The organism is Labrenzia sp. R5_0 (assembly GCF_017743835.1).
Lineage (GTDB): Bacteria > Pseudomonadota > Alphaproteobacteria > Rhizobiales > Stappiaceae > Roseibium > Roseibium algicola.
Window position 1 is genome coordinate 567,434 of the sequence record NZ_JAGHRK010000001.1, and the last position, 56,585, is coordinate 624,018.

At 59.3% G+C, this 56,585-nt stretch carries 55 protein-coding genes and 2 tRNA genes (2 of these 57 running past the window's edge); 30 read left to right on the forward strand and 27 right to left on the reverse strand.

Translation table 11 applies throughout. The annotated features are described in order from the left end of the window. The 3 genes from J7447_RS02620 to J7447_RS02630 all read left to right on the forward strand — a co-directional run. On the forward strand, positions 1–83 hold the end of the coding sequence (locus tag J7447_RS02620) for a hypothetical protein (protein ID WP_209168673.1). 412 nt of this gene lie to the left of the window's left edge; 83 of the gene's 495 nt are visible here — the last part of the coding sequence; its start codon lies beyond the left edge, outside the window; the stop codon is at positions 81–83. 159 nt (positions 84–242) lie between these two features. Further along, positions 243–617: a hypothetical protein gene (locus J7447_RS02625; RefSeq protein ID WP_152511165.1), complete on the forward strand. Its 375-nt coding sequence runs from the start codon at positions 243–245 to the stop codon at positions 615–617. A gap of 513 nt (positions 618–1,130) precedes the next feature. Beyond that, on the forward strand, positions 1,131–1,973 hold the full coding sequence (locus tag J7447_RS02630) for a DNA adenine methylase (protein WP_209169361.1): 843 nt from the start codon (positions 1,131–1,133) through the stop codon (positions 1,971–1,973). Positions 1,974–2,263: 290 nt separating this feature from the next. Here the strand turns inward: J7447_RS02630 and J7447_RS02635 are convergent. Further along, positions 2,264–2,338, reverse strand: a tRNA-Thr gene (locus J7447_RS02635). 605 nt (positions 2,339–2,943) lie between these two features. Here J7447_RS02635 and J7447_RS02640 point away from each other — a divergent pair. After that, the gene (locus tag J7447_RS02640; RefSeq protein WP_152507237.1) at positions 2,944–3,126 is read left to right on the forward strand and encodes a hypothetical protein; all 183 of its coding nucleotides are present in this window, start codon (positions 2,944–2,946) and stop codon (positions 3,124–3,126) included. Between the two features lie 175 nt (positions 3,127–3,301). After that, a complete protein-coding gene (gene murA / locus J7447_RS02645) occupies positions 3,302–4,591 on the forward strand; it encodes a UDP-N-acetylglucosamine 1-carboxyvinyltransferase (RefSeq protein ID WP_209168674.1) in 1,290 nt (429 codons plus the stop codon). A gap of 79 nt (positions 4,592–4,670) precedes the next feature. Here murA and J7447_RS02650 read toward each other — a convergent pair whose 3' ends face one another. Next, positions 4,671–5,159: a DUF3124 domain-containing protein gene (locus tag J7447_RS02650; RefSeq protein ID WP_209168675.1), complete on the reverse strand. Its 489-nt coding sequence runs from the start codon at positions 5,157–5,159 to the stop codon at positions 4,671–4,673. Between the two features lie 156 nt (positions 5,160–5,315). Between J7447_RS02650 and J7447_RS02655 the strand changes: the two genes are divergently transcribed. From J7447_RS02655 to J7447_RS02705, 11 genes are all read left to right on the forward strand, one after another. Continuing rightward, the gene (locus tag J7447_RS02655) at positions 5,316–5,528 is read left to right on the forward strand and encodes a hypothetical protein (protein ID WP_022999898.1); all 213 of its coding nucleotides are present in this window, start codon (positions 5,316–5,318) and stop codon (positions 5,526–5,528) included. Positions 5,529–5,676: 148 nt separating this feature from the next. After that, a complete protein-coding gene (locus J7447_RS02660) occupies positions 5,677–6,114 on the forward strand; it encodes a DUF2948 family protein (protein WP_209168676.1) in 438 nt (145 codons plus the stop codon). Positions 6,115–6,156: 42 nt separating this feature from the next. Continuing rightward, entirely contained in the window at positions 6,157–7,464 is a 1,308-nt protein-coding gene (gene hisD, locus J7447_RS02665; protein WP_209168677.1) for a histidinol dehydrogenase, read from the forward strand. 30 nt (positions 7,465–7,494) lie between these two features. Beyond that, positions 7,495–7,998 (forward strand): UPF0262 family protein, encoded by a 504-nt coding sequence (locus J7447_RS02670; RefSeq protein ID WP_022999901.1) that lies wholly within the window; start codon positions 7,495–7,497, stop codon positions 7,996–7,998. Between the two features lie 5 nt (positions 7,999–8,003). Further along, complete coding sequence (locus tag J7447_RS02675) at positions 8,004–8,456, forward strand: arsenate reductase ArsC (protein WP_022999902.1); 453 nt, start codon at positions 8,004–8,006, stop codon at positions 8,454–8,456. 15 nt (positions 8,457–8,471) lie between these two features. Next, entirely contained in the window at positions 8,472–9,086 is a 615-nt protein-coding gene (locus tag J7447_RS02680; protein ID WP_209168678.1) for a GNAT family protein, read from the forward strand. Positions 9,087–9,203: 117 nt separating this feature from the next. Further along, positions 9,204–9,422: a translation initiation factor IF-1 gene (gene infA, locus J7447_RS02685; RefSeq protein ID WP_006939340.1), complete on the forward strand. Its 219-nt coding sequence runs from the start codon at positions 9,204–9,206 to the stop codon at positions 9,420–9,422. Positions 9,423–9,465: 43 nt separating this feature from the next. Then, positions 9,466–10,092 (forward strand): Maf-like protein, encoded by a 627-nt coding sequence (locus J7447_RS02690; RefSeq protein WP_006939342.1) that lies wholly within the window; start codon positions 9,466–9,468, stop codon positions 10,090–10,092. Positions 10,093–10,180: 88 nt separating this feature from the next. Beyond that, the gene (yacG, locus tag J7447_RS02695) at positions 10,181–10,384 is read left to right on the forward strand and encodes a DNA gyrase inhibitor YacG (RefSeq protein WP_209168679.1); all 204 of its coding nucleotides are present in this window, start codon (positions 10,181–10,183) and stop codon (positions 10,382–10,384) included. Between the two features lie 487 nt (positions 10,385–10,871). Continuing rightward, the gene (locus tag J7447_RS02700) at positions 10,872–12,467 is read left to right on the forward strand and encodes a bifunctional metallophosphatase/5'-nucleotidase (RefSeq protein ID WP_209168680.1); all 1,596 of its coding nucleotides are present in this window, start codon (positions 10,872–10,874) and stop codon (positions 12,465–12,467) included. Between the two features lie 378 nt (positions 12,468–12,845). Next, positions 12,846–12,921: transfer RNA gene (locus J7447_RS02705), tRNA-Phe, on the forward strand. A gap of 63 nt (positions 12,922–12,984) precedes the next feature. Here the strand turns inward: J7447_RS02705 and J7447_RS02710 are convergent. After that, on the reverse strand, positions 12,985–13,941 hold the full coding sequence (locus J7447_RS02710) for a LysR substrate-binding domain-containing protein (RefSeq protein WP_082444639.1): 957 nt from the start codon (positions 13,939–13,941) through the stop codon (positions 12,985–12,987). 156 nt (positions 13,942–14,097) lie between these two features. Between J7447_RS02710 and chvE the strand changes: the two genes are divergently transcribed. The 7 genes from chvE to J7447_RS02745 all read left to right on the forward strand — a co-directional run bounded on the left by chvE (position 14,098) and on the right by J7447_RS02745 (position 23,402). Then, entirely contained in the window at positions 14,098–15,177 is a 1,080-nt protein-coding gene (chvE, locus tag J7447_RS02715; protein ID WP_022999981.1) for a multiple monosaccharide ABC transporter substrate-binding protein, read from the forward strand. A gap of 249 nt (positions 15,178–15,426) precedes the next feature. Next, positions 15,427–16,941 (forward strand): multiple monosaccharide ABC transporter ATP-binding protein, encoded by a 1,515-nt coding sequence (gene mmsA / locus J7447_RS02720; protein ID WP_022999982.1) that lies wholly within the window; start codon positions 15,427–15,429, stop codon positions 16,939–16,941. An 11-nt stretch (positions 16,942–16,952) separates the two neighbouring features. Continuing rightward, entirely contained in the window at positions 16,953–18,197 is a 1,245-nt protein-coding gene (gene mmsB, locus J7447_RS02725) for a multiple monosaccharide ABC transporter permease (RefSeq protein ID WP_209168681.1), read from the forward strand. Between the two features lie 4 nt (positions 18,198–18,201). Beyond that, a complete protein-coding gene (gene araD1, locus J7447_RS02730) occupies positions 18,202–19,197 on the forward strand; it encodes an AraD1 family protein (protein WP_022999984.1) in 996 nt (331 codons plus the stop codon). A gap of 3 nt (positions 19,198–19,200) precedes the next feature. Beyond that, a complete protein-coding gene (gene araD / locus J7447_RS02735) occupies positions 19,201–20,943 on the forward strand; it encodes an L-arabinonate dehydratase (RefSeq protein ID WP_055658459.1) in 1,743 nt (580 codons plus the stop codon). Next, positions 20,943–21,866 (forward strand): Gfo/Idh/MocA family oxidoreductase, encoded by a 924-nt coding sequence (locus tag J7447_RS02740; RefSeq protein ID WP_209168682.1) that lies wholly within the window; start codon positions 20,943–20,945, stop codon positions 21,864–21,866. Before araD ends, J7447_RS02740 begins: the two co-directional genes overlap by 1 nt. Positions 21,867–21,893: 27 nt before the next feature. Continuing rightward, positions 21,894–23,402, forward strand: coding sequence for an aldehyde dehydrogenase (NADP(+)) (locus J7447_RS02745; RefSeq protein WP_062489646.1), 1,509 nt, complete (start codon positions 21,894–21,896; stop codon positions 23,400–23,402). A 152-nt stretch (positions 23,403–23,554) separates the two neighbouring features. Here J7447_RS02745 and J7447_RS02750 read toward each other — a convergent pair whose 3' ends face one another. From J7447_RS02750 to J7447_RS02795, 10 genes are all read right to left on the reverse strand, one after another. Then, positions 23,555–24,325: a FadR/GntR family transcriptional regulator gene (locus J7447_RS02750; RefSeq protein ID WP_209168683.1), complete on the reverse strand. Its 771-nt coding sequence runs from the start codon at positions 24,323–24,325 to the stop codon at positions 23,555–23,557. Then, positions 24,271–25,260, reverse strand: coding sequence for a galactofuranose ABC transporter, permease protein YjfF (gene yjfF / locus J7447_RS02755; RefSeq protein WP_055659490.1), 990 nt, complete (start codon positions 25,258–25,260; stop codon positions 24,271–24,273). Before yjfF ends, J7447_RS02750 begins: the two co-directional genes overlap by 55 nt. Further along, positions 25,260–26,300 (reverse strand): ABC transporter permease, encoded by a 1,041-nt coding sequence (locus J7447_RS02760; protein ID WP_209168684.1) that lies wholly within the window; start codon positions 26,298–26,300, stop codon positions 25,260–25,262. The genes yjfF and J7447_RS02760 overlap by 1 nt, the downstream gene beginning before the upstream one ends. After that, complete coding sequence (locus tag J7447_RS02765; RefSeq protein WP_075281237.1) at positions 26,300–27,814, reverse strand: sugar ABC transporter ATP-binding protein; 1,515 nt, start codon at positions 27,812–27,814, stop codon at positions 26,300–26,302. Before J7447_RS02765 ends, J7447_RS02760 begins: the two co-directional genes overlap by 1 nt. 77 nt (positions 27,815–27,891) lie before the next feature. Beyond that, entirely contained in the window at positions 27,892–28,845 is a 954-nt protein-coding gene (gene ytfQ / locus J7447_RS02770) for a galactofuranose ABC transporter, galactofuranose-binding protein YtfQ (RefSeq protein ID WP_152511528.1), read from the reverse strand. Positions 28,846–29,304: 459 nt separating this feature from the next. Next, positions 29,305–30,465 (reverse strand): Gfo/Idh/MocA family oxidoreductase, encoded by a 1,161-nt coding sequence (locus J7447_RS02775; protein WP_022999993.1) that lies wholly within the window; start codon positions 30,463–30,465, stop codon positions 29,305–29,307. 249 nt (positions 30,466–30,714) lie between these two features. After that, entirely contained in the window at positions 30,715–31,770 is a 1,056-nt protein-coding gene (locus tag J7447_RS02780; protein WP_022999994.1) for a sugar phosphate isomerase/epimerase, read from the reverse strand. 90 nt (positions 31,771–31,860) lie between these two features. Next, positions 31,861–32,817 (reverse strand): substrate-binding domain-containing protein, encoded by a 957-nt coding sequence (locus tag J7447_RS02785; protein WP_031268970.1) that lies wholly within the window; start codon positions 32,815–32,817, stop codon positions 31,861–31,863. Between the two features lie 106 nt (positions 32,818–32,923). Beyond that, a complete protein-coding gene (locus J7447_RS02790) occupies positions 32,924–33,940 on the reverse strand; it encodes an ABC transporter permease (protein WP_022999996.1) in 1,017 nt (338 codons plus the stop codon). A 2-nt stretch (positions 33,941–33,942) separates the two neighbouring features. Next, complete coding sequence (locus tag J7447_RS02795) at positions 33,943–35,466, reverse strand: sugar ABC transporter ATP-binding protein (RefSeq protein ID WP_055658470.1); 1,524 nt, start codon at positions 35,464–35,466, stop codon at positions 33,943–33,945. A 202-nt stretch (positions 35,467–35,668) separates the two neighbouring features. On the opposite strand from J7447_RS02795, the gene J7447_RS02800 reads away from it, so the two are divergent. Then, entirely contained in the window at positions 35,669–36,703 is a 1,035-nt protein-coding gene (locus tag J7447_RS02800; protein ID WP_055658472.1) for a LacI family DNA-binding transcriptional regulator, read from the forward strand. Positions 36,704–36,731: 28 nt separating this feature from the next. Here the strand turns inward: J7447_RS02800 and J7447_RS02805 are convergent, their stop codons facing one another. From J7447_RS02805 to J7447_RS02840, 8 genes are all read right to left on the reverse strand, one after another. Further along, positions 36,732–37,847 carry an isocitrate/isopropylmalate family dehydrogenase gene (locus J7447_RS02805; protein WP_022999999.1) on the reverse strand — a complete coding sequence of 372 codons (1,116 nt, stop codon included), beginning with the start codon at positions 37,845–37,847 and terminating at the stop codon, positions 36,732–36,734. An 11-nt stretch (positions 37,848–37,858) separates the two neighbouring features. Beyond that, on the reverse strand, positions 37,859–38,506 hold the full coding sequence (gene otnC / locus J7447_RS02810) for a 3-oxo-tetronate 4-phosphate decarboxylase (protein WP_209168685.1): 648 nt from the start codon (positions 38,504–38,506) through the stop codon (positions 37,859–37,861). Beyond that, positions 38,503–39,735 carry a 3-oxo-tetronate kinase gene (otnK, locus tag J7447_RS02815; RefSeq protein WP_209168686.1) on the reverse strand — a complete coding sequence of 411 codons (1,233 nt, stop codon included), beginning with the start codon at positions 39,733–39,735 and terminating at the stop codon, positions 38,503–38,505. Before otnK ends, otnC begins: the two co-directional genes overlap by 4 nt. Continuing rightward, positions 39,732–40,529 (reverse strand): N-acyl homoserine lactonase family protein, encoded by a 798-nt coding sequence (locus J7447_RS02820; RefSeq protein WP_209168687.1) that lies wholly within the window; start codon positions 40,527–40,529, stop codon positions 39,732–39,734. Before J7447_RS02820 ends, otnK begins: the two co-directional genes overlap by 4 nt. Further along, on the reverse strand, positions 40,526–40,816 hold the full coding sequence (locus tag J7447_RS02825) for a putative quinol monooxygenase (RefSeq protein ID WP_023000003.1): 291 nt from the start codon (positions 40,814–40,816) through the stop codon (positions 40,526–40,528). Before J7447_RS02825 ends, J7447_RS02820 begins: the two co-directional genes overlap by 4 nt. 10 nt (positions 40,817–40,826) lie before the next feature. Beyond that, positions 40,827–42,110: a TRAP transporter large permease gene (locus J7447_RS02830; protein WP_023000004.1), complete on the reverse strand. Its 1,284-nt coding sequence runs from the start codon at positions 42,108–42,110 to the stop codon at positions 40,827–40,829. Further along, positions 42,107–42,637: a TRAP transporter small permease gene (locus J7447_RS02835; protein ID WP_055658483.1), complete on the reverse strand. Its 531-nt coding sequence runs from the start codon at positions 42,635–42,637 to the stop codon at positions 42,107–42,109. Before J7447_RS02835 ends, J7447_RS02830 begins: the two co-directional genes overlap by 4 nt. Before the next feature lie 176 nt (positions 42,638–42,813). Then, positions 42,814–43,827, reverse strand: a complete 1,014-nt coding sequence (locus tag J7447_RS02840; RefSeq protein ID WP_209168688.1) for a TRAP transporter substrate-binding protein — start codon at positions 43,825–43,827, stop codon at positions 42,814–42,816. Between the two features lie 191 nt (positions 43,828–44,018). Here J7447_RS02840 and J7447_RS02845 point away from each other — a divergent pair, with 191 nt between their 5' ends. Both J7447_RS02845 and J7447_RS02850 read left to right on the forward strand, forming a co-directional pair. Continuing rightward, complete coding sequence (locus tag J7447_RS02845; RefSeq protein WP_286188892.1) at positions 44,019–45,077, forward strand: Gfo/Idh/MocA family oxidoreductase; 1,059 nt, start codon at positions 44,019–44,021, stop codon at positions 45,075–45,077. After that, positions 45,070–45,744, forward strand: coding sequence for a GntR family transcriptional regulator (locus J7447_RS02850; RefSeq protein ID WP_023000008.1), 675 nt, complete (start codon positions 45,070–45,072; stop codon positions 45,742–45,744). The genes J7447_RS02845 and J7447_RS02850 overlap by 8 nt, the downstream gene beginning before the upstream one ends. Before the next feature lie 73 nt (positions 45,745–45,817). On the opposite strand, the gene J7447_RS02855 is transcribed toward J7447_RS02850, so the two are convergent. Further along, positions 45,818–46,372 carry a DUF2585 domain-containing protein gene (locus J7447_RS02855; protein WP_209168690.1) on the reverse strand — a complete coding sequence of 185 codons (555 nt, stop codon included), beginning with the start codon at positions 46,370–46,372 and terminating at the stop codon, positions 45,818–45,820. A gap of 178 nt (positions 46,373–46,550) precedes the next feature. Between J7447_RS02855 and J7447_RS02860 the strand changes: the two genes are divergently transcribed. Continuing rightward, positions 46,551–48,152 carry a peptide chain release factor 3 gene (locus J7447_RS02860; protein ID WP_031268973.1) on the forward strand — a complete coding sequence of 534 codons (1,602 nt, stop codon included), beginning with the start codon at positions 46,551–46,553 and terminating at the stop codon, positions 48,150–48,152. 450 nt (positions 48,153–48,602) lie between these two features. Beyond that, complete coding sequence (locus J7447_RS02865) at positions 48,603–50,072, forward strand: diguanylate cyclase (RefSeq protein ID WP_206905322.1); 1,470 nt, start codon at positions 48,603–48,605, stop codon at positions 50,070–50,072. 35 nt (positions 50,073–50,107) lie between these two features. Here J7447_RS02865 and minE read toward each other — a convergent pair whose 3' ends face one another. From minE to minC, 3 genes are read right to left on the reverse strand one after another with little or no spacing between them, the layout of a single operon-like run. Further along, entirely contained in the window at positions 50,108–50,368 is a 261-nt protein-coding gene (minE, locus tag J7447_RS02870; protein WP_023000012.1) for a cell division topological specificity factor MinE, read from the reverse strand. Then, positions 50,365–51,186, reverse strand: a complete 822-nt coding sequence (gene minD / locus J7447_RS02875) for a septum site-determining protein MinD (RefSeq protein ID WP_006939389.1) — start codon at positions 51,184–51,186, stop codon at positions 50,365–50,367. The genes minE and minD overlap by 4 nt, the downstream gene beginning before the upstream one ends. 56 nt (positions 51,187–51,242) lie before the next feature. Further along, entirely contained in the window at positions 51,243–52,079 is an 837-nt protein-coding gene (gene minC, locus J7447_RS02880) for a septum site-determining protein MinC (protein WP_209168691.1), read from the reverse strand. 341 nt (positions 52,080–52,420) lie between these two features. Between minC and J7447_RS02885 the strand changes: the two genes are divergently transcribed. Next, positions 52,421–52,753 (forward strand): hypothetical protein, encoded by a 333-nt coding sequence (locus J7447_RS02885; RefSeq protein WP_139314017.1) that lies wholly within the window; start codon positions 52,421–52,423, stop codon positions 52,751–52,753. Positions 52,754–52,787: 34 nt separating this feature from the next. On the opposite strand, the gene J7447_RS02890 is transcribed toward J7447_RS02885, so the two are convergent. Continuing rightward, on the reverse strand, positions 52,788–55,310 hold the full coding sequence (locus J7447_RS02890) for an ATP-binding protein (protein ID WP_209168692.1): 2,523 nt from the start codon (positions 55,308–55,310) through the stop codon (positions 52,788–52,790). After that, the gene (locus J7447_RS02895; protein WP_023000016.1) at positions 55,307–56,059 is read right to left on the reverse strand and encodes a response regulator transcription factor; all 753 of its coding nucleotides are present in this window, start codon (positions 56,057–56,059) and stop codon (positions 55,307–55,309) included. Before J7447_RS02895 ends, J7447_RS02890 begins: the two co-directional genes overlap by 4 nt. A 231-nt stretch (positions 56,060–56,290) precedes the next feature. On the opposite strand from J7447_RS02895, the gene phnD reads away from it, so the two are divergent. Beyond that, positions 56,291–56,585, forward strand: partial view of a phosphate/phosphite/phosphonate ABC transporter substrate-binding protein gene (gene phnD, locus J7447_RS02900; RefSeq protein ID WP_208984471.1) — the beginning only. Its footprint extends 683 nt past the window's final position; only the first 295 of its 978 coding nucleotides appear in the window; the start codon lies at positions 56,291–56,293; its stop codon lies beyond the right edge, outside the window.

Genomic DNA, 56,585 nt, shown 5'->3' on the forward strand with positions numbered 1-56,585 from the left:
GTGCTGCTGACGACGCTTACAGCCGGGCGATGCGATCCATCCGGATCACTGGACCTGAAACAGCCGAAACTGCCGGACCCTGAAACGGACCTGCAGACGCCTTGCCGTGATCCGGGAACGACCGGAGACAAGGGGCGCGACGCAATCCGGCACCGGCTCGCTCTGGCGGACTGTGAAGCCAAGCGCCGCGGCTGGTCAGACTTTTATCGAGACGTTCAACAGGCGCATGGGGGTGCACCGTGATGGGAGAGACTGTTTCTCTCGATACGATTTTTCAGGAAATGGGAAGGATACGCGAACAGGTAGAAAGCAATCGCAAGGAATCTTCCGAAGGCCGGCGCCGTACCTATGATGCAATACGGGACGTCAAAACCCAGATAACCGATGTCTCCATAAAACAAGACGAGCAAGGGCGTCGGCTGGGTTCCGTTGAAGAGCGTCTTGAAAAGCATGACGCGACGGTGACCAAAGTTCAAACATTGACAATCAAAGCCGAAACGGCGGGCTGGATCGGGCAGCGTTTGTTGTCGGTCGGGGGGTGGGTCCTTGCTGCGGCAGTTCTTGTTGTCACCAATTGGGAAAAACTGCTGTCGGCCGTCAAGGCTCTGGGAAAGTAACCGTCGAGAATTTTTCTTGGGAGGCCGGGCCTAAAGGTTCCGGCCTTTCGTGTTTGAGGGCCTAGAACTCTTGCTTCTTCGTCAGCCCGTACCAAGTCACTGGGCTGCTGGCCTGTTTGAAGTTTGGCCGTGTCTCGACCCGTCTGTTCCCGCACCTGGCGCAGCGAAAACGTCGGCGCTTCGATAGCTCGTTGATGATTTCCCGATCGTCAAAGGCTTCCAGTTCCAAAACAGTCATGTTCGCGCAGCGCAGGCAGTGAACCTGGACACCGTCGCAGCGTTCGCGGGCGTCGGCGATCGTGATTGATTTTCCTTCAGGCTGCTTTCTCACAACTTGGACTTTCTGCGTTTGACGCAGGAGGCCCGGAGCGCGGTAACGCTCCGGACTGCCGGCACCTATCCGCCAAGATTGAAGCCGGCCCGATGGCACTAAGCATTCCACCGCCCCCGCGATCAGCCCTCTAGGGCCGATTCTGCGTGCTGCAGACCGGGGCTTATTGGAAGGCAATTCACATGGAGTCAAACTTATTTGGTCAACGCGAGGGCGCCGGCGTCAATCCTGTTGCGCCCTGGATGGGCGGCAAGCGTGCCTTGGCAAAGCGCCTGGTGCGCATCATTGCCAGCGTTGAACACGAAACTTACGCGGAACCGTTTGTCGGCATGGGCGGTGTTTTTCTGCGCCGGCGGGTCGCGCCCAAAAGCGAAGTGATCAACGATTATTCCGGCGAGGTGGTGAACCTCTTCCGGATTTTGCAGCGGCACTATCCGCAGTTCCTGGACTGCCTCAAGTTCCAGATTACGAGCCGGCGGGAATTCGAGCGGTTACAGAAGGTCGATCCTTCGACGCTGACCGACCTGGAGCGGGCGGCGCGGTTCCTTTACCTGCAGCGCACAGCGTTTGGCGGCAAGGTGGTGAAGCAGAGCTTTGGTGTGCGCGGCGACGGCGCGGCATCATTCAATCTCTTGAAGCTCGCGCCGATGCTGGAAGATGTGCATGAGCGCCTGGCTGGCGTGATCATCGAAAACTTGCCGTTTCAAGATTTCATTGAGCGTTACGATCGACCTGATGCACTATTGTACTGCGATCCGCCTTACTTCGGGTGTGAAACCGATTATGGTACCGGGATGTTTAGCCGGAGTGACTTTGCAGCCTTGGCGGGCCAGCTTCGGTCGATTAAGGGCAAGGCCCTGGTTTCGATCAATGACACACCCGAGATACGAAATGTGTTTGAGGGGTTCGTGCAAAAATCGGTCAATGTCACCTATACCTTGGCTGCATCGACCTCGCGGGAATTCGGCGAATTGATCATCGCCAACTTCGAGCATCCGCTGTTGAGAGAGGGGGCCGCGCCTTAGGGCGCGGCTTTCGTCGTTTCAGGGCTGAGTAAAATCTGTCAGGTCGAGCGGCTTGCCGTCCTGGAATTCGGGCGGGATTGGATCGGTCTGCGCCGACCTGGTCGCGCACGCTACAACAGATAAAAGAGACGCAGCTACCACGGCCGCGCCGAGTCGGCGCGAGAACAGACCCAAAACCCGCGTGTCAAAAACGTGCCAGAATAGACGCACAATCCTGCTTTGTTCTGCAGTGTTCTGCATTTTGGCAGTCTTGGGTGTTTTGGAATTTCTGTTATTTATCAGATGGTTGATGGTGCTGCCGGAGAGATTTGAACTCTCGACCTCTCCCTTACCAAGGGAGTGCTCTACCCCTGAGCTACGGCAGCATCTGGCTTGTCTTTGGGACAGGCGCGGCGTCGAACTTTTTTGCTTGAAAAGCTTGAGTTGCAAGACGCAAGTGCTGGTGCCGATCAGCGGCGCCGACCGGAATGAGGGGGCTTTTGCCATAAGACCTTCGGGGACGCAAGCAGTGTTTTGGGATTTTTTTCCGCGGTCATTTGCTCCCTCCCGTCAAAGCCGGGACGATTGAAGGGTTGGCGCGGCAAAGCTGGTGCTTTTGGCCCTGTTTCGCCTGTGGATATTAAGCAATCCTGCCGGTCGAGGCGCAGAGCAGATTGGCCTTTTCGGGAGAGGGGAGACTGGCCCTCGCCGAAAGGCGTGTGGAAGCAGCGTCCGGGGAAATCCGAAGTTTGGGAACAGGGAAGACTGAAGGCGGGGTTCTGCACCGCGTGCAGGCTTCTTGGCGCGATGCTGCTTATCTCTGGTCCGGGGCGGCAAGGCCGCGGACACGTTTTAGGCAGCGAAAGGAAGACCGAATGCTGCTGAAGCTGGCAGGGTTAGCGGCAAACAATGCGGAAGACACAAGACGCCTAGGCAAGCTGCGGGCAGCTTGCTAGACAAATGAATCACAGGATCATCACACAGGCGCGCCATGGGCGAAAAAGACCAGCAGCACAAGTCCGCTGAAAGCGGCGGCGGAAAACCCGGCAAGCAGACAGGCGAAAAGGCCTCGGACAAAGCCGGGGCGAAATCCCGCGAAGACCGGCTGGCCGAAGCCTTGAGAGCCAATCTGCGCCGCCGCAAGTCTGCTGCCAAGACGCGGGACGCCGACTGAGGGCCACCAGCCGGATGTTCGGCAGGACTGTATCGCCCCAAAATTGCCCGGTCGCAGCCGGTTGCGCGCCTTGCATGGGCCATAACTTGCGTGTAGACCGCACGCTTGATGTGAGTTTCTTGACGTATGCAAAGGGATGGCCGTGCGGTGAGCACGGTCCTGTTCGGGGAAAAACATGGACAGTATCAAGGTCGTTGGCGGTGCGGAACTGAATGGTGTCATTCCGATTTCCGGCGCGAAGAATGCGGCACTGCCGCTGATGATCGCATCGCTCCTGACGGATGAGACCCTGACGCTGTCGAATGTGCCGCGCCTTCGCGACGTTGCCCAGCTTATGCAGATCCTGTCCAATCACGGGGTTGATTACTCGGTGAACGGCAAGCGTAGCGGCCAGGATGACCTTGCCGGACAGACGCTGAACCTGACCGCCCGTGAAATCGTCGACACGACCGCGCCTTATGAGCTGGTTTCCAAGATGCGTGCCAGCTTCTGGGTAATCGGACCGTTGGTTGCCCGCAGCCATGAGGCGCGGGTCTCGCTGCCTGGCGGCTGTGCGATCGGCACGCGGCCGGTAGACTTCTTCATCGACGGTCTGGCAGCGCTCGGCGCCGAGATCGAGATCGACGGCGGCTATGTAATCGTCAAGGCCCCGGGCGGGCTGAAAGGTGCTCGCGTCGAGTTTCCGAAGGTTTCCGTCGGTGCAACCCACACCATCATGATGGCGGCGACGCTGGCCAGTGGTGAGACGGAAATCGTCAATGCTGCGCGTGAGCCGGAAGTCGTCGATCTTGCCAAGTGCCTGAAGGCCATGGGCGCGAAGATCGAGGGTGAAGGCACATCGACCATCCGCATCCAGGGTGTGCCGCGCCTTCATGGTGCGCATCACGCGGTTGTTCCGGACCGGATTGAAACGGGCACCTATGCCATGGCTGTTGCCATGACCGGTGGTGACGTTCTGTTGCAAGGCGCCCGTTCGGACCTTCTGGAAACGGCGCTCGAGACACTTCGCCAGACCGGCGCGGACATTACGGAGACCGCCGACGGCATCAAGGTTTACCGCAACGGCAACGGCATCCAGCCGGTGGATATCACCACCGAACCGTTCCCGGGCTTTCCGACCGACCTGCAGGCCCAGTTCATGGCCCTGATGACGAAGGCCGGCGGCACCAGTCGGATTACCGAAACCATTTTTGAAAACCGTTTCATGCACGTGCAGGAACTGGCCCGCCTCGGTGCCCAGATCCATGTGGACGGCCGCACGGCAATGATCGAAGGCGTCTCGACCTTGCGCGGTGCTCCGGTCATGGCAACGGATCTGCGGGCGTCCGTCTCGCTGGTTATTGCCGGTCTGGCAGCAGAAGGCGAAACGACGGTCAGCCGTGTCTATCACCTCGACCGCGGGTTTGAGCGTCTGGAAGACAAACTGACCCGCTGCGGCGCGAAGATCGAGCGCATCTCGGCCTGATAAAGCCATCGGATTACGGTGTGAAAGCATGGGCGGCGTGGACTGCGCCGCACCCCATGTAATGCATTTTTCGCGAAATCTACTGAGCCGTTTGCCGCTTGATCACCCGGCCTCGTGACGTGAAAGAGGGGCCGGGACCGCCGCTGCCACTGGTCATGATGGCTTCTGCGATGGGGCTGAGGGCACCACTATCCGACGACCACACGAGCAGGAAATTCGCCCCGACGCCGCCAGTGGTGTCGTTGATCGGGATCAGCACTGTTTTCGACTGCAGGGGCGCAAGGTCCACCGGCGCATCAAGCAGAGTGCGCAGCAAGGTGCCATCCTCGTTGTGATAATCGACCTGCTGCAACGTAATGGTGGCTTCAGGGTCGACATTGTGGATGGCAAGTGTTGCCGCCAGAAGGTCGGACCTGTTCGGGTGGGAAAAGACCCGCGAATAGGCCGGGACATATATGGTCTCACCCAGTACCTTCTCGGTAAAATCCTGTGACTGGACATCCATCGGCGTCTGGAAAAGAAGCAGGCTGCCTGCCAGCAGACCGAGGCAGGTGGATCGTTTCAGCATTACGTGCCCATGCGTTCGTGTGATGGTAGGGTGTCGCCCTGATGGTACTGGCGTCACTTTCCAGAATGCGTGCCCTGATTGCAAGACGGAAGGCAGATGGCAGGTGATTACAATTCGACGCTTGGATAACCTGCGGGACGATGTTGGAGCGACTGCATGAATGCACAGACAATCCGGTTTTTGGTCCAACTGGCCTTTGCCTTCGCGGCACTGTTCGCTGTTGTCCTTGTTCCGGCGCCCTACGGGCCGTCTCTGGGCTTCTTCCTGCTTGTGTTCGGGCTCTGGCTGGGCCGGCGGATCTTCCGGCGGATTGCATCGCTGGACGAGGTCAAGGCGGATCTGCGCCAGCGGGTGGATGAAGGCCCTTGAGGGCTCCACGGTGCCGCAAGGCATGTTTCAGGGCATTGGAGATTGCCAAAACCGTTATTCCCCATTAGGCAACAGCCTTGGGACCGGGCAGAAAGTCGCTTATATGCGTCCTGCCAGACAACGCATGACCGGATCAGAACAAGAGCAAATGGACCAGCTGAAACTTGCCGCCCTTGACCAGGAAGACCTTCAGGTTCTTTCCGCCCATCTGCAGGACGCGGTGATCACCATCGCGGATATCCGCTATCTGCCGAAGGAGCAGAAGGCCGTGTTCGTGCTGAACCGGTTCGTGTGGGACAAGGAAGCCGACAAGCGATCGAAGGAACATGAGCGCCGCCGCACGGCGCTGGCCTTTGCGCAGGTCAAGGCCATGAAGGCCCAGAACATCAACCAGAAGGCCAAGGGTGCCGTCCTGGAATTGCTCGCCGTGACCTTCGAGCCGGGCGAAGAGCCGGCCGGCATGATCCAGCTCGCTTTCGCAGGTGGTGGCAGCCTTGCGCTCGAGGTGGACTGCATCGAGGCACAACTGTCGGACCTGGGCGCCGCATGGTCCACGCCGAACCTGCCGCAACACGACCTCAGCTGACCGCCCGCACGGAATGACAGACGGTGCAAGGCACCGCACAAGATGGAGAATTGCGTGGTTCTACGCCTTAACATCAACGACGCCCGCTTCGAAGACCATTTCAAGGCTCTCCTTTCCGGCAAACGGGAAGTGTCGGAGGATGTCGACCAGATCGTCCGGGACATTCTCGAGCGTGTTCGCACCGAAGGCGACAAGGCAGTCCTCGACTATACGGCAAGGTTCGACCGGCTGCAGGCCGAGAGCATGGCCGAACTGACGGTGTCCGCCGCAGAAATTGATGCCGCGCTTGCAAAGGTGCCGCAGGAGACGTTGGACGCCCTGCAGCTTGCCCACGACCGCATTCACGCCCACCATGCCCGCCAGATGCCGAAGGACGACCGCTACACAGATCCCATCGGCGTGGAACTCGGTTCGCTCTGGACCGCTGTCGAGGCTGTTGGCATTTATGTGCCCGGTGGTACCGCAAGCTACCCGAGTTCGGTTCTGATGAATGCCGTGCCGGCCAAGGTCGCAGGCGTGGAACGCATCGTCATGGTGGTTCCGAGCCCGGACGGGGTGTTGAACCCGCTGGTGCTGGCTGCCGCCAGAATTGCCGGTGTCACGGAAATCTATCGTATTGGCGGTGCACAGGCCGTTGCTGCTCTCGCCTATGGAACGCAGACCATTGCCCCGGTCGCCAAGATCGTCGGTCCGGGCAATGCCTTTGTGGCGGCTGCCAAGCGCCGTGTCTTCGGCACTGTCGGCATCGACATGATCGCGGGCCCGTCCGAAGTGCTGATCCTGGCCGACAGCGGCAACAATGCCGACTGGCTTGCTGCCGATCTGCTGGCACAGGCCGAACATGATACCGCTGCGCAGTCGATCCTGATCACCGACAGCGAAGATCTTGCGAGCCAGGTGGAAGCTGCCGTCGAAGCGCAGTTGAAAACGTTGCCGCGAGAAGATGTTGCCCGTGCCAGCTGGCAGGATTACGGAGCAATCATCCTGGTGGACGATCTGGAGGCGGCAATGCCGCTAGCCAACCGAATTGCTCCCGAACACCTGGAACTTGCCGTTGCCGATCCGGAAGCGCTTCTGAAAAAGGTGCGCAACGCAGGCGCCGTGTTCCTGGGCCATTATACGCCTGAAGCCATTGGCGACTATGTCGGCGGCTCCAATCATGTGTTGCCGACCGCGCGGTCGGCTCGCTTTTCGTCGGGTCTGAGCGTGCTGGAATTCGTCAAACGCACCTCGATCCTGAAATGCAATGCGGATAATCTGCGTCAGCTCGGGCCGGCGGCAATCGCTCTTGGTGAATCAGAGGGGTTGTCGGCGCACGCGCGCTCTGTTTCCATCAGACTGAATTTATAGCTCCCGATTTGAAGAAGAGGCTTCGACCAGATGAGCGAACCGCACCCGGATCCCGAACCGCAGCAAACCGGCGGAAAGCTGGTTGATGTGGTTTTGGACGAAGCCTCTATCGCCCGGTCCACACCGGAAGTGGAGCATGACCGTGCTGTTGCGATCTACGACCTGATTGAGGAAAACGCGTTTCAGCCCGTCGGGCATCCGCCTGCGAGCTATGTTCTCAACCTGTCGGTAATCGAAAAGAAGCTGGTTTTCCGGATCAGGACCGATGACGACAAGGAAGTCGTCACTCATGTTTTGTCACTGTCTCCGCTGCGCAAGATCGTCAAGGACTACGACCTGATCTGCGAAAGCTATTACGAGGCCATCCGCCACGCGACACCGAGCCAGATCGAGGCGATCGACATGGGGCGGCGCGGGGTGCACAACGAAGGTTCTGCCATTTTGATGGAGCGGCTGGAAGGGAAGATAGAAGTCGACATGCAGACGGCACGACGGCTGTTTACCCTCGTTTACGCCTTGCACTGGAAGGGCTGACGGATATGGCCGGGCCGGGCATGCGTCCGACTGCGGTGCTTTTTGCCTGCGGAATGAATTCCGTTCGCTCGCCCATGGCCGAGGCTCTGACGGCCAAACTCTTTCCCGGCCAGATTTATGTGCGTTCCGCCGGTGTCCGTTCCGGCAAGGTTGACCCGTTCGTGGACGCGGTCATGGCCGAAATAGGCGTCGACATGAGCCGGCACACGCCGAAGACATTCGAGGATCTGGACGAATCCGGGTTCGATCTTGTGGTCACTCTCGCTCCCGAGGCACACCACAAGGCGCTTGACATGACGAGAACGGAATCGGTCGAAGTCGAATACTGGCCAACTCTCGATCCGACCCTTGCCACCGGCAGCCGGGAGCAGATCCTGGGCGAATACCGGGCAGTGCGCGATCAGCTCATGATGCGCATCAAGAAGCGCCTGGACTGGGCGCCGCCGCCAAGCGGCTGAATCTGAAGGAACAAGATGAAATTCGAAATCACGTCCCCGGTCCTGACGGACCGGCTGGTACTGCGTCCCATGGAGCAAGGCGATGCGGAGGCACTTCATGCCTACCAGTCTCTGCCGGAGGTTGCTCGTTTCCAGTTCTGGGAACCACGGAGCCTGGAGGAAATCCGGTCGAAACTGACCAAATGGGCGGACATGAAGTGCCTGGATGGTGAAGGGACACTGGCCTTCGCGGTAGAGGAAAGGAAGGACGGTGGTGTCATCGGTGACGTTTCGCTGAGGGTGACGAACGTGGAGGCGCGCCAGGGCACGATCGGGTTCACATTGAACCCTCAATATCAGGGCAGGGGCTTTGCCATGGAGGCTGGCCGCGCGCTGCTGCGTATGGGGTTCGGGGATCTCGGACTACACCGCATCTTTGCCAGCTGCGACGCCCGCAACAATGCGTCCTGGGGAGTGATGGAACGCCTGGGCATGCGCAGGGAGGCCCATTTTCGCGAGCATGCCCTGTTCAAGGGTGGTTGGGACGAAGAGTTCTATTACGCAATTCTTGAAGATGAGTGGCGTGAACAGCAGGAAAATGCCGGGTTTTCCGGCGTAAATCCGGCAGGAAATGGCGATCGCAGGCAGTGATGCATAGGATCTGGCAGTTTCTTTGCATAGCGGTGGAAAGAAAGGTTCACTTTCTGCCGCTAATCCGTTAGTTTCCCCGGCACCCGCGGGCAGGGCCCGCTTTATTCAGGATATCAAATGGCCAAAGAAGAAGCTCTGGAGTTTCCGGGCGTCGTAACAGAACTGTTGCCGAACGCGACGTTCCGCGTAAAACTGGAAAATGATCACGAAATTATTGCCCACACGGCAGGGCGTATGCGCAAGAACCGTATCCGCGTACTGGCGGGCGACAAGGTTCTTGTCGAAATGACCCCGTATGATCTTACCAAGGGGCGGATCACCTACCGCTTCAAGTAAGCGGATCCTTCAAGGTGACCCCGGCTGCAAGGCTCGCTCTTAGATGACCAATGCCCCTCAGTTGATCCTGGCCTCCGCCTCGCCGCGCCGCCTCGCGCTGCTGCAGCAGATCGGACTGGAGCCGGATCACCTCCTGCCGGCCGATATCGACGAAACGCCGAAGAAGCATGAAACACCGCGCAGTCTTGCGCTGCGCCTTGCACGTGCAAAGGCTGAAGCCGTTCGTCAGATGGCCGATGCGTCCGAAGCGATGCAGGACAGTGTGGTGCTGGCTGCCGATACCGTGGTTGCGGTCGGCCGCCGGGCCTTGCCCAAGGCGGAGCTGACCGATCAGGCGCTCATGTGCCTGTCTCTCCTGTCGGGCCGTGGCCACCGGGTGTTCACCGGGGTGGCCGTTGCAGAGGCAAACGGCAAGGTCCGTTCCAAGCTTGTCGAAACCCGCGTGCGGTTCAAACGCCTGACGCGCAAGGACATGGACGACTATATTTCCTCCGGCGAGTGGCGTGGCAAGGCAGGCGGATATGCCATTCAGGGGCTCGCGGGAAGTTTTGTCGTCAAACTGGTCGGGTCCTACCCGGCGGTGGTCGGACTGCCCCTGGTGGAAACCGCGAACCTGCTGAGTTCAGCCGGATACCCTGTGCATCAGGGCTGGGCGACAGCGGCAGCCTGAAGCTGTCGAGATCGTATTCGGCAAGCCGATGATCCATCACCGGCTGCCTTTTCAGCAGTTGGCGCGAAGCAGAAATCCGGAGAGTGAAATGGCCGAAAGCCAGAAACCCGAACGGCGCATGCGCCCCTGTCCAATCTGCTCGAAATTGTCGACGCCGGACGATTATCCGTTCTGCTCGGATCGCTGTGCCAAGATCGATCTGAACCGCTGGTTCTCCGAGGGGTACACCATACCCGTGGTGGAAACCGACGATATCGACGAGAGCAATTTCCCGGACGAAGACCGCTTCTGACAGGTCCAGGTGCGCCATGTGATCCGCCGGTTCGTTTGCCGGCGAAGCAGGTGCGAAGGCCTTGCCGGTATTCCAGGCAGAACTCGGCGCCTCAGTGCTCCTCTCCTGAAAATCTTCTCAAAAGTCCCTGAAAACCGCCCGCCACCGGAGTTTTCGGGAAGCCTTGCCATTTGCCTGTTCAGCCGGCTGCCACGGAACTTGGCTCGGCAGAGTTGGCGGGATTGAGCTATTTTTAGGCAGCGCTGCAAAAATATTTATCCAGCAAAATTTTTTTCAGTTTCATGCCGCCAAACACTTGCAGCTGTCATAAAACTGCACCAAGATCTTTTTATACCGGCGATCCTGACGCCCTGAATTCCGGTTTTGTCCGGTAGGGTTGATGCCTTTTGTTGAGGGGCGTACGGGGTTTTTAAGAACACCGGGAAGCCGGCGTCAGGCGTCTCGTTCCTGATACGGCATAACCAACCTATCCAAGGGCGAGGGTCCGATGAAAAAACGTTTTCTGAGCGCCGCAGTGCTGTCCGTGACCACGGCACTGTCGACGGCAGCCTATGCCGATTATTCGCTGACGATCTTGCATACCAACGACTTCCACAGCCGTATCGAGCCGATCAACAAGTACGATTCGACCTGCGGTGAAGAGGACAATGCAGAAGGCAAATGCTTCGGTGGCACGGCGCGCCTCGACACGATCATCAAGGATCGCCGCGCGGCCAGCAACAACACGATCCTCGTCGACGGTGGTGACCAGTTCCAGGGCACGCTGTTCTATACCTATTACAAGGGCAAGGCTGCCGCCGAGTTCATGAACAAACTCGGCTACGACGGAATGACCGTCGGCAACCATGAATTTGATGATGGACCTGAAGTCTTGCGCGGGTTCATGGATGCGGTGGAGTTTCCGGTCCTGATGTCCAACGCGGATGTGTCGAAGGAGCCTCAGCTTGCCGACGTGCTGAAGCCTTCGATCGTCATCGAACGCGGCGGTGAGAAGATCGGCCTGATCGGCCTGACGCCGGAAGATACCGATGAACTGGCTAGCCCCGGCGCGAATATTTCCTTCACCGATCCGGTTGCGGCCGTAACCCGCGAAGCGGAGAAACTTGCTGCCGAAGGCGTCAACAAGATCATCGTCCTCAGCCACTCCGGCTATAACGTCGACAAGGAAGTTGCTGCCAAGGCACCTGGCATCGACGTGATTGTCGGCGGCCACTCCAACACTTACCTGTCCAACACGTCGGACGATGCCGAAGGCCCGTATCCGACCATGATCGACGGTCCGGATGGAACGCCGACCGCCGTCGTTCAGGCCTACGCCTACGGCAAGTTCCTGGGCGAGCTGAACGTGACCTTTGACGACAATGGCGTCATCACGGAAGCTGCCGGTGAGCCGATCATCATCGACAACACCATCGTCGAAAATCCGGAACTTGTTTCCCGCATCAAGGAACTCGCCGAACCGCTCGACGAAATCCGCAAGCAAGTCGTTGCCCAGGCCGATGCTCCCATCGGCGCCGACCGGGAAGTCTGCCGGGCCCAGGCTTGCGAAATGGGGATCCTGGTCGCAGATGCCATGCTTGATCGCGTCAAGGGCCAGGGTGTCCAGATCGCCATCCAGAACGGCGGTGGTCTGCGTGCCTCCATCGACGCCGGTGAGATCACCAAGGGCGAAGTCCTGACGGTGCTGCCGTTCCAGAACACGCTGTCCACTTTCGAACTCAAGGGCTCCGATGTGATCGCGGCTCTTGAAAACGGTGTCAGCCAGGTGGAAGAGGGCGCGGGCCGTTTCCCGCAAGTCGCCGGTCTTAAGTATTCCTTCGACAAGACCAAACCTGCCGGGGAGCGGGTCTCCGATGTCATGGTGATGGAAGGCGACAGCTACGTCCCGCTGGATCCGGAAAAGGTCTACGGCGTGGTGTCCAACAACTACATGCGCGGTGGCGGCGACGGCTACAAGATCTTCGCGACCAACGGCATGAACGCCTATGACTTCGGACCGGACCTGGCCGATGTGGTTTCCGACTATCTTGCGGGCAAGAACGGTTACTCAGCCTATACAGACGACAGGATCACCGTAAAATAAGATCTACAGGATCGTTGATGACTGTCAGAAGCGCGCCATTCGTGGCGCGCTTCTTTCGTTTGCACGTCTGTAATTGGGGGAGATCGGGTGCGTACCGCAGGATAGAGGTGATGACTTGACTGTGGGCCAGAGAGCCTCCGACCACGTGCCTTGTTGCGACAGATGCCCGGATATATGTGACACAGTACGAAACGTTTTTGGTCAGGCTCGGGAAAGGTATTGTTTTTCAGAGGGTTAGTGGGGTCGAAAGTTTTCAACAGGTGAGGTGAGGCCGTTCGGCAAAAAACTTTGCCGGGGTGCTGGACAAGGTTTCAGGGAGCCTCTATAAGGACCGGGCTTTCAGCGAACGGGGCTCGCCCCGGACCACTTGCAAGGCACGCCCAGATAGCTCAGTTGGTAGAGCAGCGGATTGAAAATCCGCGTGTCGCTGGTTCGATTCCGGCTCTGGGCACCACTCTCCCTCCACAGTTTGTCAAGTTTTTCAAGACGTTGCATCGCTTCGGCTTGCGATCCGCAATCACGCGATTATCGTTTCGCCCGTGATTGCCCGCAGGACTTCACGTGCCACGATCCGGGCGACAGGCGTCAGAACCTGGCCTTTTCGGGTCAGGAAGGAATAGGTCTCAACCGACAAGGTGAGATCGCTTTCAAGGGCCGTGATCGTGCCCGGACTTCCGTCTGCATTTTCAGCAAAGCTTGAGGCAACCGATTGGGCGACAGCGGCAATCGCGTTGGTACGCTGCACAGTCGTAACCGTGAACAGGAACGAAGACGTCGTCAGCACCTTGGTGGGCAGTCCAAGCCCCTTGTCGCGCAATGCCTGTTCCGTCGTGGTGCGGATCGGGGCGCCAACAGGAGGAAGCACCCAGTCAAAACCCAATAGGGCTTCTGCAGGCACAGGTGCTGCGAGGCGGGTCAGCGGATGATCCGTCCGGGCGACCAGACAGGCAGGTTCACGCAGGAGAGGGCGTTCCTCAAACAGGTCCGGATCTTCATCCACCGGCACGCGGCTGAGGGAAAAGTCGAGCCGCCCGTCCTCCAGCATAGGTGCCAGATCGAGACTGGGACCGACCTCCACCGAAATGGAAATATCAGGGTAGCTGAGGCGCACGTGACGTATCGCGGGCAGGACATATTCGATTGCAGGGCCCGTCACCGACCCGATGCTGACGTGCCCGCTCTGGCCGGACTTGTGCTGTTCGATATCGCGCCCCGCATCGGCAAACTCCTGCAGGATGCGCACACAGCGTTCGGCCAGTTTGTGGCCGATGTCGGTCAACTCGATTCCGCGGCCCGATCGCACGTAAATGTCGGCTTCTGCCACGCGCTCAACCTCGGAGATCAGACGCGAAGCGGCCGGTTGCGACATGCCGAGAGCGCTTGCTGCGTCGGTGAGCCGAGTGTGTTTTGCAAGCTCCGCGAGCAATCGCAAGTGGGAGATTTTCATTCCCCGCCGCAGCAAGTCCAAGCTCATGGCCGATTTCCATTATTTCATATCAATTAAGGTATGTAATGATAATGAATAATAATTTGACCGTCATGTTACTTTTCCATTTTGTACTCCCCGGCATCAACCCGTGAATGCCTGTGACTGAATTGGGCCGGCTGGGATCCGGTCTGGGAGGACGATATGAAATTTGTTTCCAAGGCGCTTGTCGCGGTAGCGGCAGCAGCAACCCTTATGTCCGGCGTGGCGCTGACTGGCGCGGCAATGGCCCAGGACAAAGGCTCCATCGGCATCGCCATGCCGACGAAATCCTCGGCACGCTGGATCTCCGACGGCAATTCCATGGTCGAGCAGTTCACCGAAGCCGGCTATGAAGCAGACCTGCAATACGCAGAAGACGATATTCCGAACCAGCTCGCCCAGATCGAGAACATGATCACCAAGGGTGTGGACGTTCTGGTGATCGCAGCCATCGACGGCACCACGCTTTCCAACGCTCTTGAAAATGCGGCTGCATCCGGCATCAAGGTCATCGCCTACGACCGCCTGATTCGTGACAGTGGCGACGTCGACTATTACGCGACTTTCGACAACTTCAAGGTCGGTGTGCAGCAGGCAACGTCTCTCGTGAACGGCTTGAAAGAGCGGTTCGGCGACGGCCCCTACAATGTTGAACTCTTTGGCGGTTCTCCGGACGATAACAACGCCTACTTCTTCTACGACGGTGCGATGTCCGTTCTGCAGCCGCTGATCGACGATGGCACAATCGTCATTCAGTCCGGCCAGATGGGCATGGATACCGTCGGCACGCTGCGTTGGGACGGTGCAGTTGCACAGTCTCGCATGGATAACCTGTTGTCCGCTCACTACACCGACAAGCAGCTGCACGGCGCTCTCAGCCCGTATGACGGCCTGTCCATCGGCATCCTGTCTTCTCTCAAGGGTGTCGGCTACGGTTCCGGCGATCTGAAGATGCCGATCGTCACCGGTCAGGACGCCGAAGTCCCGTCCGTGAAGTCGATCCTGGCCGGCGAGCAGTACTCGACCGTTTTCAAGGATACCCGTGAACTTGCCCGCGTCACTGTCGGCATGGTTGATGCCCTGCTGGGTGGCGGCGAGCCGGAAATCAACGACACCACCACCTACGACAACGGTGTGAAGGTTGTTCCGTCCTACCTGCTGGAGCCGGTTTCTGTCGACGCCAGCAACTGGGAAGAGATCCTGATCGGCAGCGGTTACTACACTGCAGACCAGGTCAAATAAGAACGACAACACCCCGGAGCATCCTGCGTTCAACCGAGCGCACACCGGATGCTCCGCCACTTTGGACGTGATCAGCTTCAGGAAGATCGATCCCATCCGATTGATCTTCCGCTGGTCCGGCAGCACTTACCACCCATCGACACGGCAATTCCGCTCTTCCTCGCAGTCCTGGGAGAGCGGAATGGACCCGGACCCTGATTGTCCGGCTCGGTGGGCGGGTCTTTCCTCGGAATTCGGAGAACGGGGTCGATGGCACTCCTTTCCATGCAGAACATCAGCAAGACCTTTCCCGGCGTGAAGGCGCTGGACCGGGTCAATCTGGATGTCCAGAAGGGCGAAATTCACGCCGTCGTCGGCGAGAATGGCGCAGGCAAATCCACACTGATGAAGGTTCTGTCCGGCGTCTATCCGCACGGTCAATATGACGGCGAGATTGTTTTTGAAGGCGAACCGGCCCGGTTCTCCGGCATATCGGACAGTGAAAAGCAGGGCATCATCATCATTCACCAGGAACTTGCCCTGGTGCCGCAGCTTTCGATTGCCGAAAACATCTTCCTGGGCAACGAATGCGCCAGCAAGGGCGTGATCGACTGGCGGAAAACCAACCAGCGGACAGAAGAACTGCTCGCCAAGGTCGGTCTTTCGGAGGCCCCGACGACCAAGGTCGACTCCATCGGCGTCGGCAAGCAACAGCTTGTCGAAATCGCAAAGGCCCTGTCGAAGGACGTCAAGTTGTTGATCCTGGACGAACCGACGGCGGCGCTGCAGGAAAACGACAGCCGCAAGCTGCTTGATCTCATGCTGGAACTCAAGGCGCAGGGCGTCACCAGCATCATCATCTCGCACAAGCTCAACGAAGTCCGATATGTCGCGGACAGCGTTACGGTGATCCGTGACGGCATGACCGTGTCGAACCTCGACGCCAAGGCAGGCCTGAGCGAGGACGATATCGTCCGCGACATGGTCGGCCGGGACATGACACATCGGTTCCCGGAGCACAGCCGAACCCCGGGCGATGTCCTGATGGAAGTCACGGACTGGTCCGTCTGGCATCCCGAACATTCCGAACGGCGCGTGATCAAGAACGCTTCCTTCAATGTCCGGGCTGGCGAGGTCGTCGGCATTGCCGGGCTGATGGGATCGGGCCGGACCGAACTGGCCATGTCCATCTTCGGCCGGTCCTATGGCCGTAACATCAGCGGATCGGTGAAGCTCAAGGGCCAGCCGATTGATGTCAGCACCGTGGACCGGGCAATTGCAGCCGGCATCTCCTACGTCACCGAAGACCGCAAGGCCCTCGGGCTGGTTCTGGACGAGACGATCCGGTTCAACACGACGCTTGCCAACCTGAACGGCGTTTCCTCCGGGCCCATCCTCAAGCGCAACGAGGAAACCCGCGTTGCCGAGAGATACCGGGAAGCGCTGGCGATCCGCACGCCGTCGGTGTTTCAGAAAACGGTCAACCTTTCCGGAGGCAATCAGCAGAAGGTGGTGTTGGCCAAATGGCTGTTCACCGCGCCGGAAGTGCTGATCCTGGACGAGCCGACCCGCGGCATCGACGTCGGCGCCAAATATGAAATCTACACCATCATCAACGACCTCGCCGCGCAGGGCAAAGGCGTGGTCATGATCTCGTCGGAAATGCCGGAACTGCTCGGCATGTGCGACCGGGTCTACGTCATGAACGAAGGGGCTCTCGTCGGTGAACTTGCCGCCGGCGATGCGAGCCAGGAGCGCATCATGTCGCTCATTGTCAACGAGTGAGAGAAAAACCCATGGAACTGGCTGATAGCGACACCAATGCGACGCCGGTCGTGAAGACCAAGGGCATCGGCGAGTATATCTCCTCGCATTTGCGGCAATACGGACTGCTGTTCGCGCTGATTGCGGTGATGGCCTTCTTCGAGGTGGTTACCGACGGCACGCTGCTGCGTGCAGTAAACATCACCAACCTGCTGCTGCAGAACTCCTACATCATCATCATGGCGCTCGGCATGCTGATCGTCATCGTCTCGGGCAACATCGACCTGTCGGTCGGCTCGGTGATGGGCTTCATCGGGGCGCTCGCCGCGGTCATGATCGTCAACTACGGCCAATCGCCGTACATCACGATGATCGTCTGCCTGGCCATCGGCGGACTGATCGGCGCGGCCCAGGGGTATTGGGTCGCCTATTGGAAAATACCGTCCTTCATTGTGACGCTGGCAGGCATGCTTGTCTTCCGCGGCTTGTCGCTCTGGCTTCTCGAAGGTCAGTCGGTGGGGCCGTTCCCGAAGGAATTCCAGATCATTGCCACCGGGTTCGTACCAGACATGTTTCCGGCCGGCATGGGGGAAGAACTGGCGGATCTCTTCGGTGCTCGCAAGGTCAATGTTCTTGCGCTCGCAACCGGTGTCGTGGCCGCAGCCCTTGTGGTCTGGATCGGCATGCGCCAGCGGGCACAGAACAAGGCCTACGGCATCGAGGATGAGCCGACGAGCTTCTTCATCGCCCGCAACGTGATCATTGCTGCGGCACTGGTGTTCGTGATGTTCAAGCTGTCCCTGTTCCGCGGCCTGCCGAATGTGCTCATCACCATGGGCGTCCTGACGATCATCTATGCCTTCATCACCGAAACGACGACGGTTGGCCGCCGGATCTACGCACTCGGCGGCAACCAGAAGGCTGCCAAACTGTCCGGCATCAAGACCGAACGACTGACCTTTCTGGCCTTCACCAACATGGGCGTTCTGGCTGCTGCCGCGGGTCTCGTATTCGCTGCACGTCTCAACACCGCAACGCCCAAGGCCGGCTTCGCATTGGAACTGGACGTGATTGCGGCCGTCTTCATCGGCGGGGCGTCCATGTCCGGCGGGGTTGGCACCATCATTGGCGCGGTCGTCGGAGCCTTCCTCATGGGCGTGCTCAACAACGGCATGTCGATCATGGGCATCGGTATCGACTACCAGCAGATGATCAAGGGCCTCGTGCTGCTCGCAGCCGTAATTTTCGACGTCTACAACAAGAACAAGCAGGGGTAACGCTATGCTGATTTCCCAGATCCTGGATGATGCCGGCAAACGTGCCGTGGTCGTCCGCAATGGCAGCGAAGCTTCTGTCCTGAAGGGAGTTGCCTCTACCTACGAGCTGGTTCAGGAAGCCATCGCAAAGGGCCAGAGCCTGACCGAATGTATCCGAGGACATGAACTCGGCGCGGCGGTCGACCTGGAACAGCTGGCCTCTGAAGGCCGTTTGCTGCTGCCGATCGACCACCCGGACGCAGCTCATATGCATCTGACCGGCACGGGGCTGACGCACCTGGGGTCAGCAGCAACTCGTGACGCCATGCACGCCAAGGCGAAGAACGACGATGCCAACGTCACGGACAGCATGAAGATGTTCCAGCTTGGCCTTGAAGGCGGTCGTCCGCAGCCGGGCCATGTCGGCGTCCAGCCGGAATGGTTCTACAAGGGCAACGGATCCTGCGCGGTGGCGCCGGGCGGTGATCTTGTCAGTCCCGGTTTCTGCGAGGACGGCGGCGAGGAGCCGGAAATTGCCGGGGTATATGTTATTGCCGAAGACGGAACGCCGTTCCGCGTCGGCTTCGCGCTCGCCAACGAGTTCTCCGATCACGTGATGGAGCGCCAGAACTATCTGTACCTGGCACATTCCAAACTGCGTCCGGCCTCCTTTGGGCCGGAACTGATGGTCGGTCCGCTTCCGGAGAAGGTTGAAGGCACCAGCCGGATCTACCGTGACGGCGCAGTGCTTTGGGAAAAGCCATTCCTGTCGGGCGAAGGCAACATGTCCCACACGCTGGCGAACCTGGAACACCATCATTTCAAGTATGACGTTTTCCGCCAGCCGGGCGATCTGCACGTGCACATGTTCGGCACGGCAACGCTTTCCTTCGCCGATGGCATTGGCTGCCGCGAAGGGGACGAGGTCGAGATTTCCGCGCCGGGGTTCGGCGTTCCCCTGAAAAACCGCTTGGCTTTCAAGGCTGCGGAAGCTGGGGCGGCTCAAGTGAAGGTTCTTTAGATCATGGCATTCAAACCGGCGAAATGGCCGCGCAAACTGCGGTCGACCGAATGGTTCGGCGGCACCAGCCGTGACCACATCTATCACCGCAGCTGGATGAAGAACCAGGGTCTGCCGGACGACCTCTTCGATGGTCGCCCGGTTATTGGCATCTGCAACACCTGGTCCCAGCTCACGCCCTGCAACGCGCATCTGCGCGATCTGGCGGAGCGCGTCAAACACGGGATCTACGAGGCCGGCGGCTTTCCGGTGGAGTTCCCCGTGTTCTCGACCGGCGAGAGCACGTTGCGTCCAACGGCGATGATGTTCCGCAACCTTGCCAGCATGGATGTGGAAGAAGCGATCCGGGGCACGCCGCTGGATGGTGTGGTCTTGCTTGTCGGCTGCGACAAGACCACGCCCTCTTTGCTGATGGGCGCGGCTTCAGTCGATATTCCGGCAATTGTCGTCACCGGCGGTCCGATGCTGAATGGCTGGTTCCAGGGCGAACGGGTCGGCTCCGGCACGCACCTCTGGAAATTCTCCGAGGCGGTGAAGGCTGGGGAAATGACCCAGGAGGAGTTTCTGGAGGCCGAGGCCGCCATGAGCCGGTCCCCAGGCAGCTGCAACACCATGGGCACGGCATCCACCATGGCCTCTATGGCAGAGGCGCTCGGCATGGCACTGTCCGGCAATGCGGCGATCCCGGCTGTCGACAGCCGCCGCCGGGTGATCGCGCATCTCTCCGGCCGGCGGATCGTGCAGATGGTGAAGGACGATCTGAAACCGTCCGACATCCTGACCCGCGAAGCGTTTGAGAACGCCATCCGCACCAATGGCGCCATCGGCGGGTCGACGAATGCGGTCATCCATCTGCTGGCCATCGCCGGCCGTGTCGGCATAGACCTCTCGCTCGATGATTGGGACAAGGCAGGTCGGGACATCCCGACCATCGTTAACCTGATGCCGTCCGGCAAATACCTGATGGAAGAGTTCTTCTATGCGGGTGGTCTGCCGGTGGTGATCAAGCGCCTCGGTGAGGCGGGCATGCTCAACAAGGATGCCATCACCGTTTCCGGCGAGACCATGTGGGACCAGGTCAAGGATGTGAAGAACTGGAACGAGGATGTCATCCTGCCGGCGGAAAAGGCGCTGACCAGCCAGGGTGGTATCGCGGTTCTGAAGGGCAACCTTGCCCCCAATGGCGCTGTCCTGAAACCGTCTGCCGCGTCGCCGCATCTGATGCAGCACAAGGGCAGGGCAGTGGTCTTTGAGGATATCGACGACTACAAGGCCAAGATCAACGACGACGCCCTCGACATCGACGAGACCTGCGTCATGGTGCTGAAGAATTGCGGCCCCAAGGGGTACCCGGGCATGTCGGAAGTCGGCAACATGGGCTTGCCGCCTAAGGTGCTGAAGAAAGGCATTACCGACATGGTCCGCATTTCGGATGCGCGCATGTCCGGCACGGCTTATGGCACCGTTGTCCTGCATACCTCTCCGGAGGCGGCTGCCGGTGGACCGCTGGCTGTGGTGAAAGACGGCGACATGATCGAACTGGATGTTGCGAACCGGACAATCCATCTCGACATTTCCGAACAGGAATTGTCCGCACGGCTTGCAGCATGGAAGCCGTCGCACCATGTTCCGGACAGCGGCTACGCCCGCCTGTTCCATGACCACGTTCAGGGTGCCGACACCGGCGCCGATTTCGACTTCCTGAAAGGCTGCCGCGGTTCCGCCGTGCCAAAGGATTCACATTGATGGCAGAAAAACTGGCGCTGGTGGGCATCGGCAAGATTGCCCGCGATCAGCACATTCCGGCAATCGCCGGTAATCCGGACTGGCAGCTGGAGGCGGCGGTCAGCCGTCACGCCGGCGTCGACGGGATCGATCATTTCCAGACGATCGACGAGCTTCTGGAAAAGCGGCCGGACATCACCACGGTCTCGCTCGCCATTCCACCGCAACCTCGGTTCGAGTATGCGGCCAAGGCCTTGAAGGCTGGCAAGCATGTGATGCTGGAAAAGCCGCCGGGTCAGAGCCTTGCCGAATGCTATGCGCTGGAGGCACTTGCAAGGGAACACGGGGTGACGTTGTTCGCCACCTGGCACTCCCGCTATGCCGATAGCGTACCGGCGCTGAAGGCATTCCTTGCCGAACGCACGTTGAAACGGCTCAAGATCACCTGGAAGGAAGACGTTCGCCGTTGGCATCCCGGCCAGGAATGGATCTGGGAGCCGGGTGGCATGGGGGTCTTCGACCCAGGTATCAATGCGCTCTCGATCCTGACCGAGGTTCTTCCTTATCCGGTTCACCTCACCGGTGCGACGCTCGAGTTTCCGGAGAACCGGGCAACGCCGATTGCCGCCGGGCTGAACTTCGCAGATCCGGTTGGCGCAGAAATGTCCGCCGATTTCGACTGGCGTCAGGAAGGGCCTCAGACATGGGACATCGACGTTGAAACCGACCGAGGCGCCGCAAAGCTGTCACTTGGCGGTGAGAAGCTGGAAATCGACGGTGAGCCCGTTATACAGGGGGCGAACCATGAATATGCCAACCTCTACGTCCGTATGGCGGATCTGGTGAAATCGGGCACGAGCGACGTCGATCTCTCGCCGATGATCCATGTGTGCGACGCCTTTTCTCTTGGGCGGCGCGTCATCACTGATCCGTTCGAATTTTGATCCATCTTCAAAACCAGAAGGTTTGACATGACTTTTATGCCTCACGGAAAGCAGCTTGTTGCAGGGCAATGGGTTGCTGGCGATGCAACATTTACCTCCGAACCGGCGCATGGTGCGTCTCACGCTTTTTCCGTCGGTACTGCCGACCAGGTGGACGCGGCCTGCCGCGCAGCGGAAGAAGCCTTCTGGAGCTATGGCTATTCCAGCAGTGAAGAGCGGGCGAAATTCCTCAATGCCATTGCAGACGAGATTGAAGCCCGTGCGGACGCCATCACCGAGATCGGCACGTCCGAAACCGGTTTGCCGGAAGCGCGTCTTCAGGGCGAGCGTGGTCGCACCACCGGCCAGTTGCGCCTGTTTGCCTCGCATATTCTGAAAGGCGATTATCTCGACAAGCGTCACGACGAAGCCCTGCCGGACCGCCAGCCTCTGCCGCGCCCGGACCTGAAGCTGGTCCAGCGCCCGATCGGGCCGGTCGCGGTCTTTGGTGCTTCCAACTTCCCGCTGGCATTCTCGACCGCCGGCGGTGATACGGCATCGGCTCTGGCTGCCGGCTGCCCCGTGGTCGTCCGTGGCCACCCGGCCCATCCGGGCACCGGTGAGATTGTTGCCGAGGCGATCGCCGCAGCCATCAAGTCCTGCGGCCTGCATCCGGGGGTCTTCTCCTTCATCCAGGGCAATGGTTTCGAGGTTGGCCAGGCGCTAGTTCAGCACCCGCTGATCACCGCCGTTGGTTTCACTGGCTCCCTGCGTGGCGGCCGTGCCCTGTTCGACATGTGCGCACAGCGCCCGGTGCCGATCCCGTTCTTTGGTGAACTTGGTTCGGTCAACCCGATGTTCCTGCTGCCGGCGGCGCTCTCCGCTCGCGGCGAGGCAATTGCAAAGGGCTGGGCTGGATCGCTGACAATGGGCGCTGGCCAGTTCTGCACCAACCCGGGTGTTATCCTGGTGCTCGAAGGTCCGGATGCGGACGCCTTCGTTGCGACAGCAACAGAAGCCCTCGGCGGCATTGGCAAGCAGACCATGCTGACAGACGGAATCGCGGCCGCCTACCGGTCCGGTTCCAAGCGGGTTGCCGCTTCCAGCGGTGTCCGCGAATTGATCGGCACGTCCTGCGAGACCCGTGAAGCCGCGCCTTACGTCTTCGAGACCACCGGCGACAACTGGCTGGCCAACGAGGAACTGGGCGAGGAAGTCTTCGGCCCGCTCGGCATCGTGGTCCGCGTGAAGGATGAAGCACAGCTTCTGGAAATCGCCAAGGGCCTGGAAGGCCAGCTCACCTGCACGTTGCAGATGGATGCAGGCGACAAGGACCTTGCCCGCAAGCTGATGCCGGTGCTGGAGCGCAAGGCAGGCCGCGTGCTTGCCAATGGCTTCCCGACCGGTGTGGAAGTTGCCGACAGCATGGTTCACGGCGGGCCTTACCCGGCATCGACCAACTTCGGCGCCACCTCCGTCGGCACGATGGCTATCCGGCGCTTCCTGCGCCCGGTCTGCTACCAGAACCTGCCGGACGACCTGCTGCCGGCCAGCTGAGCCGGGTGGGCGATCAAATGACGACCTCATCCTGAGGAGGACCTTCAGGTCCGTCTCGAAGGATGGGCACCTTGCTCTGAACAAGTGGCCCATCCTTCGAGACGCGCACAAGTGCGCTCCTCAGGATGAGGCGTTTTTTCAAGTTTGAAGCCTCAGATATTCAGTTCGATCTTCCGGCCGGCCAGGATGACGGCGACCATGGCGTCATGGGCTCCCTTCGCGTCTCCGGCCTTGATGGCCGTGACGATGGCGCGGTGACGCTCGACGAACTCGTAGGTTTCCTGGTCGTTGCGCTCGTTGGCCTCGGCAATGAAGAGGGAATACAGCGCGGCCTGAACGAGATCTCCAAGTGACTGCAGGAAGCGATTGCCGGAGAGCTTCAGGATCATCTTGTGAAACTCCAGATCGGCCACGGCCACGGCAGCCCTGTCCTTGCCGGTGGCAAGGTTGTCGCAGAGTTTGGACAGGGTCACGCATTCCGCATCGGTTGCGCGCTTGGCGGCGCTGCCTGCCGCCGCCGGTTCGAAGATCAGGCGGATCTCGAACAGGTCTTCCAGAAACGGACGCTGGTTGTTGAGCGCGGCGTGCCAGCGCAGGACGTCCGGATCGAACATGTTCCATTCGGATGCGGGCCGGACATGGGTTCCAACCTTGGCTTTCGACTGGATCAGGCCTTTTGCGATCAGCGTCTTCTTCGCTTCCCGCACCACCGTGCGCGAGACGTCGAACATTTCCGAAATGTCCGGGTCCAGGGGGATCATCGTTTCCGGCGGATACTCACCTGCAACGATGGCTCTTCCCAGTTGCTCGACAACCTGATCGGTATGGTTTCCGATCTGGCTTCCCAACCCGCCGGTGGCGACGAAGGTCATGATTGCGCGGCGAACTCTGTCGCTGGTTTTCTGCGCAGTGTCGTTGCCCAAGTGAGTCCCTTCTGAAGCAAGATGAAGCCGAAGAGCAAACCGCCGATCACGATCTTTGTCCACCAGCTCGAAAGCGTTCCGTCGAACACGATAAAGGTTTGTATCAACCCCATGATCAAAATGCCAAAGAATGTGCCTGCGACAAAACCAGTGCCGCCGGTAAGCAATGTGCCGCCGATCACCACCGCCGCGATGGCGTCGAGTTCGACCCCTACCGTCGCCAGTGAATAGCCGGCGGACGTGTAGAGAGAGAAGATGATCCCGGCAAGTCCGGCAAGGCCGCCTGACGTTGCGTAGATGCCGATGGTGGTCCTTGCCAGGGGAACGCCCATCAGCCGGGCCGTCGACAGCCCGCCGCCAAGTGCATAGACATTCTGGCCGAAGCGGGTGCGGTGGGCGACGATGATGCCGACGAGGAAGGTCAGCAGCATGATCATGCCGGTGAGCCGGAAACGTCCGCCGCCCGGAGCCTTCCAGTAAAGCGACTGCAGTGTGTCATAGAACTCGTGGGTGATCGGCACGCTGTCGGTCGACAGCACATAGGCCGCGCCGCGGGCCAGAAACATGCCTGCCAGCGTGACGATGAAGGGCGGCATCTCCAGATAGTGGATCATCGCCCCCATCGCCGCACCGAAGGAAATGGTGATCGCCAGTACCAGGACAAAGGCGACCAGCGGATGGATCGAGGTATCCCTCAGGATCACAGCCAGAAAGACGCCGGTAAAGGCGATCACCGAGCCGACCGAAAGATCGATGCCCCCCGAAAGGATCACGAAGGTCATGCCGACGGCGGCTATTCCAAGAAAGGCGTTGTCTGTCAGAAGGTTCGCGACGACCCGTGTCGACAGCATCGCCGGGTATTGCGACGCGCACAGCGTATAGGCCAGCACGAAAGTCGCGATGGTGATCAGAAGCGGCAGATGAGTGGAGCGGATCATTGCGGGCTTTCTTTCGCTTCCTTGATGGGGTCGGACGGCTGGGGCTCCGCAGAAGCCCGCAAGATGTAGAGCGCGTGTTTCACGGTCGGAGACTGGATAACCAGGATCGCGATGATGATCAGTGCCTTGATGACCAGGTTGAATTCAGGCGGCATGCCGGACAGAAGGATCACCGAATTGACCGACTGGATGATCAGGGCTCCGAGCAGCGACGCCATGATCGAGAAACGCCCGCCAAGCAGCGAGTTGCCACCAATCACCACCGCCAGGATGGCATCAAGTTCCAGCCAGAGACCGGCATTGTTGGCATCTGCCCCCTTGATATCCGCCGCGACGATAACGCCGGCCAGTGCCGCGCAGACACCGGAAATCAGATAGACAGAGATGATCAGCACGCGGCTGTTGATGCCCGCAAGGCGCGAAGAGCTCTCGTTGATGCCGATTGCCTCGATCAGCATGCCAAGCGCTGTCTTGCGGGCCACTGCCGCAACCGCGAGCCCGAGCCCGATCCAGATCAGGATCGGGGTCGGAATGCCCAGGATCGTGCCGGCGCCCAGGTGGATGAGCCCAGGATCCAGGAAGGTCAGGATTGTTCCTTCCGTCACCAGCTGCGCAATGCCCCGGCCGGCCACCATCAGCACAAGCGTTGCGACGATCGGCTGAATGCGCAGGACAGCAACCAGAACGCCGTTCCACAGGCCGCAGATCGCACCGACGGCAAGCGCACCGGTAAGGGCGACGTGCCAGCCGTGTCCATCCACGGCAAGGGAAGCGGCAACCGCACCGGCAATTGCCATGACGGCGCCAACCGACAGATCGATGCCTCTGGTCGCGATGACCAGTGTCATGCCGATACACAGAAGGGCGGTCGGCGCGCCACGATTGAGCACGTCAATCAGATTGCCGAAGAGGCGCCCGTTCTGGAATTCTATCCGGAAGAAATCCGGAAATACCATGAAGTTCAACATCAGAACGGCAGCGAGGATGATCAGCTGCGGGGTGATCCGCCGGAGGGTGTTGTGAACATGTGCGGTCATCAAACGGCCTCCGCCATGGGTTCGTCGGCAATGGCCGCGACAATGTTGGAAGTCGTGATGTCATCACCGGCAAGTTCGCATACCTGACGCCGGTCACGCAGCACGATCACCCGGGTGGAATAGGCGACGAGTTCTTCCAGCTCGGACGAGGCCACAAGAAGCGCCATGCCGTCTTCGCGCAGTTTCTCGATAAGGGCGATGATTTCCGCGTGGGCGCCGACATCAATGCCGCGTGTCGGTTCATCCAGGATGAGGAAGGCCGGATTGGTCGCCAGCCATCTTGCCAGCAGTGCCTTCTGCTGATTACCGCCAGAAAGCAGGCGGATCGGCATGTCCAGGCTGGCGAGGCGAATGTCGAGGGCCTTCACATAGGCTTCCGCCAGTTCATTGACCTTTGCTTTCGGGAGTGGCCGGAACCAGCCCTGTCGGGCCTGCAGAGCCAGAATGATATTCTCCCGCACGGAAAGATCGCCGACGATACCGTCGCTCTTCCGGTCTTCCGGACAGAGCGCAAACCGGTGCGCGACGGCCTCACGCGGGTTCTTGATGGTGACTTTCTTGCCTTCCAGCAGCGCTTCGCCCTGGTCAGCCTGCACGGCGCCAAAGATGATTTCGGCAGTTTCCGTACGTCCGGACCCCAGAAGCCCGGCAAGTCCGACGACTTCGCCCTTGCGCACGGTCAGGTCAAACGGCGTGATCATGCCGCGTTTGCCGAAGTTCGTCAGCTCTATCAATGTGTCACCGGTTGCCGACGGGGCGCGGTCGTGAATGCGATCTTCCAGCTGCCGGCCGAGCATCAGCGTCACGATCTCGGTCTGGGTTGCATCTGCAAGCAGACGGGTGCCAACCACACGGCCGTTTCTCAGCACCGTTGCCCGGTCGGAGATCTCGAACACCTGGTCGAGGAAATGCGTGATGAAGACGATGGCAAGGCCACGCGCCTTCAGTTTTTCAATGACGGAAAAAACAAGGTCGACCTCATCCCGGTCGAGGCTGGCCGTCGGTTCGTCAAGGATCAGAACCTTGCCGGAAAGCTCGACGGCACGGGCAATCGCGACCACCTGTTGTACGGCGACGGAATAGGCCGACAGCGGTTCGGCCGGATTGACGGAAAGGCCGAATTCGGCAAGCAGATCCCGCGCCATCTTCATCATCTTGCGCTGGGAAATGAACCCGTGCCACATCGGCTGGCGGCCGAGAAAAAGGTTCTCCGCAACAGTCAGGTTCGGCAGCAGGTTCACTTCCTGGTAGACGGTGCCGATACCCAGTTTCTGGCTGTCCTGAGTGCTGTTGGGCGAGATTTCCTGACTGTTCAGGAGGATGGTGCCGGCATCGCGCCGATAGGCACCGGTCAGGCATTTGATCAGGGTGGATTTTCCGGCCCCGTTTTCGCCGAGCAGCGCATGCACTTCACCCGGATAAAGGGTCAGGTCCACTGCATCCAGCGCTATGGCCCCCGGAAAGAATTTGGATATGCCCCGGCATTCGAGCACAGGGTCGGTTACGCTCGCCATGTATCGGCTTCCCCCGAAGTCGGACTTCCTGAACCTTGAGATGCCGGGCGGCAGGCCGCCCGGCATCGGGATCGTTCTTAGTATCCCAGGTCTTTCTTCATCTCGTAGATGGCCATGTTATCATCTTTGAGCGTGTAGAGTTTGGACTCGGTCTGGATCCACTTCGGCGGCATCGTGCCATCTGCAAGGAAGGCTTCAAGCGCGTCCAACGCCGGGCCTGCCATGTTCGGGGTCAGTTCGATCGTGGCATTGGCTTCGCCGTTTGCCATCGCCAGGTGGATGTCCGGAACACTGTCGATCGAGACGATCTTGATGTCTTCACCCGGCTTCAGGCCGGCTTCCTTGATCGCCTGGATGGCGCCGACGGCCATGTCGTCGTTGTGGGCATAAAGGGCACAGATGTTGGCGCCGCCAACGGCCTTCAGGAAGCTTTCCATGACGACCTTGCCCTGGCTGCGGGTGAAGTCGCCAGTCTGACTACGGACAATGTTCAGATTGTCATGGCCGGAAATCGCCTGCTCGAAGCCCTTCTTGCGGTCGATGGCGGGGCTGGAACCGGTTGTTCCCTGAAGTTCGACGATGTCGCACTTCTCGCCGGCAGTTTCATCAACCAGCCACTGGCCAGCGACGCTGCCTTCATGAACCAGATCCGACGTGACGGCGGTCATGTAAAGATCTTCCGGTGCGTCGACAGTCCGGTCAAGCAGCACGACCGGGATCTCGGCATCCTTGGCTTCTTCCAGGACTTCGTCCCAACCGGTGGCAACCACAGGAGCGAGCAGGATTGCATCGACACCCTGTGCGATGAAAGACCGGATCGCCTTGATTTGGTTTTCCTGCTTCTGCTGGGCATCGGCAAATTTCAGATCAATGCCGCGCTTTTCAGCTTCCTGCTTGGTGACAGTTGTTTCAGCTGCACGCCAACCGGATTCAGATCCGATCTGCGAAAAACCGATGGTCAGATCGGCAGCCATGGCGGTCATCGGGACAAACGACATTGCCCCGGCAATAAGCATTGCCTTGAGTTTCATAGGGTCTCCTCCACAAGGTATATTCTCCTCACAAAAATCATTAAGTAATACTTTATTACTTTTGTAAAGCGAGTAGCGTTGTGCGGTGCGAACGGGATGGGTAAGTATCTGTAATAATGAAAAAATAACGATCTGGATTGCCTCTTTCCTTCATCGTTTCCGGGCCTGATCCGGCAATCCACGCCAATGCGGGGCCATTTCCAGGAGGTGTGACAGAGGTCAGGAAGGGGCATGGAAACCACGGTTGAGCCATGGCGCGACGAGGAAGGGGGGAGGCCCGCCATTCGCCCTCCCGGTCCAAGTCAAGATCCAGGGTACAGCACACTCCACCGTGTGGAATTGCCAAGAGCGGCAAGGATGTCGTTTCGTGGCCCTGCTTTCTCGAGGGAGAGTGCCCTGAAAACGACAAAAGCCCGGGCGGCAGAGCCCGGGCTTCGTGAAGTGCGACGATAGGCAAGACTATCCGTCCAGCTTCACCCAGGCAGCGTTTTTCGCCGAAGAGCGGACGCAGGCGTCGACAAAGCGCACGCCGGCAAGTCCGTCCGTGATTCCCGGAACCAGAGAGCTGGCGTCCTTGCCGGACTGGTGGGCACGGATGGCATCGGCAGCGTCCTTGTAGAGGTTGGCGAAGCCTTCCAGATAGCCTTCCGGATGTCCTGGCGGCACACGTGTGGCCGAGGCGATGCTGTCGAGCATGCCGGCACCGCCCCGGGTCAGCAGTTGCTTCGGCTTTCCGAAAGGCGTGTAGTGGAGATAGTTCGGGTCTTCCTGGTGCCACTCGAGCCCGGCCTTGTCGCCATAGATCCGGATCTTGAGATTGTTCTCGTTGCCCGGTGCTACCTGCGAACACCACAGCATGCCGCGCGCGCCACTGGCGTAGCGCAGCATCACGTGGCCGTTGTCATCCACCTGACGGCCCGGAACGAAGGACTGCAGGTCGGCTGCAAGGCTTTCCGCCGACTGGCCTGTGATGAAGCAGGCAAGATTATAGGCATGAGTGCCGATATCGCCCGTGGAGCCGCCAAGGCCCGTGCGTGCCGGGTCGGTACGCCAATCAGCCTGCTTGTTGTGCTGTTCCACCGTCAGCCAGTCCTGGGGATACTCCACCTGAACGACGCGGATCGTGCCGAGGTCGCCACTGGCCACCATCTCGCGTGCCTGCCGAACCATTGGATAACCGGTGTAGTTGTGCGTCAGGAAGAAGAGAGCATCGGAGCTTTCCGCAGCCTTCACGAATTTCTTGGCATCGGCCAGGGTCGAAGTCAGAGGCTTGTCGCAGATGACATGGATCCCGCGTTTCAGGAATTCCTTCGCCGCCGGATAGTGCATGTGGTTCGGCGTGACGATGGCAACGGCTTCTATGCCGTCTTTCAGCCGGGCTTCACGCTTGGCCATTTCCTCGAAGGAGCCATAGATGCGATCTTCCTTGAGGCCGAGCGCGCGGCCAGACTCAAGCGCTTTCTCCGGGGTGGAAGACAGGGCGCCCGCCACCAGGTCGTAGGCGCCGTCGATGCGCGCGGCAATTCGGTGAACGGCGCCGATAAAGGCATCCTTGCCGCCGCCGACCATGCCGAGCCGGATCGGGCGCGTCTGCACGGTGTCTTTTCCTTCGATGGCCATATCGCTCCTCCTGAAACTGTTTCTGTTCTATCGTGCCGCGCGCTGTAATCGATTACACGCGTTGTTTACATACATAGAAACCTCATGCTGAGGAAGCGCGGATGCGCTTTTTCGAGGGAGGGGCCACTTGTTTTCAAGATTGCAGCCCATCCTTCGAAACGGACCGGGCGGTCCTCCTCATGACGAGAGTGAGAGGTGGCGAGCGTCGTCGCCGACCCGTCCAATTGTTGCCTCGTCGAAGTCAAAACTCTAGTTGATCCCGAGCATTTTCCGGTTGGCTGCCTCGTCACTGCCGCCGTCGGCGAAATCGTCAAAGGCCTTTTCGGTCACGCGGATGATGTGAGCCTTCACGAAGTCTGCGCCTTCCCGGGCCCCGTCTTCAGGGTGCTTCAGGCAGCATTCCCACTCAACCACGGCCCAGCCATCGAAATCATTCGCGGCCATCTTGGAAAAGACGGCTCCGAAATCGACCTGGCCGTCGCCAAGGGAGCGGAAGCGTCCGGCGCGGTCGACCCACGACTGGTAGCCGCCATAAACACCCTGACGTCCGGTCGGGTTGAACTCGGCATCCTTGACGTGGAACATGCCGATCCGGTCCTTGTAGATGTCGATATTGTCCAGATAATCAAGGCACTGCAGCACATAGTGGGACGGATCGTAGAGCATCTTGCAGCGGTCGTGACCGTTGACGCGCTCCAGGAACATCTCGAAGGTGATGCCGTCATGCAGGTCCTCACCCGGGTGAATTTCGTAACAGACATCAACCCCCATTTCCTCGGCATAGTCGAGGATCGGACGCCAGCGTCTGGCAAGTTCGTCAAATGCGGTTTCGATCAGTCCGGCAGGACGCTGCGGCCACGGATAGACATAGGGCCAGGCAAGCGCGCCGGAAAAGGTGGCGTGCGCTGAAATGCCGAGATTGCGGCTTGCGGCTAGGGCCAGTTTGACCTGGTCGACCGCCCAGGCCTGACGGGCGGCAGGATTGCCATGGACATGCGGCGCGGCAAAGCCGTCGAAAGCCGTGTCATAGGCCGGGTGCACGGCAACGAGCTGGCCCTGCAAGTGGGTTGAAAGCTCGGTGATCTCGACACCGTTCTCGCGCGCTGTCCCAATGAATTCGTCGCAATAGGTCTTGGAACTGGCTGCTTTTTCAAGGTCGATCAGCCTGCTGTCCCAACTGGGTACCTGAACGCCAAGATAGCCGCAATCCGCGGCCCATTTCGTGATCGACGCCCAGGAATTGAACGGCGCTTCGTCCCCCGCAAACTGGGCGAGAAACAACGCCGGACCCTTTATGGTTTTCATGACATTCTCCAGAAATAGGGGAAGGTGAGATGAGGTGGAAAGGGCCGGGGTCCCATCGCGAAAGACCCCGGCCTGCTACGTCCCGAAGCCTTAGAAGGGCGAATCCGGGAAGTAGTAGTTTTCAGCATTTTCCGGCGTGATCAGCGTTGCACCGAGAATGTAGCGGCCGGCAACCGGACCATTGGACTTGAAGGCGGCAACCGTCTGGTCCATGGCGGTGGCGATCATCGCCGGCGGATAGAGAACGTCGACCGGAATAAGGGTATCGCCATCCATGATTGCCTTGATGGTTTCCTTCATGCCGGCACCGCCAACGACGAACATGCCGTCGCCGTCACGGCCAGCCTGTTTCAGGGCGGCAACCACGCCAATGGCGATGTCGTCGTCCTGGGCCCAGACCGCGTCGATGTCCGGGAAGCGGGACAGGAAGTCCTGCATCACTTCAAAGCCGTCGTCGCGGTTCCAGTTGGCGTGCTTGTGGTCGAGCACGTTGATGCCGGAGCCTTCGATCTCGGCCATGAACGCGTCGAAGCGCTCATTGTCGATGACCGTCGGAATACCGCGCAGGATGACGATGTTGTCGCCGTCCTTCAGGCGGGTCTTCATGTACTGGGCGGAAACACGGCCCAGTTCCGGGTTGTTGCCGGCCACATAAAGGTCTTCGATGCCCGGCTGGCTGAGGCCGCGGTCGACGACCGTGATCCATGCACCGGATTTCTTGACGTTCAGCACCGGGTCGGTCAGCGGTTCGGATTCGAACGGCAGAACTACCAGGGCTTTGATCTGGTGAACGGAGACCAGGTCTTCCAGGGCACTTGCCTGTGCTTCCGGATCCGGCGAGTTCACCAGGATGAGATCGACGTCCGGATAAAGCGCCTCAAGCCGCTTTTCCGCTTGTTCCGCGTGCCAGTTCATGCCGGCTGCCCAGGCATGGGTCGGGGTCGGATAGCTGACGCCGATCTTGATTTTTTCCTGTGCAACCGCAGCGCCCGCAAAGGCCAGCGCACCGGTTACCGCGATCACTCCCAAAGCTTTCTTCATGAGCATTGCTTCCTCCTTCAATGCTGCCATCTGGACGCACTTCTCCCGTCCGGTGCGATCCGGTATTTGAATTGGGGACGGGTCCCGGTTCGGTTGAAATCAGGTCAGGGGCTTACTTGCTCTTGCGGAGCTTCCAGTCACTGCGCTGAAGAAACACTGCGACGATGATGATCAGGCCCTGCATGGTTCCATTCAGGTAATTCGAGATCACATCGGTGAAGTTCAAAATGTTGCCGATGGTGGTGAGAATGAGCGCACCAAGGATGGTGCCGCCGATCCGGCCATACCCACCCTTAAGCACCGTACCGCCGATGATGACCGCGGCGATCGCCTCAAGTTCCCACAACACGCCGGTGGACGCGGACGCCGAGCCGAGGCGGGGCACGTAAATGATGGTGGCAAAGGAAACGCACAGGCCCTGGATGACATAGGTAAGCGTCTTCACACGGTCCACGTTGATCGCCGAGTATCTGGCGACAGCCTCGTTCGAACCGATGGCCGTGCAATAGCGGCCGAACGCGGTACGGTTCAGCAACAGCCAGCCGCAGATGGCAACCGCGATGAACACCCAGACAGGGAAGGGCAGGCCCAGAAACGTGTCGTAATAGACGGGCCGGTAGGTTCCGCGAATATCGAAGTTGAGCGACAGGGTGCCGCCATCTGCAAAGTAGGTCACCAGCGAGCGATAGATGCCCATGGTGCCGAGCGTCACGATGAAGGCTTCGATCTTGCCCTTGGTGGTCAGGGCACCGTTCACCCAGCCGGCCCCGATGCCCAGCACGATGGCAAGGCCGCAGCCGAGCAGAACTGTCGGAACGCCGCTGCCCATGGTTTCGACAGCGTTGTTCATGATGATGATCATGACACCGGAAATGGCTGCCGCCATGGACCCCACAGACAGATCGATGCCTCCGGCGGTGATGACGAAGGTCGCCCCGACAGCAATGATGCCGATAAAGGCAGAGCGGGTCAGAAGGTTGGTCAGATTGCCTTCGCTGACGAAGGCAGGGTTCAGCAGAAAGCCGATGATGCAAAGGATCAGAAGGGCAACTGCGGGGCCAATCGTCTTGAAGTCTATGGAAGACCTCTTGGCCGGCTTGGCCGCTGTATCGTCAGACGCGGTCATCATGGTCAATGGAGTTCCTCCCGTTTCAGCCCGGCGGCGTAGCGCATGATTTCGTTTTCGTTGATGTGATCGCCGGTCAGAACGCCGGTGATATGGCCTTCGCGCATCACCACCACCCGATGGCAAATACCGATGATTTCCGGCATTTCCGAAGAGATGACCACGACCGAAACGCCTTCGGCGGCAAGGGCTGCGATGAAGTGGTAGATCTGTTGTTTCGTGCCGACATCGATACCCCGGGTCGGCTCATCGATGATGACGATCTTCGGATCGCATTCCATGATCTTGGCGAGCAGCAGCTTCTGCTGGTTGCCGCCCGACAGCTTGCCGACCGTGATTTCCTTGTCGCGGGCCCGAACATCGAAGCGGCGGATGGCACGGTTGAGCGCGTCTTCTTCCGCCTTGCTGTCGAGACCGAAATTGCGGACGAATTTCGGCAGGGCGAACAGGGTCAGGTTTGGCCGCATCTTCTTGTCGAGAAGCAGTCCTTTTTCTTTCCGGTCCTTGGTGAGATAGGCCAAACCAAGGTCCCGTGCCTGCGCGACGGTCATGGGGCCGGTGTCGCGTCCAAAAAGCCTGATGGTTCCTGCTTCAAACGGGGCAAGGCCGCAAATCGTCTCGAAGACTGCGGTCCTGCCGGAGCCGATCAGACCCGAAAAGCCCAATATCTCGCCCTTGCGCAGGCTGAAGCTGACGTTGTCGACGGACGGCGCACGCAGGTTCTGGACTTCCAGAACGAGCTCTGCATCGACGTCTGCCTCATGCATGGGCGGGTAGAGGTCGGAAAGCTCCCGGCCAACCATCATCTGGGCCATCATGTCCGGCGTCAGATCGCTGGAGGCACGCGTGTCGATCCACTGACCGTCACGCAGGATGGTGACGCGGTCGGCAATCTCCTTCACCTCGTTGAGCTTGTGCGAAACGAACACGATGCCGACGCCGCTTTCTTTCAGCTTTTCCACCTGACGGAAGAAAACCTGGGTTTCCTCCTCGGTCAGAACGGCGGTTGGTTCGTCCATGATCAGGATGCGGGCGTTCCGGCTGACGGCCTTGACGATCTCGACCATCTGCTTCTGGGCGATGGTAAGGTCGGAAATGCGATCGGTCGGGGAAATGTCGAGGCCGATCTCGTCCAGATACTTCCGGACGGTTGCCTGCATGGCCGCCTTGTCCAGAAAACCGTTGGATTTGATCTCGCGGCCGAGGAACACGTTTTCCTCTACCGTCATCTGTTCGGCGAGGTTGAGCTCCTGGTGGATCAGCACGACGCCGAGTTTCTCTGCGCCACCGTTCGCGGGCAGGTCGGTCTGCTTGCCGTCGAGACGGATCTGGCCGGAGGTCGGATCATGAAACCCGGAGAGGATTTTCATCAGCGTCGACTTGCCGGCACCGTTCTCGCCGATCAGGGCATGAACCTCGCCAGGGCGGACGTCCATGCTGACACTGAACAGCACGGGAACCGGCCCAAAGGATTTGCTGATGTTCACGGCCTCGATGACCGCTGCCGGAGCAGTGGTGTCCACGCTCATTCTTGTTCCTCCCAAGGCGCCAAAGCCCTCTTCCTCAATGGCACCGTGCGTTTGATGTAAACGTTTTCATGGATCGTGTAAACCTTTACATTGGCCTCTGTAAACCTTTTCATTATGTGCAATGCGTTCTATACAGCGTAGATGGCGTTGCGATTCATGGACTTACCACGAGGCCGCACCGCAGCATGTCTGGAAATAGAAAATGAGCGAACCGGGCGAGCGGCCGGCGACCATTGAAGACGTTGCGAAACTGGCGGGCGTATCCATCGCGACCGTCAGCAGGGCCTTGCGCTCGCCGGAGAAGGTTGCCGAGAGCACGCGCAAGAAGGTTACGGCCGCCATTGCCCGAACCGGCTACACCGCCAATGCCATGGCGCAGAACCTGCGCATGCAGCGCTCGCAGATGGTGCTGGTGCTGGCGTCTTCCATTGCTGATCCAAACTTTGCCGGCATTCTGACAGGGCTGGAAAAAGCGGCAAACGACCGTGGTTATGGTGTCCTCATCGGCAACACCGAAGGTACCAGCGGACTGGAGCAGAACTACCTGCGTTTCCTGTCGACGGGCATGGCCGACGGGCTTGTCTTGCTGACAGGGCATATTCCGGTTGCCGGACAGCCACAAACACCGCTCACCAACCTGCCGCCGATCGTTGCGACCGAGCGTCCGGTCTCGAACCCCGAAATCAGTTACGTCGGCGTGGATGATGTCGCGGCCTCCAAGGTGGCGACCGAATATCTGATCTCCTTGGGGCACCGGCGGATCACCTATATTTCCGGCGGGCCCGCCGACATCCGCAGTGATCTTCGCCATTCCGGATATCTGCAGGGGTTGAAAGAATCACCCGAGGCACTGCGCGACTGGCGCGTGGAGGGCGACGGCTCCAGCGAGAGCGGGCGTGCCGCCGTCGAACGGCTGTTCATCAAGGACGACCTGCCGACCGCTTTCTTCTGTTTCAACGACAACACCGCGATCGGGGTCATCTCGGCACTTCAACTGCGTGGCTACCGAGTCCCAGAAGATTTCTCCGTGCTTGGTTTCGACGACATTCCCTTTGCCAACAATTTCACGCCCGGATTGACGACAATTCGCCAACCCCGGCAACATATCGGCGAAAAGGCCATGACAATCCTGCTTGATCGCCTTGCGAACCGGTCCCTGGAAACGCGCACTCATCTGCTCCACGGGGATCTCATCGTGCGCGAGAGCTGTGGTGGCATTTCGCGCAAGCTGAAGTGACGTGCTGCGGGCGTGATGCCAGTGCGCATTAGGCGCTGGCAGACCTTCTGATCGCAGTCGATGATCCGATAAGCGTAAGGAGCTGGTTCGTGACCGCCCTGGTTCCCATGTCACCGCCGAATTCCATCGGTCGCAACACATTTTCCTGAAAGCCGGTGTCGACAGCGCCGTTGATCAGGTCTGCGGCATCGGCAAGGGAGGGCTTGTCCAACTTCTCGGCGAGATAGTCCAGCATCAGCGCAGCACTCAAGATCGCGGCCAGCGGGTTGGCCTTGTCTTCTCCCATGATGTCGGGGGCGCTGCCGTGGGCAGGCTGAAACAATCCGGTGGTGTCGCCGATCTCCCCACAGGCGGCCATGCCCATGCCACCCACCAGGCCACCGGCAAGGTCCGAAAGAATGTCGCCGAACATGTTTTCCATCACCAGAACGTCGAACTCCCAGGGCTTGCGCACCAGGTCGAGCGCTTGTGCGTCGACGTAATTGTAGCCGACAGGCACGTCGGCAAATTCCGATTTCACTTCGTCAAAGATCTGGCGGAAGAAGGCCAGAGAGGTGAACACATTCGCCTTGTCGACACAGGTGAGCCTGCCCGGATGGCCGCGCTCGCGCCGTTTGCGGGCAAGGTTGAATGCAAAGCGATGCAGCTTGGTGGTGGTTTTGCGCGTGATGCGCAAAACGTCCTGCACTTCGTCATCATTGACTACGAGGCTGCGCTTGTGTGCTGCTGCAGAGTAGAACAGCCCTTCGGTTGATTCTCGCAGGATAACGAGATCGATACCGGCAGCGCGCGGATCGGCGAGCCTTTGCGGTGCGTTGGGATAGGCTTTGACCGGGCGAACACCCGCATAAAGCCCAAAGCGATCGCGCAGGCGCAAATGCGGCGAGATCTCCGTGCCGTTTGCATGTCGGATCGAGGGAAGGCCGATGGCCCCAAGGAAAATTGCATCGGCAAGCCCCGCGCGTTCCTCTCCGCCGTCTTCGATGTCGAGGCCAGTCTCCTTGAAGTAACCCGCCCCTGCCTGGATCTCGTCATAGCGGGGCGCGGGTTCTCCCGTGTGCTTCAAGGCTGTTTCCAGCACGGCAATGGCTGCTTCCGCCACATCGACGCCAATACCGTCACCTTTTATCAGGGCAATTTTCATGGGACTGTTCCTCAAATCCAATCAACGTCGTAGCGCTCGACGATCCGGCCGATCTGGTCCGGATTGAGCGCCGTTGCGGCAGTGCCGCGAAGCAGAAGGGCAAGCCTGGCTGTTGCTTCCAGCTCTTCCATGGCATGGACGGCGGCGGCCAGATCCCGGCCGGCAACAACGGGCCCGTGGTTGGCCAGCAGAACGGCAGAGCGACGGCCCGCAAGTCCTCGGACCGCGTCTCCCATTGCCGGATCTCCCGGCACGAAAAACGGCAGAAGCTTCACCTTGCCGAGCTGCATGATCCCGTAGGCCGTCAGGGGTGGCAGAACGTTGTCCGGATCGATCTCCGGCAACAGGGAAAGTGCGACCGAGTGACACGAATGCAGATGCACGACCGCACCTGCCGAATGGCGGGTCTCGTAAAAGGCCGTGTGAAGCGGGATTTCCTTCGTCGGCCTGTCACCCGAAAGCAGTTCGCCCTGGACAGAAAGATGGCTGATCCGGGCCGGGTCCAGAAACCCCATGGAGGAGCCGGTCGGGGTAACGAGCAATGTGCCATCCGACAGACGAACGGAGAGATTGCCGGTCGATCCATGTGTCAAACCACGGTCGAACATCGATTTTGCCATCAGGCAAATCTGTTCGCGGGTGGTTGCGCTTTCGCTCATCGGCTTGTCTCCAGAACGCTGAGCGCCTCGGAGAAGAAGTTCGGGCCACCGAAGTTGCCGGATTTCAGCGCCAGCGCCAGCGGCTGACCGCTCACCTTGAGCGCGGGAACACCCGGCGCAATCTTCGGACCGATATCCAGCGTGTTTGCCCCGAGACCGGAAACAACGGCCCCTGACGTTTCGCCGCCGGCGACCACCATTCGGCTGACACCGGCGTTGAACAGCGACGCCGCCAGATCGGAAAAAAACTCCTCAATCGCCGCCGCGCTTTTTTCCCTGCCGTGTTTTTGTTGGGCAGCACCCACCACCTCCGGGTCGGCGGAGGAATAAAGCAGGGGCGAAGCGTCCTGGCGAAGTACCCAGCCGGCGATTTCCTGCACCGACAGTGTCTTCGCCATGATGTCGTCGACAGTCAGTTCACGCGAGGGGGCAATGGCCTTGTAGCGCGCGACCTGGGCGCGAGTTGCCATTGAACACGAACCAGACAGAACCACGGCGTTGCCCGAATGTCCGGTCCAGTTCGCTGCCGCAGGCGTGTGGCCAAAGTTCTTGGGCAAGCCGAGGGCTATGCCCGAGCCCCCGACAAGAAGCTTTCGCGCAGCGATTGCCCGCCCAATGGTCGCAAGATCATCGTTGCGGATTGCATCCACAATCACCATCGACTTGCCGTCGGCAGGGCAGGCGAGGTTGATTGCGGCCGGACCATCTGCCACGTGATCGAGGGAGACATGACCGACTGCCCAGGACGTCTGACGAGCCAGCACCCGCCGGATGTCCGGGTCGCCCATTGGCGTCAACGGATGGTGGCGCATGCCGCTTTCGCTCAAAAGCCTGTCTGCGACGAAGAGATGTCCCTGGTAGACGGTTCGTCCGTTTTCCGGAAAGGCCGGGCAGACGATCACACATGTCTCGCCAAGCCTGTCGGCAAGGGCTTCCGCCACAGGGCCGATATTGCCTTCGTCGGTCGAATCGAACGTCGAACAGATCTTGAAGACAATCTGCTTGCATCCCTGAGCGGTCAGCCAGTCGCAGGCTCGCAGGGACTGGGCAACTGCCTCTGCAGCTGGGATCGTTCGGGACTTCAGACTGATGATGCCGGCGTCCACCGACGCAAGTGCCGGAACATCGGGCACACCGACATATTGAGCCGCCGTCATGCCGCCTTCCGACAGCATCAATGCAATGTCGGAGGCTCCGGTAAAATCATCCGCGATCACGCCCAGCTTCATGAGCGGATCCCCTTGAACGGACCACGGTCGAGACGGAAGATGTGTTCCGGGCCGTGTTGCGGAAAGAGCGTTCGCACCAGGGGATCATGTCCCGGCACAACAAGGTCTATCGAGCTGGCAAGGTGCTGAATGGTTCCAAACCCATCCAGCATGTCCTGCATGTCGACAACGATCGGGAACGGTTTGGCTTCCAGGAAATTCTCGTAGTAGTGGGCTGCGTCGGAAGCCAGGCACATCCAGCCGGCTTCTGTCAGTACACGAACCGCCTGCAATCCCTTGCTGTGCCCGCCAATGCGATGAACTGTAAGTCCTTCCCGGACTTCGCCATCTCCTTCATGAAAGATTACCCGGCCAGAGTAGAGCCTTTGCACAGCTTCACAGACATGGTCCGCGGTGTAGGGAGCCTTCATCGCGCCCTGGCACATGCAGGGACCTGTGGCGAAAGCCATTTCCGCTGCCTGCAGATGGATGGTGGCATTGGGAAAATGCTTCAAGCCGCCCGCGTGGTCATAATGCAGATGGGTGACGATGATGGTCGTCACTGCCTCAGGTTCAATGCCGAGAGGGGCTAGGGCCTCTACCGGATTGAGCCGGACAGGACGGCCGCGCCGCGCGCCTTCCTCGCCGTCGTAACCTGTGTCGACCAGAATGATCTCGTCCTGCTGCCGCAGCACCCAGATGAAGTAATCCATCTCGTGTGGCTGGTCGTGGTTGTCGTCGAACAGGAAACTGTCCTTGCGCGTGCGCGCATTCCTGTCGGCATATTTGACCGCGAAAACCTGCCAGGGGCTCATGAGGCCACCTTCGCGTAGGTTCGAACCGTTTTCTGCGCGATCATCCCGGCAACCTTTGCATCGAACGACTTGAAGTGAGGGGTTTGCAGATGCGCCTGAAAGGCGTCGGCATCGTCATAAAGTTCATAGAGAAACACATCGCCGGGGCGATCAGGGTCGGTGCAGACGTCGAATTGTCGGCATCCGGGTTCGTCCTTCAGGGACGCTTCGGCGTTTGCGATCATGAGCGGCAGAAAATCCTCCACCGCCTCGGCCTTGATCTGAAACACCACCGTTACGGCATACATGTTGTTCTCCTCAGCGGAACAGGTTCACCATACCCATCGAAAGGAAGGGTATGTAAGTCACGGCGAGCAGGGCGGCGATTGCGGCTATGTAGAGCGGTGCCATGTTGCGGGCGATCGACAAAACACCGACGCCGGATATCCGCGAGGCAACATAAAGTGTTGCGCCAACCGGAGGTGTGAACAGGCCGACGGCCACATTGCAGGTCATGATCACACCCAGATGGACCGGGTCGACACCGAAGGCTTGTGCGGTCGGCAGGAACAGCGGTGCCGTCAGCAGGATCGCAGGAACCGGATCGAGAACGAGACCGAGGACCAGAAGCACGACGTTGACCAGCAACAGAAACATCCAGGGTCCGGTTGAAAACGCCTGCACGAAACCGACCAGGATCTGGGGCATCTGCTCAAGCGTGATCAGCCAGCCAAGGACTGTCGTTGCACCGATCACGACCATCACCACCGCGCTGGTAACAAAGCTGTCGATCAGAAGACGCGGCAGATCGCGGAGTTTGAAGTCCCGGTAGACAACAGTTGTGACGAACAGGCCGTAGACGACGGCAAGGGCCGCGGCTTCCGTAGGGGTTACCCAGCCGGTGAAAATGCCGCCGAGGATCACGATCGGCATGAACAGGGCAGGGGCGGTACCGATGAAGGAACTGGTCAATTCCTTGAAGGTCGTGGTGCGCCCACCGGGGTCGCACTTGGTGGTCTTGCCGACATAATAGCAAACCGCCATGAACAGGGCGCCGAACAGAATGCCGGGAACCATGCCGCCGAGAAAGAGATCGGCAACCGAAACGTTGCCGACAAAGCCGTAGATCAGCATCGGAATGGATGGTGGGATGATGATGCCGATCGTCCCGGCTGCAGCCACCAGACCGGCGGCGAAGGCGGTGTTGTAGCCCTCGCGGGACATGTTCTTGATCATGACCGAACCGATGGCTGCGCTGTCGGCAATGGCCGAACCCGAAATGCCGCCGAAAATCATGGATGCGCCGACGACGACCATGCCGAGCCCGCCTGCCATGAAGCCGAAGGCAGCCCTTGCAAAGCCGATGATGCGCAAGCCGACACCACCGCGGCTCATCATTTCCCCGGCGACGATGAAGAGCGGGATCGCAAGGAAGTGGTTCGGCTCCACCCCGCCGATAAAATTCAGGAACAGCGCTTGCAAGGGATAGCCGAGATCAAAGACGATGATCGGCAGGACAGCGGTGATCAGAATTGCCCAGACCAGCGGAATGCCGATGAAAACGGAGGTCAGGAAGACCGCAACAACGAAGATCAGGATCATGAGAGGGCCTCGCCGCCATCTGAGTGCGCTGCATGAGGAACGACAGGATTTTTGAGGTCGTAGACCATGTTGAAGAGATGGAAGATCAGGGTCAGTGTCATGCCGGCTGGCATGGACGCGTAGAGCAGACCGACAGGCCAGTAGAGAACCGTTGTCTTTTGTGCCCAGGTGTGGACCGAGATATTGACACCGGTGTAGATCAGGCTGAGCAGCAGGACGACGATGATCACGTCGATTGCGATCGACAAGACACGTTGACCCGTCAGCGGCACCAGTTTCTCGACAACTTCGGTAACGCGCATGTGCGCGCCCCGGGCAACCGCTGCCGCACAACCGATGAAGGTGCTCCAGAGCAGCAGGAAGCTGGTCACTTCCAGCGACCAGGCAAGGTCGAAGCCGGCGAAGCCGCGAAGCCAGGCGTTGCAGAACACCAGGGTGACGATCGAAAAGCCGCCGAGCGCCAGGCATATATCGACCAGGTGACTGAGCCAGCGAAGCGCAGCCGGATAGTGATCTCGGTAATCCAAGGGTCGTCTCTTCTTGAAAAGGGCCGGAACCGCCGCGTGACGTGCGGTTCCGGCAGTTGAGCCCCGGAGCACCCTGCGTTCTTTCGAACGCCGTTCGGCGCTCCGACCCACAAGAAACGATCAACTGTTGAACGGGCAACCGGCTCGATCACCCGTGCGTTGATCTCGTTGCCTGATCAGTTCTGGGCCGGGAGTTTTTCGCGGATCGCTGCCGCATCTGAAAGGATCTGGTCGACGGCTTCCTCGCCGTAGACATCCTTGGCCTTTGCGTAGACCGACTGCACCGCCTCGCGGAACGGCGCGATATCGGGAACGCTGACCTTGGCGCCGGATTCCTGCATTTCCGTGAGTTGGCTTTCGACCGAACTCTTGACGAGGTTCCGGCTGAAGGCTGCGGAATCGGCTGCAGCTTTCATCACGGCCTCCTTGTCTTCGTCGGAAAAGGACTGCCAGGTCTTTTCGGCCACCGTCAGGGGCAGAGGGCTGTAGACATGGCGTGTCAGCGTGATGTAGGGCGCAACTTCATAGAACCGCAGTGACTTGATGGTGTCGACCGGGTTCTCCTGGCCGTTGACGATGCCTTGCTGAATGGAAATGTAGACGTCGGTAATCGGCATGACGACCGTCTGGAAACCGATGGCTTCCATCGACCAGCGGATCATGTCGTTCGGGAAGACGCGCATTTTCATGGACTTGGCGTCTTCTGGCGAATTCAGCGGTTCGTTGGTGGTGAAGCTGCGGAACCCGGCTTCCCACGTCGACAGTACCCGGAAACCCTTTTCCGGCAGCTTGGCGAATTCTCCCTGCAGCCATTCGGAATTGTCATAGAGTTCCCAACCCTGCTCGTAGGTGTCGACCAGGAAGGGCATGGCCGTGAGGTTCAGCGTCGGCATGTGCGTGGCGTAGCTGCCCGTGGCCGAGACCGTGAAGTCGATGCCGCCAAGCTGCAGCAGTTCAATGGCTTTCGGATCGTTTGCGAGCGATCCGGACGGGAAGATCTGAACTTCGTAACGGCCGTCCGTATATTCCGCGACCTTCTCCGCAAACAGTTCTGCAGCCTGCTGACGGGATCCGCCAGGGTTGTCCGTATGGCTGAATCGCAAGGTTTCGACAGCCTGCGCGCCGCTCATGCCCATTGTGAGAATTGCCGCGCTCATCAGCAGGCGGCTCAAGGATTTCTTGTCAAGCATTTCAATCTCCTCCCACGGCCGCTCCAAGGCCGTATCAATTTACACATTCGATTGCGTATACGCTAACCAATCCCTTGTCAACGACGCTAATGTCGACTATCAAAAATCCAATGATGGAATTGCCGCTTCGAAACAGGGAAAGCCTTCGGGTCTTCTGCCGATTTCAGGAGTGTGCGGGAGGACGAAAAAAGATGAACGAAGGCTCTGCAAAAGACCTGGGCGTCTCGGACACGTTACGCGTTGCCTGTCTTGGAGCGGGCTACTTTGCCCAGTTTCACTACGATGCCTGGCGCAGGGTTGAACGGGTTCGGCTGGTCGGTTCCTGTGATCAGGATCCCGCGAAGGCGAAGGCCACTGGACTGACTGCCTTCAGTGATCTGGAGTGCATGCTGAAGATGGCGAAACCCGATCTGCTGGACATCATCACGCCGCCGCCGACGCATTTCAGCGCCATCGAGCTTGCAATCAGGAAGGGGGTGAAGACAATCATCTGCCAGAAACCGTTCTGTACCTCGCTCGAGGAAGCCCGGAAGGCAACGAAGCTGGCAGAAGAAGCCGGCGTGATCATCGTCATCCATGAAAACTTCCGTTTTCAGCCCTGGTACCGGACAATCCGACAGGCTCTGGAACGGCAACTGCTTGGCGATTTGCTTCAGGTAACTTTCCGGCTGCGCACAGGGGACGGGCAGGGGCCGACAGCCTATCTGGACCGGCAGCCGTATTTTCAGGAAATGCCCTGGTTGCTGATCCATGAAACCGGCGTTCACTGGATCGACACGTTTCGCTACCTGATCGGCGAGCCCGAGGCGGTCTATGCGGATCTTCGCAGGCTCAACCCGGCCATCAAGGGAGAGGACGCCGGCTATTTCATTTTCGACTATTCAAACGGGGTGAGAGCGCTCTTCGACGGCAACAGGCTTCTGGACCACGCCGCCGAAAATTGCAGAACCACACTTGGTGAAGCTCTGTTGGAGGGCACCCGGGGAACGCTGACATTGAAAGGCGACGGCTCGGTGCGCTTGCGTCATTTCGGCGACAAGGACGAAACTCTTCTGCTGGCGGCACAGGATTGGCCTGGCTTTGGCGGCGATTGCGTCAAGAATCTGATAAGCCATGTTGTAGACGGTCTCCTGGATGGAAAGCCGCTGGAAAACGAGGCGCGGAGCTACCTGAAGGTGATTGCAATCGAACAGGCCATCTATGAGTCGGACCGCAAGGGGCAGAAAATCCGGGAGTTTGACTGTGCTTGAGGCTCCGAAACAAAAGACCATCACCACCCAGGCCATGGAGCAGATCCGCCAGCTCATTTTCGACGGTGAACTGGCGGCAGGCTCCGATCATCTCGAAAGCGAACTTGCCGACCGGCTTGGCATGTCCCGCACACCGGTGCGCGAGGCAACCTTGATGCTGGCCCAGCAAGGCCTTCTGGAGGTGCGACCACGCAAGGGTGTTCGCATCGCCACCTTGTCGTTGAAGGACATGGAGGAAATCTACGCCATCCTGACCGAACTGGAGAGCCTTGCTGCCGAAGAAGCCGCTGAACAAGGCTATTCGGAAACGGATCTTGCGGATCTCAAGCAGGCGATCGAGGCCATGGAAGATGCATTGGAGCGTGAGGACCGGGAAGCCTGGGCGATAGCCGATGATGCCTTCCACACGGAGCTTGTCCGCCTCGGTGGCAACTCGCGTGTTCAGTCCATCGTCTCGATGATGTCCAATCAGGTACGCCGGGCACGCGCCATGACGCTTTACATTCGCCCCTTGCCGGTCAAGTCCAACGAAGACCACCGGGCTGTCTTCGACGCGATCCGCAAGGGCGACGCCCAGGCAGCACGCCAGCGCCATCATCTTCATCGTCAGGATGCCCGCGAGGTGCTGATCGAGCTTCTGAAAAAGCACAAGCTGTTTCAGCTCTGAGCTTCACTCGGATGTATTTCTCTCGCCAGGCTCAACGATAACGGCGTAGGAGGGGGGCAGCAGGTGGCAGTGCCTACCCGCCTTGCCAGACCTTGATCGCCTCGACCGGGTAGACCAGCATCAGAACGTTCAGCGTCAGATTGTCCTTTATCACCCAGAGCGCGAGCAGTTCGAAGGCAATCCCGACCAGGATCGTCACCCAGACCGGCATGCGCCAGGCAAAGAAGAAGCCGGCGAGCATCCAGAGAATATCGAAGACGGAATTCAGGACACTGTCACCGGTGTAACCAACGGCAATGGTCGCTTCGCGGTACCGGTCGATGATCCAGGGGCTGTTTTCGACGATTTCCCAGGCTGCTTCGATGAAGATCGCTCCGAGCGCGCGCTCACCGACGGAACTGTGTCTGAAAACCAGCCACAGGAACAGATAGAACAGGAAGCCGTGGATGATATGCGAGGGCGTGTACCAGTCGGCGATATGTTGCGAGGAACCGGCGACATCGCTGGCCGGTGTCCACAACAGGACATAGCCGCAATCACAGATCGGGATCCGCCCCATGGCCAGGAGAATGGCCGCTGTGGCGGCAATCATCACCAGGCCGACGATCAGACATTTGCTTCGGCTCATGGGGTCTCCTCGGACTGTCGGGGCAAATCGGCGATTCTCTACTGGAAATCTTCAAGAATTCTCTCTATGACCTTCCGCCAACGAAACATCAATCCGTCCGGCTCTGAGTGGAAGGTTGCGCCCCGGTTTTCCCGGCGTGTTTGCGCGGCCCCGCCGGATTTGGGATCAGGAGATCTTCATGACTGGCCTAAACGGCACGGCGCCTTATCAGTCCCGGCGCACCTTTGCGATTATTTCACACCCGGATGCCGGTAAGACGACCCTGACCGAAAAGCTGCTGCTTTCAGGCGGCGCGATCCGGGCGGCGGGCCAAGTGCGCGCCCGCGGCGAACGCCGCCGTGCAAGGTCCGACTGGATGAAGATCGAGCAGGAACGCGGCATTTCCGTCTCGTCTTCCGTCATGACGTTCGAGCGCAAGGGCATCGTCTACAATCTGCTCGATACTCCGGGTCACGAGGACTTCTCCGAAGATACCTATCGCACGCTGACTGCGGTCGATGCGGCCATCATGGTGATCGACGCTGCAAAGGGTATCGAAACACAGACCCGCAAGCTGTTCGAAGTCTGCCGCCTGCGCGACATCCCGATCATCACCTTCGTCAACAAGATCGACCGTGAAGGCCGGCATGCGCTGGAGATTCTGGACGAGGTACAGGAGGCACTGGCTCTCGACGTCTCTCCGCAGACATGGCCCGTCGGGATGGGCTCGGACTTCTTCGGCGTCTATGACTGGCAGAAGAAGAAATTCCACACGTCCGACGGCGAGCGCGGTGGTGCCTTTACCCAGACCAAGGACGTTTCCGGTCTTGATGACGAGGTTCTGACCGGCACCGTGTTCGACCGGATCATGGATGAACTGACCGAGAACGTCGAACTGGGCGCCGAAGGCTACGCCGAATTCGACAAGGAAAGCTTCCTGGAAGGGCACCTGACGCCGGTTTTCTTCGGCTCGGCGCTGCGCGACTACGGCATCGAGGAAGTGCTCGATTTCATCGCCGACTTCGCCCCGCCGCCGCATTCGCAGCCGGCGACAGGCGGGCGCACAATCATGCCGCAGGAAGACAAGGTCACGGGCTTCGTCTTCAAGGTTCAGGCAAACATGGACCCCAAGCACCGCGACCGCATTGCCTTCGTGCGCCTGTGCTCCGGCACCTTCAAGCGCGGCATGAAGCTGAAGCACGTTCGCGCCGACAAGCAGATTGCCGTCTCCGCACCGATCTTCTTCTTTGCCGAGGAACGGGAAATCGCCGACCTTGCCTATCCGGGCGATGTCATTGGTGTTCCCAACCATGGCCAGTTGCGTGTTGGCGACACATTGACCGAGGGCGAGAACATCCACGTCACCGGCCTGCCGGCCTTCGCACCGGAAATCCTGCGTCGCGTACGCCTGTCCGACACCATGCGCGTCAAACAGATGCGCCAGGGCCTTCAGGACCTGGCCGAAGAAGGTCTGGTGCAGATCTTCAAGCCGGATCTCGGCTCCAACTGGATCGTCGGCGTGGTCGGCGCACTGCAGCTTGATGTCGTGGTGGATCGGCTGAAGGCGGAGTATGGCACTGAAATCGGCTTCGAAGCAGTGCCTTACACCACCGCCCGCTGGATCGAAACCGACAGCCAGACCCTGCAGAAGATGCTGGAAGGCCACCGCATGTCGATCGCCAACGACCGTGACGACAAGCCGGTGTTCCTGTTCAAGAACGCCTGGGAAATCGGTCACGTAACCGAAAAATTCCCGGACGTGAAATTCCGCGAAACGCGCGAGATCGTCTACGAGGCGTAACCGGAAAATCCGGCTCCAGCCTTTTTCCTTCCACTGAGCCTCAGTGTCATTGAGCTGGGGCGACCTCAGGGGCTGAGAGGAATGAGCATGGGCGCCGGACCACCTGGTTGGCCTCAGCCTTCATCCGGCGCTTTGCCGCGCCCCACGAACCGTGCGCTGTCCATGGGGGGCTATGTTACCTCGCTTGGGTTTTTCACAAGAAACGATTTCGAGTTTGAGAAGTTGGCTCGTGACTAATACGGATTCATGAGAGTTATTTTGAAGATAATTTATTGTAATTTTTAACGGTGACTGTCTTTCAGTTCGAGTATTTGTGAAATATTTGGCTAAGTATTGATTTTAAATAATATTTCTTGTGTTGATAGAGCTCAAAGGCTTCTCTAGGATACTTGCAGCTGCCGGAATATAGGTATTTCCAGCTGGAATGCAGCTAAGAGAGCGAATAAGCAAGTGCGATACGAGCCTGTCGGGCATGGTTCGCCGCCGCTTCAAAAGGCCAAGGGCGAAGCGCAAGCGGTAGAAATCCGCCGTCTGTCCAAGCCGTTCTGGATAACCGTGATCATCAGCGCGGTGAGCCTGATGGCGTTTGTGTCGTTCCTTTCCTGGACCCTTGACCGCAATTCCATCCGATCTTCAGAGCATATTTTCACGGCCATGCTTGGCGATCGCTCCGATCATCTGGCGGACATCACGCTTGAGTACGGCTATTGGAACGACGCGGTCGAAAACCTTGTCGAATCCTTTGACATGACCTGGATACGGGAAACCTTTGTCGACTACATGCAGGAAGAACTGCAGATCGACGGGATCCACCTGCTGGATGGCAACAACCAGCCCAAGGTTCATGTGGTGGAAGGCAAGGTCGCCAATACGGACTTGCGGGTTCGCTATGGGCCTTCGATGAGCGTTCTGATTGCCGATGCCCGAAATACGCCGCAGGATGAGGCGCCGGTTCCGGCAACAGGTCTGGTTGGCAACCTTGAGACGCTTTACCTCGCCAGCGCTGTTTTGCTGACGTCCTACACGGAGGACAGCGACACCAGTACCGATCATGTGCTGGTCTTCGCACGGCCTATCAATGCCTCAGTCCTGGCGGATATGGCGGAGAAATATCACTTGCCCGGTCTTGGGTTGGCGCAAATACCCCCGGCCTTCTGGCAGGCTGGATACGACATTGAGACCGTGGACAGGCGGCACCTCGGGTTTTTCGTTTGGAACCCGGAATTGGCCGGATTTCGGATGTTGCCTCTTCTGGCCCTTGGGGTGCTGGCGGTCTATCTCGGCATGTTCTTGTCCGCGCGCATGTTCTTCCACCGTGCAACAGATACAGTCCGGGCACTTGCGGAAGCCAAACACCAGGCGGACAAGGTCAAGGAACTGCTGGCCAATCAGGTCAGGAGCGACCCTCTGACGGGGTTGGGCAACAGGCGATTGCTGGATGAAAAGCTGGCACTCCTGCAAGACGTCAAGCCGTTGGCGGACGGTCACGCGCTGCTCTATGTCGACCTTGATCGGTTCAAGGAAATAAACGACACCTACGGCCATGAAACAGGGGACCTGGTGCTTTTGCATGTCGCGGAAGCTTTGACCGGCCTTGTAAATGCGGACGACACGGTTGTCCGGCTGGGCGGGGATGAGTTCGTCATTGTGTTCGGCAGGGCACGGCGCGAGCGGGTGCTTTCGGCAAGCCGGGCGATCGTGGAACAACTCAGCCGGCCGGTGAACCTGGACGGTGCTACCTATACCTTCGGAGCCAGTGTCGGCGTCGCTTTTTCGCACAAGCCTTCGGAACTGCTTCGCCAGGCGGATGTTGCACTTTATTCGGCGAAACGGCGGGGCAGGGCACAGGTCGCGGTCTATTCTTCCGACCTGCTGGATTTCCGGCATGTCCCCATTCAGTCGGCAGCTCAGCCGGGCTGATAGGAAAAGACCGGCCAGAAGGCCGGTCTTGAACGTCAGGAGGCTTTCGCTGGCGGCAATTCGATGTCGATGCCGAGCGTGGTGACGTCACCGGTCCTGTCCATTTCGAGACGGACGGAGTCCGGGTCGATCGCAACGCGCTTTGCCACGACAGCCAGGATGTCTTCCCGCAGACTTGAGATCAGGACCGCGTCGGAGCCGTCGTCGGCCCGTTCGTGCGCCAGCAGAATTTGCAGCCGGTTCTTGGCAACAGAGGCACTTTCACCTCTTTTGCCAAAGAGGCTCAGGATGTTCATGCGGCCCTCCCCTTGAAGAACTTGCCGAACAGGCCCTTCTTTTCCTCAGGGATGGTGACCGGGATATTTTCACCCAGCAGACGGCGCACGGCCTCGGTATAGGCCTTTGCGGCTGGCGAATTTTCGTCCGACAGCGTGATCGGCAGACCGACGTTGGACGCCTTCAGCACGTCCTTGCTTTCCGGCACGACGCCGATAAGTGGAACGGAGAGAATGTCGACGACATCGTCGGTTGCCAGCATGTCACCGGTCTTGGCACGCTCGGTGTCGTAACGGGTGATCATCAGGTGCTTCGGCATCCGACCACCGTCTTCGGCAATCTTGGTCTTCGCGTCGAGCAGGCCGATGATCCGGTCGCAGTCGCGTACGGACGACACTTCCGGGTTGGACACGATGATGGCCTCATCCGCATGGCGCATGGCCAGCGTTGCGCCGCGTTCGATGCCCGCGGGGCTGTCGCAGATCACCCAGTCGAAATACATCCGCAATTCGCTGATGACGCTGGCAACGCCCTCTTCGGTCAATGCGTCCTTGTCCCGGGTCTGGGAAGCCGGAAGCAGGTAGAGGTTGTTCAGCTTCTTGTCGCGCACCAGCGCCTGTTTGATCGAAGCTTCGCCGCGCACCACGTTGACGAGGTCGAACACGACCCGCCGTTCCGCACCCATGATCAGGTCGAGGTTGCGCAATCCGACGTCGAAGTCGATGGCGCAGACCTGGTAGCCTTCTTTGGCAAGCGCCGAGGCGATAGCTGCGGTGGTGGTGGTTTTGCCCACGCCGCCCTTGCCTGACGTGACCACAACGACAGTAGCGTTGCTCATGGTGTTCGTCCTGTTTTTGTTGTCAGTCCGGCGGCCTTCTGCAGCCGGCCCTGTGGTTAGTTCAGCTCTTCAAAGACGAGGGTCTCGTTTTCGAAGCGGATCTGCGCGGGTGCGTTGCGCAGGGCGCCATCGAAATCGTCCGCGACCTTGTAGAGCCCGTTGATGGAAACCAGCTCCGCATCCAGCTTGGAACAGAAGATACGGGCGCTGTCCTTCCCTGCGACACCGGCCAATGCACGTCCGCGCAGGGCGCCGTAAACGTGTATCGAGCCACCGGCGATTATTTCGGCGCCGGAACTCACGGAGCCGATGACAGTGACGTCGCCTTCCGGATGCAGGATGCTCTGGCCCGAGCGCACCGGTTCGGTAATCACGATGGAAGATCCGCTTGCGATGCTGGCCGGCGAGGTTTCCCACGCTTCCGGTTCGACATCGCTGTCACCGTTTGCCTTGCTCACCTTGGCTTTGGGTTCAGCGGCTGTCTTCTTGGACTTTGCAGTTGTGCTCTTGGCCGAGCCATCTGCGTCCTTGGCGTCTGGCTTTTCGGTTTCAGAACCGTTTCCAGCCACGGCCGAAGCGTTCGCAGGGGTCGGGACATCCACGTCGGACGCCAGACGGCCACCGGAAAAGCTCGGCGGCATGCCGGCTTTCAGGCGTGTTCCGGCGACACCGTCAATTCCCATCACCCGGATCGAGCGTTCGGCAAGTTCGGCAAGAAGCTGTTCCAGCTCTTCAATCGGAATCTTGGTTCCCCGAACGTCCAGAATGATCGGCCGGTCGATGAAAAATCCCGGCGAGCGTTCGATGATCCGGTCGATTTCACGGAACCAGTCCGCGAAGGGCGGCTCCGGGCTCAGAACGATGGCAATGAAGGATTTTCCCTTGAACTTCATCAAAGAGTCCGGCGGCACAATTGGTCAGGTTGATTTGGTCGGATAAACCTATCATTAACCGAACCGGACAATCGGGCAGGCGACCGTTTTCCACCGATATCAATTTTCATCAGATATTTCAGATAATTGGCTCTTCCACCTAGTGCGCTGGTCAATTGCAATGGGACCCTCTTGCCAAAAATACCAAGAGAACCGCCAAGAATCGCAGCATTGCGTTGCTGCCCGCCTGCTTTGCCGGCGCATTGGTTAACTCAATTCCCGTAAAGAACTGGATTTTTGCCATATTGCAGTGCAAAATGTAGGTTCTGGTGTTTGGGGCGCAGAGCGTCTTGGGGAAAAGAATGAGTAACTTCAGTGATATGATGACATATCTCGGTCTCGATACGAGTGAGGCTGCGATGGTACTCAATGTATCTGAAGATGAAATTCTTCGCTGGTGCAATACGAGCGAGGCTCCTCCTATCCATATCTGGCAGGGCCTTGTGCGCATGCTCGACGAAATCCGCCTGTCGGCCGAGGAAGCCGCCAAATCGGCCGATCTCGATCATCTGGATGCAACGGACCTCAACCGGATCAACCTGATGGTGCCTGGCGGAACCACGTCGGATCTTGCAGGCCCGAAGCGGGCCGCAACTGCGCTCGCGGTCGCGACACTGGCACGGGTCTTCGTTTGATCTGAACCGAGCCTTCGGTTCGGTTCGCGCCTGCTCAGGCATGTGCGTTGAGCTGCATCCCGATCTTTTCGGCCAGTGCTTCCGCATCCACCGGCTTGGGCAGCTTCGAAAAACGTTCCGGAAATCTTTCTGAAAACTGGTCGTCCTGTGGCAGATGCCCCGAAACGGCAACGACCCGGCAATCGGGGTGCATATCAAGAGCTTTCGCCACAAGGTCCCAGCCCGAGTGACCATTGTCGAGCTGCAAGTCCGTCACCATGATGGAATAGGGCATGTCGCGGCCAATCCTGACCTTGGCATCCTCAAAACAATGCTCTGTCGTCACCTTGTACCCGAACCTTGTCATGAGGTCCGATATTGCAGCTGCCGACCTCCGGTCGTCATCAACCACAAGAGCGTGCCCGATCCCGATCCCGGCCACGGTCTCGACAGAATGGGCGGTTTGTCCACGAGGCTGCTGGGGAAAGGTCAACGTTACGCAGGTTCCGTGCCCCGGCTGCGATGCAATGTGGATGGTGCCGCCTGATTGGTGCGCGAATCCGTGCACCATGGACAGCCCTAGGCCCGTGCCTTCACCATTCGCGCGGGCGCTGAAGAAAGGCTCTGCGGCCTGGCGCAACGTATCTGCATCCATACCGCAGCCATCATCCTGCACCGATAGCGAGATCGTCCCGTCTGTCTGCCGCGTCACGGCAATTTCGATATGTCCTTCGTCTTCGATGGCCTGACCTGCATTGACGCACAGGTTCAAGATGGCGCTTTCCAGCTGGCCGGGGTCGATCCGCGCATGCATCGGGCCTTCGTCGCACCTGATCGTCAGCGTTACGGTTTCGGGCAGGGCCATCGACAACAGGTCTTCCATGCCTTCCGCAATCACGGCGATATCGGTTTCGATGGGGGCAAGGTGTTGTTTGCGGGCGAAGGCCAGAAGCCTCTCGATCAGCGAAACACCGAGTTCGACTGCGTCATTGATCCTCGCCTTCAGCACGGAGGCCTTGGGGGTAAGCTCGCCCTCCAGCATGTGAAGATTTCCGGAGATCGTGGACAGAATGTTGCCGAAGTCATGGGCAACTTCGCCTGTCACCTTGCCGAGGCTTTCCACTCGCCGGATTTCTTCCAGCCGTTCGTCGATCCTTTTGCGTTCCGTCGTTTCGGAAAACAGCCAAACCGAGCCGCCGTCGGGCAATGCAGACTGGCGCACTTCCAGCACGCGGCCGGTGGTGTCGGCGTATTCGCCAAATCCGGCGCGGTCGTTTTCATTGGCACGGCGTTCGAACGGTGACTTTTCCAGAAGTTCCGGCAAATTCATGCGTTTGCCGCGGCCAGCCCTTTCAAGGCGCAACAACTCCCGGACACGATCATTTTCGGCCAGGATCTGCCCGGTTGGCGACAGGACCGCGACACCGTCGCTTATGTTCTGGAAAACGGTGATGAAAAGCTCGTTTCGACGCCAGACTTCCCTGGTTTTCCGTTCCAGGCGCAGGGCGTTGGACCGGAACTTGCGGAAGGCCTCTGACAACTGCCCGATTTCGTCCGACGAGCTTGCCTTCTTGGGGAGCCGCGCCTTCAGATCTCCAGCCGCCAGCCGCCGCATGACTGCGGTGATCTGGTGCAGGTTGCGAACCACGTAGCGGGAGACAAACAGGGCGGAGCCGATGGCAACAATCAAACTGATGCCGGTCAGGACAAGAATGACGGCCTTTGCAAAGGTAATGCTAGTCGTTGTCTTGTCGCGTGAATCGCGAAGCCGCAGCTTTGTGTCCGTCACCTTCTGAAGGGCGTAGGCGTTCACCTGCGCGAGCTCGGTGCGAATACGGAAGAGTGCGTTTTCGGCATCGAGCTTGGCAGCGAGGCTGGCATAACGCAGCGAGAACAGGTCGCCCCGCCGCATCACGGCGTCATCGACCTCGGCCAAGGCGGCGCGTACGGCGGCAGGGGCATTGGAAGCAATGTCCTGACGGATACGCCGGAAGCTGCTTTGCTGCTCGCCGACCTTGATCAGCTCCTGACTGCGCAAGGCACCAATGGCAGCCATGACCAGTTGCTGCAGGGCTGACCAGTCCTGACGGTCCTCAGGCGATTGGTCCCGAGACTGTGCGAGCCTCCGGAAGCGTTTTTGAAGGCGCTCCAGATCCTGATCGATCAGTGCGAGTTCTGCAGCGTTCCTGCCTTGTGGAACCATTGCGCGGGCCAGATCGGTGATCGCGACCCGGATGCGGGCAAGAGGCCTGATGAGGTCGGGATCGCCACCACCCAGTGTCTCGATGTGATCAAGCGTTGCGAGAATTCGTTCGGCCTCGCTTTCCAGTTGGAAGCTGGGGCTTAGCGTCATCAGAAAGGGCGCGGAGGCGGCCAGTTTCGACGCGTTGCCGGAAAGTTCCAGGGCGTCGGAAACGTCGCTCAAGGTCTGGTCGTGAAATGTGCCGAGCTGCTCTTCGGCGCTGTTGAGAGTGATGAGGGCAATGGCCCCGACAACCATGACCACGACAAGAAGCAGGCCGATGGAGGAAAGCAGCAGCGAGCGGATGCTGGGTTGGCGGAGCCGGGACGTGCTCATGGTCCGTCCGCCTGCAGGACGAAGATGTATCCCTGTGCGCGGCGGGTCTGCAGATGAACGGGCTTGGACGGAACATTCTCGATCTTGCGGCGCAGCCTCAGGATCAGGACATCGATGGTCCGGTCGACATAGCGCTGCATGTCGCTGCCGATCTCGCGCATCAGGTCCGTACGGGGAATGATCCGGTCCGGGTTCTTCACGAAATATTCCAGGAGGACATATTCCGCATTGGTCAGCGGAATCTCGTCGCCGTTGCCGTCAAGCAGTTCCCTGCGTTTCAGGTTCACCCTCTTGTCGCCGAAGATGATCTCCTGATCCTTGCCGGCTTTCGCAGCTGAAACGCCATGCCCGTAGCGTCGCAGAACCGCGCGAATGCGGGCGACGAGTTCGCGCGGATTGAACGGCTTCATCAGGTAGTCGTCAGCGCCTGTCTCAAGGCCGATGATCTTGTCGATCTCGTCGCCCACACCGGTCAGCATGACGATTGGAAGCTCGCTGGTTTCGCGAATGTGAATGGCAAGGGTCAGACCGGATTCGCCCTTGAGGCGCAGGTCAATCAGCGCGAGGTCGAAATCCTGGGGACTGCCAGCCGCCTTGAAGCCGTCGCTGTCCTGAAACGCAACCGGTTCGAACCCGCTTGCCTCCATGAGAGCAGACAGGGTTTCGCGCACATCCGCGTCATCATCGATGATGGCAATCACCGGTCTTGTCGCGCTTGCATCCATGCCGTCGCTCTCTTGCACCTTCATGAGCTGTCTAACACAAGGACCAGGTTGCGAGACCAGAATCTCGTTACAATTGTTTCACCCGCCTATGGGTGGTTGTAACACTGTTAACAAAATAGGGCTGTCCAACAGCTTCTGTTAACACTTCGCCGCTCGTTTTCCCTCGCCACATCCCGCTAGGCTTAAGTCGATCTTTCAAGAGCCTTGCGGTGCGATGCGCTGTGAGGCGCGAGTGATCTGTAATGGGAGGAAAATATGAGAAATATGCTGGCCCGGCTCGGTTCCGTGGCTTTTGTGACCGGTTTTGCCCTTTCGTCCGCTTATGCAGCTGAGTGCGCGAACCAGGGTGCACTTGATAGCATCTACTGCGATGCCAATGGCGATCTTGTCGCCGATGCCCCGTCCGATCCGGCCAAACTGAGCAACCCGGACACGCTTGTCTTCGCATACACTCCGGTTGAAGATCCGGCCGTTTACGCCGACATCTGGGCACCTTTCATCGAGCATCTGGAAACCGTTACCGGCAAGGACGTGCAGTTCTTCGCCGTGC

Coding starts and splice junctions, on each gene's coding strand:
- J7447_RS02625 (WP_152511165.1), top strand. CDS start 243: ATGGGAGAGACTGTTTCTCTCGATACGATTTTTCAGGAAATGGGAAGG.
- J7447_RS02630 (WP_209169361.1), top strand. CDS start 1,131: ATGGAGTCAAACTTATTTGGTCAACGCGAGGGCGCCGGCGTCAATCCT.
- J7447_RS02640 (WP_152507237.1), top strand. CDS start 2,944: ATGGGCGAAAAAGACCAGCAGCACAAGTCCGCTGAAAGCGGCGGCGGA.
- murA (WP_209168674.1), top strand. CDS start 3,302: ATGGACAGTATCAAGGTCGTTGGCGGTGCGGAACTGAATGGTGTCATT.
- J7447_RS02650 (WP_209168675.1), bottom strand. CDS start 5,159: ATGCTGAAACGATCCACCTGCCTCGGTCTGCTGGCAGGCAGCCTGCTT.
- J7447_RS02655 (WP_022999898.1), top strand. CDS start 5,316: ATGAATGCACAGACAATCCGGTTTTTGGTCCAACTGGCCTTTGCCTTC.
- J7447_RS02660 (WP_209168676.1), top strand. CDS start 5,677: ATGGACCAGCTGAAACTTGCCGCCCTTGACCAGGAAGACCTTCAGGTT.
- hisD (WP_209168677.1), top strand. CDS start 6,157: ATGGAGAATTGCGTGGTTCTACGCCTTAACATCAACGACGCCCGCTTC.
- J7447_RS02670 (WP_022999901.1), top strand. CDS start 7,495: ATGAGCGAACCGCACCCGGATCCCGAACCGCAGCAAACCGGCGGAAAG.
- J7447_RS02675 (WP_022999902.1), top strand. CDS start 8,004: ATGGCCGGGCCGGGCATGCGTCCGACTGCGGTGCTTTTTGCCTGCGGA.
- J7447_RS02680 (WP_209168678.1), top strand. CDS start 8,472: ATGAAATTCGAAATCACGTCCCCGGTCCTGACGGACCGGCTGGTACTG.
- infA (WP_006939340.1), top strand. CDS start 9,204: ATGGCCAAAGAAGAAGCTCTGGAGTTTCCGGGCGTCGTAACAGAACTG.
- J7447_RS02690 (WP_006939342.1), top strand. CDS start 9,466: ATGACCAATGCCCCTCAGTTGATCCTGGCCTCCGCCTCGCCGCGCCGC.
- yacG (WP_209168679.1), top strand. CDS start 10,181: ATGGCCGAAAGCCAGAAACCCGAACGGCGCATGCGCCCCTGTCCAATC.
- J7447_RS02700 (WP_209168680.1), top strand. CDS start 10,872: ATGAAAAAACGTTTTCTGAGCGCCGCAGTGCTGTCCGTGACCACGGCA.
- J7447_RS02710 (WP_082444639.1), bottom strand. CDS start 13,941: ATGAGCTTGGACTTGCTGCGGCGGGGAATGAAAATCTCCCACTTGCGA.
- chvE (WP_022999981.1), top strand. CDS start 14,098: ATGAAATTTGTTTCCAAGGCGCTTGTCGCGGTAGCGGCAGCAGCAACC.
- mmsA (WP_022999982.1), top strand. CDS start 15,427: ATGGCACTCCTTTCCATGCAGAACATCAGCAAGACCTTTCCCGGCGTG.
- mmsB (WP_209168681.1), top strand. CDS start 16,953: ATGGAACTGGCTGATAGCGACACCAATGCGACGCCGGTCGTGAAGACC.
- araD1 (WP_022999984.1), top strand. CDS start 18,202: ATGCTGATTTCCCAGATCCTGGATGATGCCGGCAAACGTGCCGTGGTC.
- araD (WP_055658459.1), top strand. CDS start 19,201: ATGGCATTCAAACCGGCGAAATGGCCGCGCAAACTGCGGTCGACCGAA.
- J7447_RS02740 (WP_209168682.1), top strand. CDS start 20,943: ATGGCAGAAAAACTGGCGCTGGTGGGCATCGGCAAGATTGCCCGCGAT.
- J7447_RS02745 (WP_062489646.1), top strand. CDS start 21,894: ATGACTTTTATGCCTCACGGAAAGCAGCTTGTTGCAGGGCAATGGGTT.
- J7447_RS02760 (WP_209168684.1), bottom strand. CDS start 26,300: ATGACCGCACATGTTCACAACACCCTCCGGCGGATCACCCCGCAGCTG.
- J7447_RS02765 (WP_075281237.1), bottom strand. CDS start 27,814: ATGGCGAGCGTAACCGACCCTGTGCTCGAATGCCGGGGCATATCCAAA.
- ytfQ (WP_152511528.1), bottom strand. CDS start 28,845: ATGAAACTCAAGGCAATGCTTATTGCCGGGGCAATGTCGTTTGTCCCG.
- J7447_RS02775 (WP_022999993.1), bottom strand. CDS start 30,465: ATGGCCATCGAAGGAAAAGACACCGTGCAGACGCGCCCGATCCGGCTC.
- J7447_RS02780 (WP_022999994.1), bottom strand. CDS start 31,770: ATGAAAACCATAAAGGGTCCGGCGTTGTTTCTCGCCCAGTTTGCGGGG.
- J7447_RS02785 (WP_031268970.1), bottom strand. CDS start 32,817: ATGCTCATGAAGAAAGCTTTGGGAGTGATCGCGGTAACCGGTGCGCTG.
- J7447_RS02790 (WP_022999996.1), bottom strand. CDS start 33,940: ATGATGACCGCGTCTGACGATACAGCGGCCAAGCCGGCCAAGAGGTCT.
- J7447_RS02795 (WP_055658470.1), bottom strand. CDS start 35,466: ATGAGCGTGGACACCACTGCTCCGGCAGCGGTCATCGAGGCCGTGAAC.
- J7447_RS02800 (WP_055658472.1), top strand. CDS start 35,669: ATGAGCGAACCGGGCGAGCGGCCGGCGACCATTGAAGACGTTGCGAAA.
- J7447_RS02805 (WP_022999999.1), bottom strand. CDS start 37,847: ATGAAAATTGCCCTGATAAAAGGTGACGGTATTGGCGTCGATGTGGCG.
- otnC (WP_209168685.1), bottom strand. CDS start 38,506: ATGAGCGAAAGCGCAACCACCCGCGAACAGATTTGCCTGATGGCAAAA.
- otnK (WP_209168686.1), bottom strand. CDS start 39,735: ATGAAGCTGGGCGTGATCGCGGATGATTTTACCGGAGCCTCCGACATT.
- J7447_RS02820 (WP_209168687.1), bottom strand. CDS start 40,529: ATGAGCCCCTGGCAGGTTTTCGCGGTCAAATATGCCGACAGGAATGCG.
- J7447_RS02825 (WP_023000003.1), bottom strand. CDS start 40,816: ATGTATGCCGTAACGGTGGTGTTTCAGATCAAGGCCGAGGCGGTGGAG.
- J7447_RS02830 (WP_023000004.1), bottom strand. CDS start 42,110: ATGATCCTGATCTTCGTTGTTGCGGTCTTCCTGACCTCCGTTTTCATC.
- J7447_RS02840 (WP_209168688.1), bottom strand. CDS start 43,827: ATGCTTGACAAGAAATCCTTGAGCCGCCTGCTGATGAGCGCGGCAATT.
- J7447_RS02845 (WP_286188892.1), top strand. CDS start 44,019: ATGAACGAAGGCTCTGCAAAAGACCTGGGCGTCTCGGACACGTTACGC.
- J7447_RS02855 (WP_209168690.1), bottom strand. CDS start 46,372: ATGAGCCGAAGCAAATGTCTGATCGTCGGCCTGGTGATGATTGCCGCC.
- J7447_RS02860 (WP_031268973.1), top strand. CDS start 46,551: ATGACTGGCCTAAACGGCACGGCGCCTTATCAGTCCCGGCGCACCTTT.
- minE (WP_023000012.1), bottom strand. CDS start 50,368: ATGAACATCCTGAGCCTCTTTGGCAAAAGAGGTGAAAGTGCCTCTGTT.
- minD (WP_006939389.1), bottom strand. CDS start 51,186: ATGAGCAACGCTACTGTCGTTGTGGTCACGTCAGGCAAGGGCGGCGTG.
- minC (WP_209168691.1), bottom strand. CDS start 52,079: ATGAAGTTCAAGGGAAAATCCTTCATTGCCATCGTTCTGAGCCCGGAG.
- J7447_RS02885 (WP_139314017.1), top strand. CDS start 52,421: ATGAGTAACTTCAGTGATATGATGACATATCTCGGTCTCGATACGAGT.
- J7447_RS02890 (WP_209168692.1), bottom strand. CDS start 55,310: ATGAGCACGTCCCGGCTCCGCCAACCCAGCATCCGCTCGCTGCTGCTT.
- J7447_RS02895 (WP_023000016.1), bottom strand. CDS start 56,059: ATGAAGGTGCAAGAGAGCGACGGCATGGATGCAAGCGCGACAAGACCG.